The organism is Cecembia rubra, from assembly GCF_003014575.1.
In the GTDB taxonomy this organism is placed as follows: Bacteria; Bacteroidota; Bacteroidia; order Cytophagales; family Cyclobacteriaceae; genus Cecembia_A; species Cecembia_A rubra.
Genome location: NZ_PYGF01000002.1, coordinates 115,344 through 167,804 on the forward strand (window position 1 = coordinate 115,344; position 52,461 = coordinate 167,804).

Annotated in this window: 42 protein-coding genes and 1 pseudogene (1 of these 43 cut by a window edge); 37 read left to right on the forward strand and 6 right to left on the reverse strand. The window is 36.1% G+C overall.

What is annotated here, in order from left to right:
* A protein-coding gene (locus CLV48_RS05335) for an ATP-binding protein (RefSeq protein WP_106566237.1) crosses the window boundary here: on the forward strand, positions 1-771 show its 3' portion. Its footprint begins 456 nt before the window's first position; 771 of the gene's 1,227 nt are visible here — the last part of the coding sequence; its start codon lies beyond the left edge, outside the window; its stop codon occupies positions 769-771.
* 95 nt (positions 772-866) lie between these two features.
* Here CLV48_RS05335 and CLV48_RS05340 read toward each other — a convergent pair whose 3' ends face one another.
* From CLV48_RS05340 to CLV48_RS05355, 4 genes are all read right to left on the reverse strand, one after another.
* The gene (locus CLV48_RS05340; protein WP_106566238.1) at positions 867-1,778 is read right to left on the reverse strand and encodes a carbohydrate kinase family protein; all 912 of its coding nucleotides are present in this window, start codon (positions 1,776-1,778) and stop codon (positions 867-869) included.
* Positions 1,771-3,114, reverse strand: coding sequence for a sugar porter family MFS transporter (locus CLV48_RS05345; protein WP_106566239.1), 1,344 nt, complete (start codon positions 3,112-3,114; stop codon positions 1,771-1,773). Before CLV48_RS05345 ends, CLV48_RS05340 begins: the two co-directional genes overlap by 8 nt.
* A 291-nt stretch (positions 3,115-3,405) precedes the next feature.
* A complete protein-coding gene (locus CLV48_RS05350; protein WP_106566240.1) occupies positions 3,406-4,896 on the reverse strand; it encodes a glycoside hydrolase family 32 protein in 1,491 nt (496 codons plus the stop codon).
* 353 nt (positions 4,897-5,249) lie between these two features.
* A complete protein-coding gene (locus CLV48_RS05355) occupies positions 5,250-6,044 on the reverse strand; it encodes a thymidylate synthase (protein WP_106566241.1) in 795 nt (264 codons plus the stop codon).
* Positions 6,045-6,166: 122 nt separating this feature from the next.
* Here CLV48_RS05355 and CLV48_RS05360 point away from each other — a divergent pair, with 122 nt between their 5' ends.
* Positions 6,167-8,440: an efflux RND transporter permease subunit gene (locus tag CLV48_RS05360; protein ID WP_106566536.1), complete on the forward strand. Its 2,274-nt coding sequence runs from the start codon at positions 6,167-6,169 to the stop codon at positions 8,438-8,440.
* Here the strand turns inward: CLV48_RS05360 and CLV48_RS05365 are convergent.
* Positions 8,424-9,500, reverse strand: coding sequence for an endonuclease/exonuclease/phosphatase family protein (locus CLV48_RS05365; protein WP_106566242.1), 1,077 nt, complete (start codon positions 9,498-9,500; stop codon positions 8,424-8,426). The genes CLV48_RS05360 and CLV48_RS05365 overlap by 17 nt on opposite strands.
* A gap of 234 nt (positions 9,501-9,734) precedes the next feature.
* Complete coding sequence (locus CLV48_RS05370; protein ID WP_106566243.1) at positions 9,735-11,078, reverse strand: M24 family metallopeptidase; 1,344 nt, start codon at positions 11,076-11,078, stop codon at positions 9,735-9,737.
* A 128-nt stretch (positions 11,079-11,206) separates the two neighbouring features.
* Between CLV48_RS05370 and CLV48_RS05375 the strand changes: the two genes are divergently transcribed.
* The 35 genes and pseudogenes from CLV48_RS05375 (at position 11,207) to CLV48_RS05550 (ending at position 51,953) form a co-directional block, all read left to right on the forward strand.
* Positions 11,207-11,782, forward strand: a complete 576-nt coding sequence (locus tag CLV48_RS05375; protein ID WP_106566244.1) for a DUF2911 domain-containing protein — start codon at positions 11,207-11,209, stop codon at positions 11,780-11,782.
* Between the two features lie 775 nt (positions 11,783-12,557).
* Positions 12,558-12,899: a hypothetical protein gene (locus CLV48_RS20505; RefSeq protein WP_106566245.1), complete on the forward strand. Its 342-nt coding sequence runs from the start codon at positions 12,558-12,560 to the stop codon at positions 12,897-12,899.
* A gap of 162 nt (positions 12,900-13,061) precedes the next feature.
* The gene (locus tag CLV48_RS05385; RefSeq protein ID WP_106566246.1) at positions 13,062-15,488 is read left to right on the forward strand and encodes a penicillin acylase family protein; all 2,427 of its coding nucleotides are present in this window, start codon (positions 13,062-13,064) and stop codon (positions 15,486-15,488) included.
* 5 nt (positions 15,489-15,493) lie between these two features.
* Positions 15,494-15,868 (forward strand): hypothetical protein, encoded by a 375-nt coding sequence (locus CLV48_RS05390; RefSeq protein WP_106566247.1) that lies wholly within the window; start codon positions 15,494-15,496, stop codon positions 15,866-15,868.
* A 950-nt stretch (positions 15,869-16,818) separates the two neighbouring features.
* Positions 16,819-17,331, forward strand: a complete 513-nt coding sequence (locus tag CLV48_RS05395) for a transcriptional regulator (protein WP_106566248.1) — start codon at positions 16,819-16,821, stop codon at positions 17,329-17,331.
* 457 nt (positions 17,332-17,788) lie between these two features.
* Positions 17,789-18,064, forward strand: a pseudogene (locus CLV48_RS20890) (GxxExxY protein); the annotation flags it as partial.
* 261 nt (positions 18,065-18,325) lie between these two features.
* Positions 18,326-20,932, forward strand: coding sequence for an SLBB domain-containing protein (locus CLV48_RS05405; RefSeq protein ID WP_106566249.1), 2,607 nt, complete (start codon positions 18,326-18,328; stop codon positions 20,930-20,932).
* 16 nt (positions 20,933-20,948) lie between these two features.
* Positions 20,949-22,049 (forward strand): Wzz/FepE/Etk N-terminal domain-containing protein, encoded by a 1,101-nt coding sequence (locus tag CLV48_RS05410; protein ID WP_106566250.1) that lies wholly within the window; start codon positions 20,949-20,951, stop codon positions 22,047-22,049.
* A gap of 201 nt (positions 22,050-22,250) precedes the next feature.
* The gene (locus tag CLV48_RS05415) at positions 22,251-23,795 is read left to right on the forward strand and encodes a lipopolysaccharide biosynthesis protein (RefSeq protein ID WP_146140069.1); all 1,545 of its coding nucleotides are present in this window, start codon (positions 22,251-22,253) and stop codon (positions 23,793-23,795) included.
* Positions 23,785-25,086 (forward strand): O-antigen polymerase, encoded by a 1,302-nt coding sequence (locus CLV48_RS05420; RefSeq protein ID WP_106566252.1) that lies wholly within the window; start codon positions 23,785-23,787, stop codon positions 25,084-25,086. Before CLV48_RS05415 ends, CLV48_RS05420 begins: the two co-directional genes overlap by 11 nt.
* Before the next feature lie 41 nt (positions 25,087-25,127).
* Positions 25,128-26,417 carry a glycosyltransferase family 2 protein gene (locus tag CLV48_RS05425; protein WP_106566253.1) on the forward strand — a complete coding sequence of 430 codons (1,290 nt, stop codon included), beginning with the start codon at positions 25,128-25,130 and terminating at the stop codon, positions 26,415-26,417.
* Positions 26,418-26,424: 7 nt separating this feature from the next.
* Complete coding sequence (locus CLV48_RS05430; protein ID WP_106566254.1) at positions 26,425-27,456, forward strand: polysaccharide biosynthesis protein; 1,032 nt, start codon at positions 26,425-26,427, stop codon at positions 27,454-27,456.
* 11 nt (positions 27,457-27,467) lie between these two features.
* Complete coding sequence (locus CLV48_RS05435; RefSeq protein ID WP_106566255.1) at positions 27,468-28,328, forward strand: sugar nucleotide-binding protein; 861 nt, start codon at positions 27,468-27,470, stop codon at positions 28,326-28,328.
* Complete coding sequence (gene wecB, locus CLV48_RS05440) at positions 28,325-29,452, forward strand: non-hydrolyzing UDP-N-acetylglucosamine 2-epimerase (RefSeq protein WP_106566256.1); 1,128 nt, start codon at positions 28,325-28,327, stop codon at positions 29,450-29,452. Before CLV48_RS05435 ends, wecB begins: the two co-directional genes overlap by 4 nt.
* Positions 29,453-29,752: 300 nt before the next feature.
* Positions 29,753-30,970, forward strand: a complete 1,218-nt coding sequence (locus tag CLV48_RS05445) for a glycosyltransferase family 4 protein (protein ID WP_106566257.1) — start codon at positions 29,753-29,755, stop codon at positions 30,968-30,970.
* Positions 30,971-30,981: 11 nt separating this feature from the next.
* Complete coding sequence (locus tag CLV48_RS05450; protein ID WP_106566258.1) at positions 30,982-31,395, forward strand: sugar 3,4-ketoisomerase; 414 nt, start codon at positions 30,982-30,984, stop codon at positions 31,393-31,395.
* Positions 31,392-31,805, forward strand: coding sequence for a sugar 3,4-ketoisomerase (locus CLV48_RS05455; protein ID WP_106566259.1), 414 nt, complete (start codon positions 31,392-31,394; stop codon positions 31,803-31,805). The genes CLV48_RS05450 and CLV48_RS05455 overlap by 4 nt, the downstream gene beginning before the upstream one ends.
* Complete coding sequence (locus CLV48_RS05460) at positions 31,802-32,251, forward strand: acyltransferase (protein ID WP_106566260.1); 450 nt, start codon at positions 31,802-31,804, stop codon at positions 32,249-32,251. Before CLV48_RS05455 ends, CLV48_RS05460 begins: the two co-directional genes overlap by 4 nt.
* A 7-nt stretch (positions 32,252-32,258) precedes the next feature.
* Positions 32,259-33,356 carry a DegT/DnrJ/EryC1/StrS family aminotransferase gene (locus CLV48_RS05465; RefSeq protein ID WP_106566261.1) on the forward strand — a complete coding sequence of 366 codons (1,098 nt, stop codon included), beginning with the start codon at positions 32,259-32,261 and terminating at the stop codon, positions 33,354-33,356.
* A gap of 38 nt (positions 33,357-33,394) precedes the next feature.
* Positions 33,395-34,615, forward strand: coding sequence for a glycosyltransferase family 4 protein (locus CLV48_RS05470; RefSeq protein WP_211299904.1), 1,221 nt, complete (start codon positions 33,395-33,397; stop codon positions 34,613-34,615).
* Positions 34,616-34,625: 10 nt separating this feature from the next.
* A complete protein-coding gene (gene hisH / locus CLV48_RS05475; RefSeq protein ID WP_106566262.1) occupies positions 34,626-35,255 on the forward strand; it encodes an imidazole glycerol phosphate synthase subunit HisH in 630 nt (209 codons plus the stop codon).
* A complete protein-coding gene (locus CLV48_RS05480; RefSeq protein ID WP_106566263.1) occupies positions 35,255-36,010 on the forward strand; it encodes an AglZ/HisF2 family acetamidino modification protein in 756 nt (251 codons plus the stop codon). The genes hisH and CLV48_RS05480 overlap by 1 nt, the downstream gene beginning before the upstream one ends.
* Positions 36,011-36,040: 30 nt before the next feature.
* Positions 36,041-37,168, forward strand: coding sequence for an N-acetyl sugar amidotransferase (locus tag CLV48_RS05485; protein WP_106566264.1), 1,128 nt, complete (start codon positions 36,041-36,043; stop codon positions 37,166-37,168).
* Positions 37,169-37,226: 58 nt separating this feature from the next.
* A complete protein-coding gene (locus CLV48_RS05490) occupies positions 37,227-37,829 on the forward strand; it encodes a GNAT family N-acetyltransferase (protein WP_106566265.1) in 603 nt (200 codons plus the stop codon).
* 83 nt (positions 37,830-37,912) lie between these two features.
* Entirely contained in the window at positions 37,913-39,133 is a 1,221-nt protein-coding gene (locus CLV48_RS05495; RefSeq protein ID WP_106566266.1) for a DegT/DnrJ/EryC1/StrS family aminotransferase, read from the forward strand.
* Complete coding sequence (locus CLV48_RS05500; RefSeq protein WP_106566267.1) at positions 39,134-40,327, forward strand: polysaccharide biosynthesis protein; 1,194 nt, start codon at positions 39,134-39,136, stop codon at positions 40,325-40,327. It abuts the gene before it with no gap.
* Between the two features lie 4 nt (positions 40,328-40,331).
* Positions 40,332-40,979 carry a sugar transferase gene (locus CLV48_RS05505; protein WP_106566268.1) on the forward strand — a complete coding sequence of 216 codons (648 nt, stop codon included), beginning with the start codon at positions 40,332-40,334 and terminating at the stop codon, positions 40,977-40,979.
* A 47-nt stretch (positions 40,980-41,026) separates the two neighbouring features.
* Positions 41,027-42,778, forward strand: a complete 1,752-nt coding sequence (locus CLV48_RS05510) for a capsule assembly Wzi family protein (RefSeq protein ID WP_245889494.1) — start codon at positions 41,027-41,029, stop codon at positions 42,776-42,778.
* Between the two features lie 167 nt (positions 42,779-42,945).
* Positions 42,946-44,262, forward strand: coding sequence for a UDP-glucose dehydrogenase family protein (locus CLV48_RS05515; protein WP_106566269.1), 1,317 nt, complete (start codon positions 42,946-42,948; stop codon positions 44,260-44,262).
* 879 nt (positions 44,263-45,141) lie between these two features.
* Positions 45,142-46,296: a glycosyltransferase family 4 protein gene (locus tag CLV48_RS05525; RefSeq protein WP_106566271.1), complete on the forward strand. Its 1,155-nt coding sequence runs from the start codon at positions 45,142-45,144 to the stop codon at positions 46,294-46,296.
* A gap of 6 nt (positions 46,297-46,302) precedes the next feature.
* Entirely contained in the window at positions 46,303-47,187 is an 885-nt protein-coding gene (gene rfbA, locus CLV48_RS05530) for a glucose-1-phosphate thymidylyltransferase RfbA (protein ID WP_106566272.1), read from the forward strand.
* A complete protein-coding gene (rfbC, locus tag CLV48_RS05535; RefSeq protein ID WP_106566273.1) occupies positions 47,184-47,777 on the forward strand; it encodes a dTDP-4-dehydrorhamnose 3,5-epimerase in 594 nt (197 codons plus the stop codon). Before rfbA ends, rfbC begins: the two co-directional genes overlap by 4 nt.
* Complete coding sequence (rfbD, locus tag CLV48_RS05540) at positions 47,749-48,603, forward strand: dTDP-4-dehydrorhamnose reductase (RefSeq protein WP_106566274.1); 855 nt, start codon at positions 47,749-47,751, stop codon at positions 48,601-48,603. Before rfbC ends, rfbD begins: the two co-directional genes overlap by 29 nt.
* 278 nt (positions 48,604-48,881) lie before the next feature.
* Positions 48,882-50,744 (forward strand): M1 family metallopeptidase, encoded by a 1,863-nt coding sequence (locus CLV48_RS05545; RefSeq protein ID WP_106566275.1) that lies wholly within the window; start codon positions 48,882-48,884, stop codon positions 50,742-50,744.
* A gap of 840 nt (positions 50,745-51,584) precedes the next feature.
* Positions 51,585-51,953 (forward strand): GxxExxY protein, encoded by a 369-nt coding sequence (locus CLV48_RS05550; RefSeq protein WP_106566276.1) that lies wholly within the window; start codon positions 51,585-51,587, stop codon positions 51,951-51,953.
* Positions 51,954-52,461: the final 508 nt, after the last annotated feature.

Genomic DNA, 52,461 nt, shown 5'->3' on the forward strand with positions numbered 1-52,461 from the left:
ATTGCAAGAGGCATTGATGTAAACAACAAATATTTGAATTACGAGCCTTTGTTTTTCGATTATGCAAATGAGACTTCCTTACCCAAGGCGGTTTCTTTGCGGGATGAGGGCTACGATAAAATCCATGAATATTTGGAAGCCATATATAAAACTATAATCGATAAAGATATAACACAACGACACAAAATAAATGACAAACGAGCATTTGAAAATATTGTGAAATTTGTTGCTTCAAATATTGGAAATGCACTTTCGCCAAACAATATTTCAAATACTTTAAAACAAGATGGTCAAAGCATCCACCATGCGACAGTAGAAAAGTATTTGGAATATTTAGTACAGAGTTTTGTTTTCTATAAGGTGAACCGATTTGATTTAAAAGGCAGGAAACAATTGGCAACTCAAGAAAAATATTATCTGGTTGACACAGGTTTGCTCAATGTTTTAACTGGAAAAGAGCGCACCACTGACAGAGGACATATCTTGGAAAATATTGTTTACTTAGAACTGCTTCGGAGAGGGAACAAAATTTGGACTGGCACTAGCCGGAATAGCGAAGTAGACTTTGTATGCAAAACCAAAACGGGTGATGTTGAATACTACCAAGTGGCTTGGCAAATAGATAATGAAAAAACAAAAGAACGAGAGTTTGGGGCATTGGAAAAAATCAAAGATAACTATCCGAAATTTCTACTTACAACAGACGGATTTACCCAAAATCGAAGTGGTATAAAACATTTAAACGTTTTTTATTGGTTATTGGCAACATAAGAGTTCAATAAATATAGATCTGAATATTTTTGCTGCTACTATGAAAAGCTTGATTTTATTTTTCTTGTTTTTCTTGTCACTAAATTCATTGAATGTCACTTTGCCGCCTCTTTTACCTTCAATACATCCTCTATCTCATACCTCGGCGTGCCTCCCTTTTGGGTAGCAACGTAGGCACCCATCGCACAGGCAAAATCCAAAACATCTTCAGGTCTTTTTCCTTCCAAATACGTCTTGACAAAACCACTGAGAAAAGCATCTCCCGAACCCACCGTATCTTCTACTTTTACCCTGTATCCAGGATGGGATATGATTTTATTTTCCTGATAGATCAAAGCCCCTTTAGAACCCAAGGTCACGCAGATCATGGCAATGGGGAAGTGTTCTGTCAAATAAGCACAGACCGGTTTGGACTTTTCCAAGTGACCGGCCTTTTCATGTAAATCAATATCAAAGTAATCGGCAACGATAACCAGTTCATCTTCATTGATTTTTAAAATATCTGTATAACCCAGGATGATTTCAATCTGCTCAAAATCATAGAATGGTGCCCTTAGATTGATATCGAAAATCTTAAGTGTCGGTTCGTGCAGTAAGTGGTAGAGCGTCTCCCAACTCTCATGATTTCTTACAGATAAGGAACCAAAAATTAAAGCATCAGCAACTTTTACCGCTTTCAAGGCTTCATTAGTCAAGGCGATAAAATCCCAAGCCGAAGGTGATATTATATCGTATTTGATATTTTCGGGATCTTTGTTGTCCAATATGACTTTCCCAGTAGGATGTATTTCATCCTTTTGTATGCATGTTGGGTCAAGTTTATAAGAGGATGTGAAGTCCAATAATTTTTCCCCATGCGCATCAAGTCCAATTCTGGAGATCATTTGCACATTCAAACCCAATTGACATAAATGTAGGGCCACATTCATAGGAGCCCCCCCTGGGATTTCATGATCGGGGAAGCAATCCCAGAGCATTTCCCCAAAGCAAACCACTTTTTTAACCATGTCCTTGTTGTAAATCTTTTTGAATTTCCTCCAGTGATTTCCCTTTGGTTTCCGGCATTTGGAAGGCTACCCAGAGCAATTGCAGTACCATCATCAGCGCAAAGAAAGCGAAGATATTTCCGGCCCCAAAAGTATTCGCAAAGTAGGGGAATACATTGGCGATAAGGGCAGCCAAAATCCAATGGGTAAAGGAACCCAAGGATTGTCCAAATGCCCTCAATTCATTAGGGAAAATCTCCGCAATAAACACCCATATTACCGATCCCTGTCCAATGGCATGGGAAGCTATGAAAATAAATACGAAGTAGGGCAGGAGCGTATTGCTTACTGCACCACCAAAATAGCTGTAAGCCATTAGGGAAAGCGATATAATATAACCCACCGAACCAATATACATGAGTTTCCTTCTGCCCAGTTTGTCAATAAAGTATAGCCCCAACATGGTAGCTACCAAATTGATGACCCCGATACCAATGGTGGACAGTAGGGCATCTTCAGTAGCTATCCCAGCCGATTCAAATATTCTTGGGGCAAAATAAATAATGGCATTGATCCCGGACATTTGGTTGAAGAATGCCATCAAAAAGGCGAAAAAGGATATCTTACGAAATCTTGGATGGAACAGAGCTGTTGCTGCTACTTTACCCTTGATTTCCTTGCTTTCAGCAATGGCCTGTTCCATAGCAGCATCTACTCCCTCAGGATCAGTTTTGCTGAGAATTTCCCTTGCCGCATCGAAATCCCCTCTTTTGGCGATCAGCCACCTCGGGCTTCTTGGTACTTTCATGATCAGCACAGAATACAATAATGCCGGAATGGCTTCAACGCCAAGCATCCACCTCCATGCTTCATCCAGATTCGCCGTTCCGATTAGGTAATTAGAGAAGTAGGCCATCAGAATACCAAATACTATGTTGAACTGGTAAAGCGCTACCAGTTGTCCCCTTCTTGAAGCTGGTGCAATTTCTGAGATATACATGGGAGCTACAACCGATGAAGCTCCTACCCCCAAGCCTCCCAAAAACCTGAAGAACATAAAGGTGATTTCGTCATTGGCCATAGCTGAACCAATGGCAGAAACCAGATAGAAAATGCCAATCCAGAGGAGGGAGGCTTTTCTGCCAAACTTATCGGCAGGAATACCCCCAAACAAGGCCCCTATCACGGTGCCATAAAGGGCCATGGCTACTGCCAGCCCGTGACTCCAATCGCTTAAATCCCAAAGTTCCTGAATGTCTCTTTCTGCCCCGGATATTACTGCAGTATCAAATCCAAACAAAAAACCACCCAACGCAGCAGTGATGGACAAGAAAAGTACATAGCTTTTATTTTGCATAAGAGGTTAGTGTATAATTGGTCAAGGTTTTAACCCGAAACATGCATTAGAATTTCTACGCCACGGCGCGCAAGTTATTAAGAGTTCATACGCCGCGGCGGACATAATCAAACGCTTCACTTCATTTAGCTCATTTACCAAGAGATTGCTTTGCTTCATTCCCTAAATGCTTGATTCTTTTGTATTTTGAACACTCATTACGAACCCTAATGCATGATTCGGGTTTAAAATAAGGGAATTTAATGTGTTTACCATGTTTTTGACAAATTTCTTCATGGCAGAGCATATGCATCACCAGATTCTCTTGAGGGGGTAAATTTGGCTAGATGCATCAAATCCCTCCAGTATGAGTTTGTTATATGGTTCATTGGGGAATTGAATAGATGTCAGAACCAATTCACCACTGTTTACAAAGACCTCAATGGAAGACCTGTCCAGGTAAACAGTGAGGCTTTGTACATTAATGCCGTTTAATGGGGCGATTTGCAGGTTGGAAAAGCCTTTATCAAAGTCAATTTTCCCTGATTGGCTTCTGTCAAGGGTTATGCTTTGATTATTGCCGGTAAAAACCAATTTTTCACCCTTAGCATTGGCCAATTCCATGCGGAAATTTGATGAAGTAGTCCGTAAATCCAGTTCTATCAATTCACTTTCGAGCAGGATTTCCTCTCCTTTTATTTGTGAATTACTTACCCTTAATTTTCTCAGTTCTTCAATGGGTTTTGAAATCAATAGGTAATCATCATCTTTTTTGGAAAGATGTAGAGATCGCGGCACAGTCATGGCAGATCGCCATGGACTGGTAGGCACTACTTGGGCATAATTCCAGTTGCCCATCCAACCAATAAATAATCTTCTGCCATCTTGATCGGGTACATTGGACCAGGTTACGCCTGCATAATTGTCGGCACCCCAGTCCAGCCATTTTACAGATTGTGTGGTGCTTGCAAAGCTTTTTCCGTCAAAATCCCCCACAAAATACTGTGTTGCAGAGCCACCTTGAGGACCGCCGGGATTGATACTGACAAAAAGAATCCATTTGGTTTCACCGGTCTCCGTAGTAAGAGGGAATAGATCCGGACATTCCCAAACTCCTCCATAAGCTGCCCATGTTGGATTAAAATCACTCAAATAGGTCCATTCAATCAAGTTGGGTGAGGCATAAAAACTTATTTTGTCTTTTACTGCAAGGGACATGATCCAATTATTGCTGTCTTCATGCCAGAAAACTTTAGGATCCCTGAAATCTTTAATCCCAGGACTTTTTAAAACGGGATTACCTTCATACATGCTCCAAGTTCTTCCTTTGTCCGTGCTGTAAGCAATGCCTTGGGTCTGAAAATCATCTCGGCCTTCTTTTTCACCTATGGGGTCGTGAAATGTAAAAATGGCTACCATGGCAGGATTTTCTACGCTTCCCAACCCGCTGGTGTTCTCTAAATCCATAACTGCCGAACCAGAGAAGATCCATCCATTTTCATCTGGATAGAGGGCTATAGGTAAATGTTCCCAATGCACCAGGTCATTGGAGACAGCATGTCCCCAGTGCATGGGACCCCATACATTGCTGTCCGGATAATGCTGGTAGAAAAGGTGGTATTCCCCATCCCAATACACCATTCCATTAGGGTCATTCATCCATTGTGTTGGTGGTGAAAAATGAAACTGAGGCCTGAATGACTCATTAAATGGCAATTCGTCTTGGCCTTGTTCAATATTTTTTTCTTGGCAGGCTATGGTCAGGGTCAAAACTAGGATAATTAAAAGGTAGAAGTTTTTCATGGTTTTGATTTTACAGCAGCTTAAATATAGAAAGTAATTTCCAAGCAAATAAGAAATTCAATGATTGGAAAAATCAATGGTTTGCGGTGGATTTAAAAAAGTTTGGATGGGGGTATTTGCTGTAATGATCCGCTCTTTGGGATTTGTCCGCTGTTCGGGATTTATAATCCTGAACCTGGATACCATGGATTTGAAATCCATTTGATCGCTTCTCGAAATTGCAAATTTCGAGAAGCGGGAATTTTCAATTGAAGGGCAAATAAAACAGCAGCCGGTGACGTTGTCTTACAGTTACACTAAAGGACCATTGAATATGGGGCTTTCGGTTCATTATATAACAACAAAGTATGACACTACACCGCTACCGCTGCCTTTATATGCGGATGCGGATCGTAATTCAGCAGTTCGAAATCCTCGAATTTGAACTCAAAAATATTTTTGACTTCCGGATTAATTTTAATAGTTGGAAGCGGTCTAAAATCTCTACTGAGCTGTAGCCTAGCCTGTTCCAAATGATTGCTGTACAAGTGGGCATCCCCAAAAGTATGCACAAAATCGCCTAATCCCAGATCACAAACTTGGGCTATCATCATGGTGAAAAGTGCATAGGAAGCAATATTGAACGGAACCCCCAAGAACACATCAGCACTTCTTTGGTATAATTGGCAGGAAAGTTTTCCATCAGCCACATAAAATTGAAACAAGGTATGACAAGGAGGCAAGGCCATATGGTCCACATCTGCCACATTCCAGGCGCTGACGATGTGCCTTCTGCTATCCGGCTTGGTTTTGATCTGATGGATCAGGTTTTTGATCTGATCGATTTCTCCCCCCTTACCGTCAGGCCAATGTCTCCATTGGTAGCCATATACAGGACCTAGGTCCCCATTTTCGTCTGCCCATTCATCCCAAATTGACACTTTGTTATCCTTGAGGTATTTAATATTGCTTTCTCCCTTCAAAAACCAAAGCAATTCATGAATGATTGACCTCAGGTGCAGTTTTTTGGTAGTTACCAATGGGAAACCATCTTCCAGATTGAAGCGCATCTGATAACCAAATACACTTAAAGTTCCGGTGCCTGTGCGGTCTTCCTTTTTTACTCCATTATCCAAAATGTGCTGCATCAGGTCGTGATATTGCTTCATGATTCTTGGGGTTTAATTAGGTTCAGCAAGATAGGAATTCCTTTAAAATTAGAAAATTTGAAATGGATTTTGGAACATGTTTTTTAAAACAATTTCAAAATTTTCCAGTATATTTTCTCATCATGATATTTACAAAAAAGCAAAGTTACTTTGGGCTTTTGATAGCCACCATCATTCTTTTGGTGATGGCTGTGTTTCCTCCAAAGGTATTTTTTGATTATGATTTTGAGAGATTTTTCCAACAGAATGATGCGGATTTGGCCTTTTATCAGGAATTCCGACAGAAGTTTGAGAATGACAATGATTACTTGTTGATAGCCGTAGGACATAAAGATGTTTTTGATACGGTTTTTTTAAATGAATTCCAATCCTTGAAGGCCCAATTGGGGCAATTGGAGAAAATTGAGCGGGTTTATTCTCTTTTGGATGTAGAGGATGTGATTGTTAGTCCATTTGGTATCCAAAGAAAGAAGTTGTTGGATTGGTCAGATGAAGGGAGATTGGCGCATTCAAAAAAGAAAATTTTGGGATCGGAAAGATGGAAAGGAAATCTGATCAGTGCCGATGGGGATTTTCTGCTTTTGATAGTTCACAACCAACAGCAAATTTCCAAAGAATCAGGAGACGCGCTTTATGGTGAGATAATAGAATTGCTTCATGGTTATGGCTTTGAGAGGGTGTATTCTGCGGGGAAAATCAAAGCTCAAGGTGAGTTTGTAAGCTTGATGAAGGAAGAGTTTTCTCTTTTCCTTGGAATTTCTTTTATGTTGATCGTATTGATTCTTTTTCTGATTTTCAGGTCATGGTGGACAGTCTTGGCAGCCATACTCGTAATTGCCATAGCATTAATCTGGGCTTTGGCCTTGGGACTGTATTTTGGGAAAGCATTGGATGTGATGTCCGTGATGCAGCCCACCATTTTGTCCATCATTGCTTTGGCTGCCTTAGTACATTATTTCAACCACTATCTCAATTACCTTAGGCATGGATATTCTAAGGAGGAAGCCATTCAGAAGTCATTTTCGGAAATCACCCTTGCAGTTTTTTTGACTTGCCTTACGACTTCATTGGGTTTTATGTCGCTTTATTTTACCTCGGTCCCTTCCTTAAAGTTTTTCGGGCTTTTTACAGGATTGGGCGTTTTGATTGTCTTTTTAGTTATTATTTTGATCACTCCTGGTGTGCTGTATTTTATTCCTTCCATTGAAATGGTTCAGAAAGCAAATCATGCAGCCTTTTGGAGAAGAAGTATGAGGATTACGTTTTTGGGGGTCATTAAAAGTCAAAAGTTGGTCATATGGATTTTCACGGTTATGTCCTTATTGGCATTTTGGGCAATGACCGATATAAAAGTAAATGGTTTTATTTTGGACAACCTACCCAGGGATCATGAATTGATCCGGGAATTTAGTTTTTTTGACAGGGAATTTGGGGGTTCAAAGCCTTTGGAATTTTTTGTAGAAAAAGGGACTCAGGCCAAGAGTCTGTTGGAGTGGGAAGTGTTAAAAGAACTTGATAAGGTGGAGGAATTTATCCAATCCAATTTTAGCTCAGGTCCGATTTTTTCACCCTTGGCAGTGGTGAAAAATTTGAATCAGGCCATGAATTCAGGGAACGAAAAGGCCTATGTTTTTCCAAGTCCTGGCCAATGGAAAAGGATGGAACCGTATTTAGATAATGCATTTAATGATCTACCTGTATTTATATTATCCCATGACAGACAATCGGGCAGGCTTTCAACCCGAATGGAAGATATAGGAAGTCTCCAATCCAGGCAAATAAAAAACCGTATGGATCAATTCCTTTCAAGCGAAATTGACCCTGGTTTATTAAAAGTAAGTATTACAGGTACTTCCCATCTCATCGATATTTCCCATGAAAGTGTAAGTCAACAAATGTTGAAAGGCCTAATAGTAGCCTTCTTTATTGTGGCTATTATTGCTGGCGTTTTATTCCGTTCCTGGAGGATTGCTATTATAGTACTTATACCGAATGTGATCCCTTTGTTATGGATGTGCGGATTGATGTGGATTTTAGGGGTTGAACTGAAATTGACTACAGCCATTTTATTTACTGTAGCTTTCGGTATTGCCGTGGATGACAGTGTACATTTTATGTCAAAATTGAAAATTGAATTAAATAAAGGAAGGAAATGGCTTTATGCCTTAAAGCGGACTTTCATTGATACAGGCAAAGCCATTATCCTAACTACATTGATACTTTCATCAGGATTTGCTGTGTTAATTTTAAGTCAATTTGGTGTGACTTATTATTCAGGACTTTTGATCAGTACTGCTTTGATATTTGCATTATTGGCAGATTTGCTATTATTGCCGGTTTTGTTAATTCAAGTAGGAAAAATATGGGAAATAAAAAACATCAATCCTCACTGTTGATTTCCTGAGGTTTCATTAAAGGTTTTACCCAAGTAAATACAGCGGAAATGGGGTAATGATCAGAATAATCTACCTCTTTGTGGGTTTTAAATTGTTGGATAATCAGTGGTTCATCGTAAAAAATATTGTCAATTCTTAAGAAAAAAAGCACTTTGTTGTAGGTGAAGCCAAAACCACTTCCAGCTTCTTCAAAGGCATTTTTCATATTTTTCCGAAGGTTGAAATAGGTATAGCTATAAGGCATGTCATTAAAGTCTCCCACCAAGATATTCACATAAGGACTATTACGCATATGTTCTTCCAGAATCCCTAGTTGGGATGCCCTGGTCACTTGCCCTCTTTTTAATTTTCTGAGTGTTTGTCGGTAATTTTCTTTTATTCCATCCAGGTTATTGAGATTTTCAGATTCTATGCTCATTGACTCCAAATGGGCATTGTAGATTCGTATGGTATCTTTGTCGACCTTGATATCTGCGAATATGACGCCATTATTGCGCTGTGTATCAAAGACTTTTCCTTCATTGATTATGGGGTACCGGCTGAAAATGGCCATGCCGTAGGATCTTGACCGTGGTTTGCCCTCGATGATCTGATAGCTATATTCATAGCCCAATTCGTTGCCTAAAAGTTTTGTGGTGTTTCTGGAAGGGGTTGTAGGGTCCTGATAAAACTCCTGAAAACATTTGATGTCTGAGGGATTTTCCTGAAGCCATTTGATAACGTTTTTATTGTTTTCCCGCCAATCCCCGTTTTTGTCGTAGGCAAATAAGGCCACATTGTAGCTTAGAACAGATAATCCTTCCTGGTCGTCTGCTTTTTTGGGAAACTGATAGGTTATTCCAATAAATTTCCAACCTATAATAATGGCCAATAATGGGACTATCGCCAATTTGCGTCTTGCCAAAAGAAGCAGGATGAAGAAAAGCCCGTTGATCAACAATAACAACGGAATGGTAAGAGTAATCAGCCCGACATAGGGAAAAAATTCAGGGGATATATAGACACTATAAAACAGTGCCAAAGAGACCAAAAATAGGAGAACTGTAATGAACCTGATCATGAAACACCTTTGAGAATTCGAAAGTATTGTTTAAACAAGCTGAATGCAAGTTTTTGAATTAAACCGATCAAAATAAACCGAAAATTTTCTTCATTTCCCAAGAGCACTGACCTAGGTAATAGAGACAGAAAACCTGCCAGGTTTTTTAAAATACGACCCAATTTCAATTTTTTTAAATGAATTTGGTGTAGAAACCTGGCAGGTGTTTTCTTAAAGAAAATTTGCGTTTTTGAATTATTTGATCAATATCAATTCTTCCTGTGGTGCGATCAGGTATCTCGCTCCATCTGTGGTCACCACAGCAGTCTCTTCGACGGACATGGTCTTAGTGCCACCATTAGGCAATTTCCAGGCATGAAATCCGTCAAAAGCAAAGAGCATTCCTTCTTTCAAAGGTTTTACCGCTGTTGGTCTCACGCTTGGATCAGGCAGTAATCCTCCTCCAAGACTTGGCCCAATATCGTGCGCCACATAACCTACAGGATGCCCGGTACTCCACATTACAGGTTCGGAACCTCTTTCAGCCATCCAGTCTCTTTGGGCTTTATCCACTTGGTAACCCAATACTCCGGGCTTCATGGCAGCCAAAGCAATCCTATTACCACCAATAGAAGATTCAAAATAATATTGTACAGAGTCTGGTGCTTGTGTTTCCCCTTCTCTAAGAACATAAGCAAATCTTTGGATATCAGACACCCACATGTCCCAAACCCGGATTCCAAAATCAATCTGAATAACATCTCCAGGCATGATTACCTTGTCGGTTGCATGCGAATGACCTCTGTCCACTCCCGAGTTCACATTAGGGTTCTGATCAGGATGCCAGGCATCAGCCACTCCATATTCCTCCATCTTGCTCTTCAAAAATTTAGCGATGTCTGCATCAGTACTTACTCCAGGCCTGACCTGTGCATAGGCTTCATATTGCCATTGAGAGGTCAGTTCAGCGGCTTTGGTCATGATCTCTACTTCTGCCGGTAACTTGACGGACAGCCATTCATAAATCAGTTCGTCTGCAGAAACCAACCTGCTCGCTTGTGGTCCTAAAGCCCTTTCCAGTTCAAGTTTCTGGGTATAACTAAGTCCATCTGCCAGTGCGTTGTCATTTGAGAAATTGACTGCGATTTTATTAAAATTCCTTCCCAAAATAAGCATAGAAGCATCACCAATTGCCGAACGGCCCCTTTCTACTGGGACCACCTCATCATGGATTTTAAGATCCGCCAAGGCGGTGGCTTCACCAATCGGGGAAAATGCCAGGGATCTTACCTGATCATTATCCAGGTAAAAAAGAAAAAGAGCAGTTCCTCCGGCATTTTCACCACCGATATGGTGTGCGATAGGATCGTTGTTGTTCTCCCTGCAAATGATGATCCATGCATCGACTCCCGCAGCCTTCATGGCATCAGGAAGGAGTTTTTGGATCCTTTCTTTTCTAATTTCCGGCCAAGGGCTTGGTCCTGAAAAAGGGTTTTCAAAAGTTTCTTTGACTTCCTTTCCCTGTTGACAAGAAAACAGGAGCAGGATCAAGAAGCAACTTAAAATACCTGATTTTAATAAGGTGAAAATAGTTTTCATGGGTTGTTGGTATATCTGATATATGATTAACTAGGATGAAAAGTAAGCAAATAGGTTGTATTAAAAAAAGCGAAATTTTAGGAATATTGGGAAATTGTCTATCTTCGAATTTGTTAAAAGACCAAACTATGAAAAAAACAAACATTTTGATGTTGGCGGCAATCATTGCCGGTACCATGTTTTTCTTTGGCTGTGGAGGGGGTAAAAAAGCTGAAACTGCTGAACCAGCATCTGCTGAGATGGAAGAAATTCCTGCCCGAGATCAAAGAGCAAGTCCACTTCGCTCATTGGAAGGGAAGATCGGAGACACAAATGTTTTAATACAATATGGAGCTCCTTCCGTAAAAGGAAGGGTGATTTGGGGAGACCTTGTCCCTTACAATGAAGTTTGGAGGACAGGTGCCAACGAATCCACTTATGTTGATTTTGACTCTGATGTCACCGTGGAAGGTAAGCAGTTGAAAGCAGGAAGATATTCCCTTTTTACCATCCCCAGATCATCTGGAAAATGGACAGTTATTTTCAATTCCGAATGGAATTTGGAACATGGTCATTTTCAGTACAAGCAGGAGAATGATGTGCTGAGGGTGGAATCTTCTCCGCAATGGGTGGGAGAAAGCCAAGAGCAACTCAGCATTGCCCTTGAAAGTCCAGGAATTGTGGTAAGATGGGAGAAATTGGTTCTGCCAATTGTGATAGAGTAATTCACTTGGAACTTTAAAAAAAGAGGCTGTCCGTTTACACGAACAGCCTTTTTTGTTTAAAAAATTAACCTCTCCTTTTCTATTTTTTCTTTTAAATATGACAGATTGGTCACAAAGTGCAAAAAATAATTCTTTCATTGGCTAATTTAGGAAGAGTTGAATAATCAGTAAAATTCTAATCGGATAAGTGAGAATTATTACAGTAATGGTAATATTTGGGTTGGTTTGTTTTTAAAATGTCAAGAATGACTTGTTTTAATGTCAAAGTACCAATGATTGGATTCTAGAAACCGTCAGCCTGAGAATTTAACATGTAGGGACATAGAAAGAAAGTATAATGACAATATTACGTGTCATGCTGAGATTTTAAAATTTTGGCATTTTCAGAAATGCAATGACAGCCCGTACCGTCATCCTGAATCCGAGGAACAGCCTGTCCCGCAGTATTGCGGGAAGGATGAAGGATCTCCTAATATTTTGGGAGACTCTTCGCTTTGCTCAGAGTGACGGTTCCGGTATTCTGCCAATGTTAACACAGTGAAGCAGCTCCTCAATTGTCATTTGTACGTAGGAAGGGTCTGCTAAAAAAAAATGTCCATGAATTTCGCAGATTTCCACTAAAAGATGGTTTTAGTTAAAATAAAGCAAGGAAGAAATTAGAAACGGTAATTTTATCGAATTAAAGCTAGCCCTTAATGTTACGTTGCGTCTGGGAAATTTAGGTGGGGTTTTAAATTCGCTTTAATCTTTTTTCTACAACCTCAGGGATGATAATATGCCAGATGATGGGAAAAACAGGGCTCTCCTTCGTGCAATTTGTGAAAATTCGTGGACAAGAAAAATGGTCCACGCCCACCTGCTCCGGGCAAGAATTACATGGATTTCCACGAAAAGATTTCTTTTGGTAAAACAAAGTAAGAAAGAAATCAGCGGAGGTGATTTATACGAATTAAAGCTTGCGCCTGATGTTACATTCGGTGATGGTCATATTAAGACGAAGTCTTTGATTCGTGTTAATTTTTTCTACAACTTCGGGGATAATAATATGGCAGATGATGGGAAAAGCACGGCCCTCCCTCGTGTAATTGATGTAATTCGTGGACAAAAAAATAAATAGGTCACTTCCGCCTAGTTTCCAATCATCAGAATAATTAAACCTACTAATGATTAACAGTCAAATAAAACAGTTCGGTTTATTGGAATTTTTAGAACCTATAATATGTGAATTTTAACTATTTACCTCTAAATTGACGGCACCTATTTCCACTTCGAATCACCTATGAGATACATTGCTTTCTTTTTCAGTCTGATCATTACGGTCGGTTTGGCAGTTGTGCTTTCCCTTCAAATGGGGACAGTACCACCATTGGGTCTTTTGTTGGACCCCAATCATGGTTTTTGGCAGAATGCATACAGTGAAGATGTGACCGCTAAAGAAAACATCAAGCTAAAAAACCTCAAGGAACAGGTTCGGGTGGTTTACGATGAGCATCTGATCCCCCATGTTTTTGCCCAGAATGAAGAAGATCTTTACCGGGTCCAGGGTTATGTCACCGCCCAACACAGGTTGTGGCAGATGGAATTTCAGACCATGGCCGCAGCCGGAAGGGTATCGGAGATTGTAGGTCCGATAGCTATAGAGTTGGATAGGATGACCAGGAGAAAAGGTCTGGCCTATAGTGCAGAGCAGGCAGTGCAGCATATTAGAAACAATGATCCGGAAATTTACAGATTGATAGAAGCTTATGCGGATGGCGTTAATCAATACATCGATGGATTATCGAGAGCTAGGCTTCCTTTGGAGTATAAGATCCTGGCCTATCAGCCTGAGCATTGGTCTGTATACAAATCCCTGCTATTGCTCAAGTATATGGCAGATATGTTGGTTGGAGATAAGGATCTGGAATATACTAATATGAGGCAAATGATCGGAGAAAGCTTATTGGACAAGCTTTTCCCATTGTTTCCAGAGGAAAATGATCCAGTAATTGAAGCTGAAAGGGTATGGGATTTTGAGCCCATACCAGTAAAAAAGCCGGAGGGTATAGATTATCCAAATATCAAAATATTGGTTAAAACCCTTCCTCAGCCAGAACCAGGTGTAGGATCCAATAACTGGGCTGTGGCACCTGCAAAAACCAAAAATGGAGCGGCCATTTTGGCGAATGATCCCCATTTGAGTCTCAACTTACCCTCCTTATGGTATGCCATGCAGCTTTCCACCCCTCGGCATACTGTAAAGGGGGCGACCCTTCCAGGGGCTTTGGGAATCATTTCAGGTTTCAATGAAAATATCGCCTGGGGTGTCACCAATGCGACCCGTGATACCAGAGATTGGTACTCCATACAATTCAAGGATGAAAGCCGCACCGAATACCTTTACAATGACAGGTGGATTCAGAGCACATTAAGGATAGAAGAAATCAAAGTCAAGGGAAATCCTTCTTTTATAGACACGGTGGTCTATACCCATCATGGACCTGTAGTATTTGACAAGACCTTTAGAGGGGAGCGTCAGGATATCAATTTTGCCTTGAAATGGACAGCTCATTTGGAATCGAATGAACAGAAAACCTTCCTTTTGTTGAATAAAGGGGAAAACCATGAAGATTATCTTTCTGCACTCAATTATTTTACTTCACCAGCACAGAATTTCGTCTTTGCTTCCCGTACAGGAGATATTGCCATGAAGGTGCAGGGTAGATTTCCGCTGAAGTGGGAGGGACAAGGGAAGTTTTTGATGGATGGGAATAACCCGGCTTTTGAGTGGCAAGGTTATATTCCCTTTGAGCAGAATCCTTCCACATTCAATCCTGAGAGAGGCTTTGTTTCTTCTGCTAATCAGCACAGTACGGCATCCTCTTATCCCTACTACATGTTTGACGATAGTTTTGAGCATTACCGCAACCGCAGATTGAATAATGTTTTGAGGGAATCTGAAAATATTACCATAGAGGATATGAAGCGATTGCAGTTTGATCAATATCATCTGCATGCTTCAGAGGCATTGCCTATCATGATGCATTTGCTGGAGAAAAGCGGTGGAGAAGAAACTTTTGGGGAAGAAGGCAATAAATATATTGAGCAATTGATACAGTGGAATTACAACACTTTTCCCAATCAGGTAGAGCCTGCTTTGTTCCAGACATGGTGGAAGCATTTGTATAAATTGATATGGGCCAAATGGGAAAATGATTCACTTCCTGTCGTGCTTCCCAATAAGTATCAAACAGTAAAACTCTTGCTCAATGAGCCTGAAAGTGAACTGTTTGACATACCAGATTCCCAGAAAACTGAAGCGGCTATGGACTTGGTCAGACAAAGTTTCGAGGAAATGGTCAAAGAAATCAAGGAATGGGAAGAAAATAAAGGAAGCTATGACTGGGCAGCCTTTAAGGGGACGAGGATCATGCATTTAGTGCCTAATTTTGAATCTTTCAGCAGGAGAAATATTTATACAGGGGGTTATAGTGGTATTTTAAATGCAACAGGGGAGAGGCACGGAGCTAGTTGGAGGTACGTAGTGGAAATGGGAGATAAGATCACTGCATTTGGGATTTATCCAGGTGGGCAGTCCGGTAATCCGGGAAGTAAGTATTATGATAATTTCATCAAGATCTGGGCGAATGGTGATTATATCAATTTTAACCTGAGAAAAGCCACAGATAACCAGGAAGTTTTATTTGAAACCATATTCACAAACTAAGTATTATGCAAAAGTTTTTGATTTTATTCTTACTCACCGCTTTGGCAGTCTTCTTTTTGGGAGGTTTTCTGCCTTATTGGGGGCTGATGTTGGCCGTGGCCTTTATAGCCTTTTTTGTAGGGGCTGGAGCAGGTTCTTCCTTTTTAGCCAGTGGTTTTTCCTTTGGAATAGTGTGGTTTTCTATGGTGATCAGGATCTTGGCAGTGACTAGTTCGGCCTTGCCGCAACAGATGGCTGATTTGATGGGTTTGAAAAATGATAACTTGTTATGGTTTGCCACCGCTTTACTTGGATTTATGATTGGAGGCTTTTCCGGGATGACCGGCTCCCTGTTCAAAAAGCTTTTTGAAAAAAAATATGAGGGTGTGTATAGGAGGTAATAAGGAAGGGAATAGTGAGATTTCGAAAGTGGGATTTCAGGGAAGGACAATAAGGGAAAAGGTGGATTTGGCTCAGTGAGTTTGGGTTTCGGGTTTTGTTGACGAGCAGGATTTTTTGAACCACTAATTACGCGAATTTCACTAATTAACTAGCTTTTAAATTTGTCAGGGATCTTTGTTCTTATCTGTCATCAAAACAGCATGGGTAATGAAATTAGGCGCGGAGCTTGCAGGACCGAGCGTTAAGAAAAGATCTTGTAGATCTTTTTAGTGAGGGGCCAGGATGAAGGGCGGGATGGAACGCTGATGACGCAGATTTGGCTGATAGTCGCAGATAAAAAATTTCGCTTATTGAAGGAACCACAGATGAATGAGGATGAACGCCGATAAAAGCTGCGCTTTTTGGCCACACAAAGATTAAGATTTGGAAAATGAACGAAACCAGCCCAGTATGGGCTGAACCATCAATAGCCCTGGCTCTACGGAGGTGGTTTTTCGGGGGTAAAGACCTAGGGTGTTAGGTGAATATCAGGTCTACCTAGTCGGCGCATTGATCTGCTGAAAAAATGAATTGTCCCACTCCGACGATAAGGGACAAAATAAGAAAAGGGAAAAGGAGAAAGGGAAAAAGTGGGATTTCGAAAGTAGGATTTAGAAAATGGTGGAACTATGATGATCGAAGAAATCATGATAAAAAAATACCCTGTTTAGGGTATTTACAAGCATATCTCCGCATGATAAATTTGTAATGGGTGATTCAAACATTTTTTTCTTAGCTTTTATCATAAAAATGTGGGGAGATTCTTTCGCTTATTGTTTTTATCCCCACTTTTTTTTAATTATTAAGAGGCACTGTGGAACAAGTCAAATCTTGAAAAAAAATCAAAAAAATACTTGGTTAATCATATTCATGCGAGTACTTTTGTTGCTCAGTTAGCAAGGTTTTTTTCATGCTGGATTATTTAATTACATCCAAGACCAGACTCAGACTTTTGATCAAGTTTTTTAGTAACCCTAAAAATCAGGGGCACCTGCGTGGATTGGCTGAAGAATTTGGTGAGTCAACCAATTCCATCAGGAAGGAGCTGAATCACCTGTCAGAGGCAGGTTTGTTGTTGAAAATAGCCGATAACAACAAGATTGATTACAAAGCCAATACCGATCATCCATTATTCTCCAATTTGCATGACCTGATCCAAAAATATTTGGGATTCGATAAATTATTGGCAACAGTTTTGGAGAGAATGGGAGATGTGAATGAAGTGGCTTTGGTTGGTGATTATGCCAAAGGGCTCCATACAGGAAAACTCAAAGTTCAGATTTCTGGAGAAAAAGTGAATGGGGAATACCTTGAAAGGCTTTCTGAGCGCATCAAAGAATTGATTGACAAAGAGGTGGAGTTTCAGGTGACTGAGAAGATTACCCATCCTGACGCTTTGTTTTTGTATCAAAAGTCCAATTGATTCCGTCAGGAGGAAATTGAGGTTTCTTTTTTTATCCAATCCCGCTAGGCACATGAATATGTGACTGAGAGGGCGAAGCTGTAACCACGAATGTCTAAACCACGAATTTCGCGAATTACACAAATTTTTCTGAAACACAGCTGTTTAATGTCCTTGATGTCTTTATGATATTCAGTCGGCAGGGGTAAGAAAATTGGGCGCAGGGCTTACGAATTTACGCGAATTTAGATCCAGCCTCTAACTATTAATTATCAAAAGCAAATCACTTAGTAAAACTTGTCCAAAGAGGTGAATGGTACAAAAATTTATCTTGATTCTAGCTTGTTGCTTCTTGACTCTAAAAAAAAATGTTGTAATGATTATTAAAAAGGAGACTTATGAAATTGTGGGTGCAGCGATCAATGCGCATAAAGAACTTGGGGGAGGTTTCTTGAAAAGTGTATAACAGGAAGCTTTAGGAATTGAATTAGCTGATCAAAAAATTCCTTTTGAGAAGGAAGTTAAATTGGCAATAATTTTCAAAGGTAATACCTTGAAAAAATTCTTTATCGCTGATTTTGTATGTCATGGTGAAATAATAGTTGAACTTAAATGTTGTTCTATGATTCTGGATGAGCATTATGCCCAAGTAATCAATTATCTCAAGACCACCAAAAAACCATTAGGGCTACTTTTGAATTTCGGTACATTATCTTTAGAATTTAAAAGAGTAATTCTTGAAAATAAAAAGTGAAATGTTCAATTTATTGAATTGTGAGCTTTGCGAGCCAGAATTAAAAAAATATTAGTGTGATTAGCGTAATTCACGATTAAAATAGAATCTAGAGTCGAGAAACGAGAGATTAGAAAAATTTCCCCTAACTATTTAGAAGCAGGATCATTTCGCGTCAATCGCGAGCATTGCTAGCAATAATTCAAAAAAAATTAGTGTAATTCGCGTAATTCGCGGTTAAAATAACCTTTTAGAATTTCGCAGTTAAATTCCCTTTTCTTCATGAAAAAACTCCTAGTAGTATTAATTCTTTTTACCTCAAATTTGGTGGTTCAAGCTCAATCGCTGTCAGACATTCAAAACGTCAAAGTCGATAATTTGTCCGACGCGCAGATAGAGCAGCTGATCAAGAGGGCGGAGGCCTCGGGGATGACCGAGCAGCAATTGGAAGCTATGGCCATAGAAAGGGGTATGCCTATGAGTGAGGTGGCCAAACTTAGACAAAGAATCAATGCTTTGAGAAGTGGTGGAGGACAGTCCAGAGGACAGGAAAGGACTGCTTCAAGAGGAAATGCTTTAAGGACCATTGAAGGCCAAATGGAGGAAGATGATCCATTTGATTCCTTAAAGAAATCAGATCCTTATTTTGATTTGACCCCCACCCAAAAGAAAATTTTTGGTTATAAACTATTTCATAATAAAAAGGTAAATTTCAACCCAAGCCTTAACATTCCTACGCCACCCAACTACAGTCTTGGTGCAGGAGATCAGATTCTAATTGATGTTTATGGCGCTTCCCAGCAATCCTATGATCTTATGGTGAGTCCTGAAGGGAAAATTCTGATTCCAAATGTAGGTTCGGTTCAAGTAGGTGGTGCTACGGTTTCCGCGGCTACTGCCAGGATTAAAACAGCTCTTACCCAAATTTACTCAGGATTGGCAGGAAGCAATCCCAACACATTTGTAGAAATCAGATTGGGAAATATCAAAACTGTAAATGTTGCTTTGGTAGGCGAATTGAATAGGCCTGGAACCTACACTTTGCCATCTTTTGCTTCTCCGATTAACGCCTTGTTTGCTGCCGGTGGTCCAAATGAAAATGGTTCATTTAGGCATATACAGATTTATAGAGACAATAAGTTATTGGAGGAAGTTGATATTTATGGATTTATTTCCAAAGGAGAACTTAGTAGTAGCCTAACTTTGAGAGATAATGACGTGATAATCGTCCCACCAGTTAGGAATAGAGTAGAAGTCATAGGACCGGTAAGAAGAGAAGGGCTTTTTGAAATAAAGCCTGGAGAAACGATGGTAGAGCTGCTTCAATTCGCAGGAGGTTTTGGAAGTGATGCTTATAGAGAGCGCATTACTGTTTCCAGAAAGACAGGCAGGGAGATGAAAGTGGAGGATGTGGACCAGAATAATTTTAGTTCATTTTATCCTCAAGATGGCGATTTAATGCGTGTAGGAATGATCCAAAACAGATATGAGAACAGAGTTCAAATTTCTGGTGCGGTTCAAAGACCAGGTACTTTTGCTCTTACACCTGGTATGGGCATCAAGGATCTTATCCAAAGGGCAGACGGCTTAAGAGAAGATGCATTTTTAAACCGCGCTACTCTCTATAGAACAAAAGCTGATTTTTCAATGGAAATAGTCGGGGTAGATGTTCCATTGGTAGTGAATGGAACTGTACAGGATATTCAATTAAGAAGGGAAGATGTGCTTCATATTCCCAGTGTGTATGATTTGAAGGAGGAGTTTTATGTGAAAATTTCAGGAGAAGTCAATAGGCCTGGAACTTTCCCTTTTGGAGAGAAGATGACAGTTGCTGACTTGGTTTTAAAGGCGGGTGGTTTTAAAGAATCAGCAACCGCATCCAAGGTTGAAATAGCAAGAAGGGTTAAAAATGATGTTTCAGGAAAATTGGCTGAAATTATTATAGTAGATATCGATAAGGACCTAAAAATCAGTGGTCAGAATGCTAAAGAATTGCTCCAACCATTTGATCATGTGATGGTCAGGAGGAGTCCAGGTTTCCAAAGGGCACAACTAGTTAGTGTGGAAGGCGAAGCGATGTATCCTGGTGAGTTTGCAATTGCCCATGCCAATGAAAGGATTTCAGATTTGTTAAATAGGGCAGGTGGACTAACCCCTTATGCCTACCCTAAGGGGGCAACATTGATCAGGAAGAATGAGTTTTTTGAAAGCCCTAGTGATGATCTGATCAAAATAGAAAGTTTGGAGAATCTTCGGAAAATTTTCCAAAAAGACAGTTTGGATTGGACTGAGTCTGAAAAGATTCTTATGAAAGGCATTGATAGGAAATTACTGGAAAAAGAACTAGAAGAGAGAAAGGAAGAGGACAGGAAAAGAAGGCTTTCGGACGACTTGAGGAGGGAATCTTTAATGTCTTTGGCTGAATCTGAAGGGAATATTAAAGCTTTAAATATAAAGGAAGTAGAATTGATTGGAATAGATTTACAAGGAATTTTAAAAAATCCTTATGGACCATTGGATTTGATATTGAAGGAAGGTGATGTTTTAAGTATTCCAAAGGAATTGCAGACTGTAAGGATGAGGGGAGAGGTTTTGTTCCCAACGACTGCAAGATTTGACCAAAACAAAGGTTTTCGCTCTTATATTTCAAAATCCGGCGGCTTCACTGATAAGGCCAGAAAAAGTAGGGCCTATGTGGTATATGCCAACGGTGACGTAAAAAGAACCAATAAACTAATTTTCTTTAATCTTTATCCGGAAATTGAGCCTGGAGCAGAGGTTATTGTGCCGAGGAAACCTGAAAGAAGTGGTTTGACTGCTCAAGCTTGGATTGGAATTAGTACGAGTATAGCTACATTAGCAATACTTGTTAATCAGTTGATTCAGTAATTTTAAATAAGAAAATATGTCTGATCGCCAGATGAATTCTTTTGAAGATGAAATAGACCTATTAGCTTTATCTAAGACTGTTTGGAATAGGAAAAAAACAGTGTTAGGTATGGCTTTAGTATTTGTATTAATAGGTTTAGTTATTTCTTTGATTAGTCCAGTTGAATACACTGCCTCTTCTGTTTTTATTCCACAGACAAGTGACTCTGTTAAACCAGGAGGTTCATTAGGTGGGCTAGCTTCCCTGGCCGGAATAAATTTGGGAGCTTTGGGTGGTAGTGCGGAAATCCCACCTTCACTTTACCCAAAAATAGTTTCTTCAGTTCCTTTTAGGAAAGCTTTATTAAATGCAAAAATTCATGTGAATGGTTTTAAAGAACCTGTATCCTACAAAGAATTTTATGATCAAATCTACAAGCCAAGTTTACTTGAAATTCTTAAGAAGTACACTGTCGAATTACCTGCCTTAATTCTTGAATTTCTTAGAGGTACGCCAGAAGAAAAAAATATTTCTTCTGACAATTCTCTAATTTTAGTAAGTGAGGATGAAAATAAACATTTTAAAAGATTGGATTCGCAGCTCACTGTAACTCCTAATGAAAAAGAGGGCTTTGTATCATTATCATTTGTCATGCCTGATCCTATTATGTCGGCGGAAATGGCAAAATTTGCAGAGGAGTTGCTACAAAAAGAGGTTATAAATTTTAAGATCCTAAATGCAAAAGAACAATTGAATTTCACTCAAGTGCGTTTTGAAGAAAAAAAAATGGAATTTGAGAAAATTCAAAAAGAACTGGCAATATTTAGAGATAGAAATCAAAATCTTTCATCTGCTTCAGTATCAAATCGTCTCCAAAGTTTAGAAGCGGAATTTAATTTTTCATTAAGTGTTTACAATGAGCTTGCCAAACAATTAGAGCAAGCTAAGCTTCAAGTTGCGAAGGACACTCCTGTCTTATCCATAATTCAACCTGTAACTGTTCCAATCAAAAAGTCTTCGCCTAACAGGCCTTTGATAATATTTATTTTTGGTCTTTTGGGTATTATTTTTAGTGTGGGAATTATAATTGGACATGAATTAATTCAGGATTTGAAAGTGCGGTGGAATAAGGTTTAATTAGGGAAAACTTATTAAATTAAGGTTTAAATTTTTCAAATGCTTATTTTTTTACTTTAAAGTATTATTGAGGTAATTTATTTTTGCTGAAGATACTAATCCTGATATTCTATATTTTTATTTTATTCATTTCATTTCTAAGTTTTTTGATTCAGTAGTTTTACTCCTTTAATAAAAAGGACTAGTATTTTCAAAGAAATATTGAGTTCATCTCAGAGAAATAAACGTATTGCAAAAAACTCCCTCTTCCTTTACATAAGGATGGTGGTTGTTTTAATAGCTAACTTATATACGGTTCGTCTTGTTTTTAAAACCCTTGGCGTAATTGATTACGGAATTTTTGATGTAATAACAGGGATTACTACAATATTAATTACAGTTACTGGTGTTCTTTCCACTGCCACTCAAAGGTTTTATTCTATTTCTTTTGGCGAAAAAAATTTAGAAAAAATCTCCTTAGTTTTTTCAACGAGTTTGAAAATTTACTTTGGATTATCAATGATTATAATTTTGTTTGGCCAAACAATTGGAGTATGGTTTATTAATTCAAAATTAAATATGCCTATTGAAAGACTACCTGCTGTTCATATGGTCTTTCAGTTTTCATTATTTTCTTCATTTTTTATGTTAATGCAGGTGCCATATTTTTCAGCAGTAATTGCTAAGGAAGATTTAGATGTTTTTTCATTTATTAGTTTATTAGAAGTTTTGCTAAAAGTACTTTCCATAAGCATAATTTCAAAAGCTGAAGGAGATAAACTGATTTTTTATGGAATTGCGCTATTTATTATTTCAATTTTAGTGTTTTTATGCTATTTTATATTTGCCTACTTAAAATATCCTTTTCTCAGATTCAAGTCGAAAACAGATAAAGTTTTATTAAATGAGCTTGTTTCATTTTCTAGTTGGTCTTTGTTCGGTTCTCTTGCCTCTGTTAGTATTAATCAATTCATTACAATATTAATGAATATTTCTTTTGGCCCAAGTGTAAATGCTACTAGAGCCATTTCACTCCAGGTTTATGGTGTGTTGGGTTCCTTGACATCAAGTATTTTTCTAGCATTAAGACCTCAAATGATCCAATCCTATTCTGAAAAGTCCTTCAATTATTTAAACAGTTTGTTTAACTTTAGCAATAAAGCTATTTACTATGGTTTGCTCATAATATGTATTCCTTTATTTATAGAAATGGAATCCATATTAGTTTTTTGGTTAAGTAATAATGATCCTCAAACCATATTATTTTGTCGTTTGATACTTGTTTATGGTTTGATAATGGCATTAAATAATCCGATTTCAATTATTATTCAAGCTACGGGCCATGTCAAAGTTTATCATCTTATTGTAGAATTTTTTACACTATTATGTGGACCTATTTCATTGATTTTATTTAAGGCAGGATTCTCTCCTTCCTCATCGTACTATGTGATAATTTTAATGTCTATTTTTGCACATGTAGCAAGGGTTATTTTGTTAAGAAAGTTTTACAATGAATTTGATTTTCCCTATTACATAAAATCATTCTTAGTTCCAGCATTTGCAGTAACATTTATTGCATTTTTTACAGGATTTTTATTTTCAAAGATTGATACAGGTTTTTATATTAGAATACCAGTTGGTTTACTTATTTCTTTAATTATTATTAGTGTTTTAGTGTATTTCTTCGGTCTTTCAGGATCTGAAAAGCTTGAGGTTAAAAAGATTTATGAAAACATTAAACTAAGATTGATCAAAAATGGCAGATAATAATGTCATAAGTAATATTTGGCTTATTTTTTTTGTTTTAATATGGTTTCTCACATTCGCTGTATACCAAATAAGGAAAAAGTCTATAGATGCAGGAAGTATTATATTATTATCTTATTTTTTCTATGCAATCGTTTCTCTTTTACTTTTCAATAATCCATACTATCAGTTTAATCCGATAGAATTATTTCCCTTTGTCTATTTGTATTTGCTTTTAATGTTAGCTTTTTCACCGGTATTGAAGTTTGATGCAAAAAAAATTAGGTATATTCAAAAACCTCCTGATTTGTATTTAAATACGCTTATTTATATTTTGATAATTTTCTCTGTGATTCAATTGCCTTCGATTTTTTCGGATTTTTCAAAAAGCATCATTCGTCTCTTGTTTGTTTCTTCAGGTGGTCAAGATTTGTATAATGAGGCTATGGCCGAAAGTAAATCGCTTGGGGATGGTAATATTTCTAATTTACCTTCTATAATTACAAATGCTTATGGAAATGTTGGTATATTATTGTTTTTCTATTATCTGACACTTAAGGATAGAAAATTTATAGTGACATTGGGTTTATTTTTATCTTTCATGGTAAATATACTTAACAATATTTCTTTAGGGCAAAGGGGGCCATTGGTTGAAATATTAATGTCAATTTTTGTTTCATATTTTGCATTTAAAGAATTTATTCAACCAAATCTGGTTAGATTAATTAAATTTTCCGGTTTTGTATTTTTGGTTGTCTCTTTAGTTCCAATTTTAATTTTAACTACAAGTAGATTTGGCGATAGTCGAGCAGGATCTAATTCTTCTGTTTATTTTTATTTAGGACAACAAAATCTGTATTTCAATAACCATGGTTTAGATAATGGAGGGATCAGGTATGGGGATCGGACATTTCCGTTTTTTAAAAAATTGCTAGGTTTTGAAAATGTTCCTGATAATTTTTGGGAAAGGAGAGATAAGTATCCGGAACTAAAAATAAATGATGAAGTTTTTATTGGTTTTGTAGGCGATTTTACTCTTGATTTTGGGCCATTTTTAGTCCCTTTTATGTTTTTGCTATTTTTCGTTTTTATCCTTTATGCTACCAAAACAAAAAATGGTGTGCTATATTTTCATCAACTAATCTTAATCCACTTTGTTATTAGCCTTTGTATGTTAGGGGGAATAAAGTTATACCCTTTTTCAGATTTGGGTGGGAACCTTCAACTTATAGTGTATTTCTTTCTGTATGTTTTTTTTAGGTTGGATCATGAATTTAGATTCAAGCAAAAGGTTTTAAATATTCAAGATTAATAAAATTTGCTTTTAAAATAAGTAAGTAAATAAAAGTTGAAATGAAGCCGGATTCTTCCTTACCCTTGTTTACCGTAATTATTCCGCAAAAAGATAGGGCGGAATATTTGAAACACACACTTAGAACCTGTATGGTTCAAGATTACCCAAATTTTGAGATAATTGTTTCTGATGATTGCAGCAATGATGATTCAGTTGAATTAGTAGAAAAGCTTATCAAACAGGATTCCAGAATTACATTATACGCTCATAAGAACCATTTGGGGATGAGAGAGAATTTTGAATTTGCATTAAGCAAAGTCAAGCCGGGATATGTAATGGCTTTGGGAGGGGATGATGCATTAGTACCAGGTTGTATTTGGAGAATGTTTGAAATATTATCTGGAACAAACAGAAAATTATTAACTTGGATACCCGCTGGGTTTACTTACCCCGATCATGATAATGGAAAGAATATTTTTTATATCAAAAGAAGTAAAAATAAAGACATTCAATTTATTAGATCAAATGACTTTTTAAATAAACTATCAAAAACTTTTCAATATCAAATAGATGAATGTCCTATGCTGTTTATGAAGGCAGTTGTTTCAACTGACTTAATAGAAATTGTTAAATCGCGAACTCCAGATAATAGTTTTTATTACTGTGCCACTCCTGATGGGTTTTCTGGAGTGGTTTTAGCTGGTGAAGTTGAAGATTATGCTTTTACGAATGAGCCACTTTCCATTGGTGGGTCTACTGTGAAGTCTCAAGGAAGAAATTACCAAAGATCAGATGAAAGATCAAGGAAAGAATCAGAACAATTTTTCAAGGATAATAATCAAAAATTGATGCATGCTGAATTGGCTTCTCAACCATATTCACCATTAGTTACTTTAATGACTGCTGATTATTTATTGACAGCGCGGGATCTTCCTGGATGGCCAGGTAAATTCGAAGCTATTTCATTTGAAAATTTAATTCGTGCATCTTTTAATTTAATTCAAATTGGTTCTTTTGAAAATAAAGTTCTTGTAAGGGAATTGAGGATACTTAGAGAAATTGCTAAATATCATGGTCTAGAAGATTTATTCAATTCCTTATTGAAATCGACATTGAAGAAAGTTAAACCTAAAGATGAGATTTATGGATTTTTATTAACGAATTCAATCAGATTTGAAGGTTCTGAATTAGGTATTAATAATATTTATGATGCTTCTTTAGTGACCAATTTTGTGTTTAAATTTTATAGCAGTTTATCTGGAAGATTCTTGATTAACTGGATAAAAAATTCCTCTAAATTAATATTGGCTAATTTAAGCCAAAAAAAAGAAAAGTTACCTGAAATCTAATTATTTTATGAATTTATTTAGTAATAAAACATTATTAATTACCGGAGGTACTGGATCATTTGGAAACGCTGTATTAAATAGGTTTCTTGGTACTGATATTGGAGAAATACGGATATTTTCCCGTGATGAAAAAAAGCAAGATGATATGCGGCATGATCTTCAAATCAAGATGCCGAACTTTGTCGAAAAAGTAAAATTTTATATTGGGGATGTAAGGGATATTTCAAGTGTTAATAATGCAATGCATGATGTAAACTTTGTTTTTCATGCAGCAGCATTAAAACAAGTTCCTTCATGTGAATTTTTTCCAATTGAAGCGGTCAAAACAAACATTATTGGAACTGAAAATGTTTTAACAGCAGCAATAAACGCAGGTGTCCAATCAGTTATATGTTTATCTACAGATAAAGCCGCCTATCCCGTAAATGCAATGGGGACTTCAAAAGCAATGATGGAAAAAGTCATCGTTGCAAAATCAAGGACAATTAATCCTGAAAAAACAAAAATTTGCTGCACAAGGTATGGGAATGTAGTTGGCTCAAGGGGTTCAGTTGTTCCTTTATGGATTGATCAAATAAAAAAAGGTTTGCCAATTACCATAACTGAACCTTCAATGACAAGATTTATAATGTCTCTCGATGAGGCTATAGATTTGGTTCTGTTTGCTTTTGAATTTGGATCTTCTGGAGATATTTTGGTACAAAAAGCACCAGCTTGTACAATAAAAACATTAGCTGAGGCTGTTACTGAATTATTTGGAGGAGATAAAAGAAATGTGAAGACTATTGGAATTCGGCATGGAGAAAAAATGTATGAAACACTTTTGACCAATGAAGAATGTGCCAATACAATAGATCTAGGAAATTTTTATAGGGTTCCAAGCGACAAAAGAGATTTGAATTATTCTAAATACTTTTCTGATGGGGATTTAGAAAGAAATCTGCTGACAGAGTTTAACAGTAATAACACAAGACTTTTGAACCTTGAGGAAGTTAAAGATAAGTTACTAGAAATCAAGTCAATAAGGGATTTAATGTAAAATAAATTTCTATGAAATTTTTGATACTCGGTTCTAATGGTATGGCAGGCCATACCATAGGGTTATATTTAGAAGAAAACGGCCATGAAGTTTTAGGTTTTGGTAAAAAGAAATCAGTTTGTTTCAAATCTATTGAAGGCAATGCATTCGATACTAAATTGTTGAATGAGTTGATCACTTATGGTAAGTTTGATGCGATAGTCAATTGTATCGGTATCTTAAATGAAACTGCTGAAAAATTTAAGGCCGAAGCTGTTTTTCTTAATTCATACCTTCCTCATTTTTTAGCAAATTTAACTGAAGGGTTAAATACCCAAGTTATACATATGAGTACAGATTGTGTTTTTTCTGGACAAAAAGGAGAATATGAAGAACACGATTTTCCAGATGGTACGACTTTTTACGATCGTTCAAAAGCCTTAGGAGAATTGGATGATAAAAAAAATATAACATTGAGGAATTCTATAATAGGGCCGGATCTTAATCCAGGGGGCATAGGGCTCCTAAATTGGTTTATGCAGCAAACAGGTGAAATTAAAGGGTTTACTAAATCCATCTGGACAGGTCAAACGACTTTGCAATTAGCAAAAACAATTGAATATGTCTCCAAAGAAAAAGCTTTTGGATTATTTAATGCTGTACCAGAGCAATCAATAAGTAAATTCGACTTGCTAAATTTATTCAATGTATACCTTAGAAAAGATTCTTTAAAAATTGTTCCAGTTGAAGGAATTATAGCCAATAAATCTCTAAAAAGAACAAAATTTAAAGAAATTTTAATTCCCGATTATGAAACTATGATTTATGAATTGTCAATTTGGATTAAGAAATATAATTATTTGTACCCGCATTATAATTCTTTAAAATTATGAAGAAGCTAAAAGTAATGACCATTGTTGGTACAAGACCAGAAATTATAAAATTATCTGCGATAATAAAGAAATGCGATGTTTATTTTGAGCATATTTTGGTTCATACAGGTCAGAATTTTGATTATTCATTAAACCAGGTTTTTTTCCAAGAACTTAATATCAGGGAACCAGATTACTATTTAGGTGTAGTTGGAAATGATCTTGGACAGACAATGGGTAATGTAATTTCAAAGTCTTATGAATTAATGGCTAAAGTTATGCCTGATGCTGTTTTAGTGTTAGGAGACACCAATTCCTGTTTAAGTGTTATATCATCAAAAAGGCTTAAAATACCTACATTTCACATGGAGGCAGGGAATCGCTGTAAAGATGAAAATCTTCCGGAAGAGGTTATTAGAAGGATTGTTGATGTAACAAGTGATGTAAATCTTTGTTATTCAGAAAATGCTCTTAAGTACATTCTGTCTAGTGGTGTTAGACCTGAAAATACCTTCGTGGTTGGTTCACCTATGGCAGAGGTTTTAAGTGCTTTTCAAAATGAAATTGAATCAAGTAATATTTTACAAGATCTCGGTCTCCAAAAGAATAAATATATTTTACTTTCCGCTCATCGTGAAGAAAATATTGATATTGAAGATAATTTTTTTTCATTGATGAATGCTATTAATGAAGTGGCAGACTTTTATGGACTTCCAATAATTTATAGTTGTCATCCAAGATCCAGAAAAAATATAGAATTAAGAAATTTTAAATTTCATTCCAATGTATTCATTTCCAATCCTTTTGGTTTTTTTGATTATATAAAGCTTCAAAAAAATGCTTTTTGTATTATTTCAGATAGTGGTACTTTACCAGAAGAAAGTGCTTATTATAACCTTCCGGCTGTTTCACTTAGGACTTCCACTGAAAGGCCAGAGGCTCTAGAAAAAGGAGTTTTTACAATTGGCTCAATTTCTTCAGAAAATATCATCCAGGCGATTGATTTGGCTGTAAAAATGCATGAAAACGAATATTATGCAATAGATGTACCAGCTTATTTAGATAAAAATGTTTCTATTAAAGTAGTAAAGATAATCCAAAGTTACACTCAAATTATTAATAGGATGGTGTGGAGGAAGGGTTGATGTTTTTTAATAAAAAACATTGTAGATACATTTTTAATGTAATGCTTAAAAGTTTAATTTTAAAACATTATCAAGTTTTTTTCTTTTGATTCTCGGTAATCCTATAAATACAATTTAAAAGGGGGGTATTAATTTGTAATTATGGGCTTTCTTTTTGTAGTTACATCATTATCTATGATTATAAAAAATAGTTTCAAGAATTGGTAATTATAATAAGGAATATGTATCTGCTGTTTAAAGTTTTAAAGCAATTGATAATGCTATGAGAACAAAGTTTCTTGGATTTCTTTATTGAAAATTATGAAAAACCAAAAAATACTGATCCTAACCTCAGAATATCCTAATCCTAATAGTTCATATGATACCCCTGTTGTACACTACTTTGCAAAAGAATGGGTAAATATGGGTTTTGATGTAAGGGTTATACATTTTCGATCTGTTTTTCCCCCAATATTTTATTTTTTTGCTAGAGTCTTAAAAGGGATAATAAAAAAGATTTTTAAAACAGATTTTATCCCATTTTCAAGGCTAAACTCTAGGGTTGAATATGAGCTTGAGGGGATAAAAATCGTTAGTCAGCCCATCTTCAAAATTTTTCCGCATTTTAAATTTTTTAGAAGTACGATCCAGAAACAAGCTAGAATTATACAAAATGATAATTTAGCTAAAAATTTTGCTCCTGACATTATTATAGGTCACTTTATAAATCCTCAACTCCCTTTAATTGTTGAATTAAAAAATTTTTATCCTAATGTAAAATCTTCATTAGTCCTACATGAGAACCCTAAAATTATATATGATTTGTTTGGGGAGAAATCATCGCACTATTTAAACAAATTGGATTATATAGGCTTTCGTTTTTTAGAAATGAAAAATACTTTTGTCAGTTTATTTGGCGATAAAGAAAACTTATTTATTTGTCCCTCAGGGATACCGGAAAACTATATTTTAAATGCTGTACCAAACGAGAAGTTTAAGAATAAATCGCTTTCTATTTGTTTTACAGGCATGCTCATTCCTTTGAAAAACATTGATGTAATTTTAGAAGCCGTGAATCTTGCCTTTCCTGAAAAAGATTTCATTTTGAATATTTATGGAGAGGGCATGTTAAAAGAGCAAATCAACTTAAAAATTAATGAGTTGGGATTAAATGATTGCGTCTATTTAAAAGGAAAAGTATCAAGAGATGAAGTTCAAGAAGCTCTAAAAAATACTGATGTTTTTGTTATGGTCAGTAAACCCGAAGCCTTTGGTTTAGTGTACCTAGAAGCTATGGGTAAAGGGTGTGTTACAATTGGCACAAAAGGCCAAGGAATTGATGGGGTTATTGAGAACAGTAAAAATGGATTTCTGTGTGAGGCGAGAAATGTTGAAGATCTTAAAAAGATTTTTCTAAAAATTAAGTCAATGTCATATGAAGAAAAACTTCTTATCTCGAAAAATGCCTTAAAAACTGCTTCTAATCTTACCGATAGGAAAGTAGCTTTTTCATATTTGAAGAAACTTAATATTGTATAATTTTACCGCATATGGATGTAAGTATTTCAGATGTTAAGAAGATAAATTTGCCGAAAATTTTAGATCATAGAGGAAATCTTTCCTTTTTTGAAAGTGCTGGTCATATTCCTTTTGAAATAAAAAGGACTTATTGGATTTACGATGTACCAGGAGGATGTGAAAGAGGGGGGCACGCTTTCAAAACACAGGATGAATTTATCATTGCATTATCAGGTAGCTTTGATGTTATAGTTAATGATGGTGTGAAGAAAAAAGTAAATTCTTTGAATAGATCTTACTATGGTTTGTATATTCCATCTGGGCTCTGGCGACATATGGAGAATTTTTCAACAAATTCTTTAGCTTTAGTTGTAAGTTCTACCATCTATGATGAATCCGATTATATTAGAGATTTTAATGAATTTCATAAATTTAAAAATTTATGAAAAACTCAAATATTAACCAATGCCAATTAATTGAGCTTAATAAAGTTCATAATAGAGCTGGAAATCTAACAATAGTTGAAAACCACATTTCAATTCCTTTTTCAGTTAAAAGAATTTATTATTTGTATGATGTTCCTAGTAATGCAGAAAGGGGTGGGCATGCGCACAAAGAATTGCACCAATTAATTGTTGCAGCAAGTGGTAGTTTTAGGATTACTTTAAATGATGGAAAACAAGTAAAATCTTTTTTTTTAAATAATCCCAATATAGGTCTCCTTATTGTTCCAGGAATCTGGAGAGATTTAAGTGAATTCTCATCTGGATCCGTTTGTTTAGTTTTAGCTTCTATGAAATATGAAGCTGAGGACTACATTAGAGATTTTCAGGAATTTCAAAAATATAAAAAATGATTCATCCACTAGCTGATTGCTTAAACAAGGATATTCCCGATAGTACAAATATTTGGCAATTTGTTGTTGTTCTTCCTCAGGCTTCTATAGGAGAAAATTGCAATATTTGTGCACATTGTTTTATAGAAAATGATGTAGTTATCGGGAACAATGTTACCATCAAATCGGGTGTTTATTTATGGGATGGTCTAGTTATAGAGGATAATGTACAAGTAGGCCCCAATGTAACCTTCACCAATGATAAATACCCAAGGGCAAAAACGCCTTTCAAACTGCAGAGAACTTTAATAAAGAAGAATGCATCTATAGGAGCCGGATCGATTGTGCTGGGAGGGGTGGTAATTGGAGAAAATGCAATGGTAGGTGCAGGTAGCGTAGTAACAAAGGACATTCCGGACAACGAGCTTTGGCTCGGTAATCCTGCAAGGTTTATTAGGAAAATTTAATCTAAATATGATACCTTTTTTAGATCTTAAGAAAGTTAACCAAAAGTATGAAGAAGAAATTCTTCTCGCTATTAATAAGGTAATTCAATCTGGCTGGTATTTGCAAGGTGCTGCAAATAAGGAGTTTGAGGAAAATTATTCCAAATATATTGGTTCTAAATTCGCTATTGGAGTCGCAAATGGACTTGATGCTCTCAGACTGATTTTAAGAGCATATATGGAAATGGGTTTTCTTCAAGAAGGCGATGAAGTTATAGTTCCAGCAAACACATATATTGCCTCTGTTTTAGCCATTACAGATAACAAACTAAAGCCTGTTTTTGTGGAACCTAACTTTGATACCCTACAGATAGATCCGAGCAGAATAGAAGAGGTTATCACCAAAAGAACAAAGGCCATTATGATAGTCCATCTTTATGGAAGATGCGCCTATATGGATTCAATTGGCCAAATATGTGCAAATCATAACCTGAAGTTGATCGAAGATAATGCACAGGCCCATGGTTGTTATTTCAATGACAACAGGACAGGTAATCTTGGAGACGCTGCTGGCCATAGTTTTTACCCAGGTAAAAATTTGGGGGCATTTGGTGATGCTGGTGCAGTCACCACAAATGATGAACAATTGGCATCTACTATCAGGGCATTGTCAAATTACGGTTCAAAGCAAAAGTATGTTTGTGAATATCAGGGATTGAATAGTAGATTGGACGAAATCCAGGCGGCAATTTTGAATGTGAAATTACAATACCTGGATAATGATAACGATGCCAGGCGTAAGGCAGCTAAAAGGTACATAAATGAAATTACAAACAACAAGGTTCTAATTCCGAATATAGAAACCTGGAGCAGTCATGTTTTTCATTTGTTTCCAGTTTTTGTTGAAAATAGAAATGCTTTTCAGAAATATCTATTAGATGGTGGAGTACAAACTGTTATTCACTATCCTATACCCCCACATAAACAAAAATGCTATTCAGATTTCAACAACCTTCATTTTCCGTTAACAGAAAGGATACATGATCAAGAATTATCTCTTCCGATTAGCCCAGTAATAACTGATGAAGAAATTACCAAAATAGTAGATTTGGTAAATAAATGGTGAAAAACGCTAAAAAAATTTGGTTAATAAATCCTGCTGCGATGCCGCCGGATTATGAGGTTAGAATACAAACTTTAAAGAGGGCCCAATATCTAAGGTATCACGGATATGATGTCACAATAATTGGAGGGAGCTTTCTTCATAATTTAAATAAAAATCTGATTGAAAGTAAATCGCCTTTTCTGATAAAAGAATATGAAGATAATTGTAATTTTATTCATATCAGAAATTCAAATTATTCAGGAAATGGATTAAAAAGGATTTTAAGTATAATTGAGTTTTATTTAAGACTTTGGTGGTATGCGGGTGTAAAGAAAAAGTTTGGAAAGCCGGACTATATTTCTCATTTAGCTGCCGTTCCATTTGGAAACTTAACTTATTTTATTGCGAAGAAGTTGAAATCAAAGTTCATAGTTGATGTAGTTGATTTGTGGCCGGAATCATTTTTAGCTTATGGTTTAGTCCGGGAAAAAAACCTTTTTTTAAAACTTGCTTATTCAGCTGAAAAGTGGCTGTATGATAGGGCAGACCTTCTTATTTTCTCTATGGAAGGAGGTAAAGATTATATCAAGGAAAAAGGATGGTCCTTAGAGCAAGGAGGAACTATCGATTTGAAAAAGGTTTTTTACATCAATAATGGAGTTGACTTAATTGATTTTGATAAAAACAAGTCAACTTTTGTCCTTAAAGACCCACACCTTGACGATGAAAATATTTTCAAAGTGACCTATTTGGGATCAATCAGATTGGCAAACAATTTAATGCGGTTAATTGAGGCAGCTGAACATTTGAAAGACCACAAAGACATTAAATTTTTAATTTTTGGTGATGGGGAAGACAGGTCTAAATTAGAAAACTATTGTTATTCCAATAATCTTAACAATGTAATATTCAAACAAAAATGGGTTGAACTTAAATATGTTCCATCTATTCTCAGTAGAAGTTCGCTGAATATTCTTAACTACAAGCCAAGCAAACTTTTTCGTTTTGGGGCAAGCCAAAGTAAGTCTTTTCAGTATATGGCAAGTGGAAAACCTATCTGTGCGAATGTTGAAATGAATTATTGTCCAATTAAAAAATATGGTCTAGGTATTTCCAAAGATTTCAAAGATTCCAAATCGTATGCTGATGCTATTTTATCTTTTTACGAAATGGATCAAAATGAATATAAGACAATTTGTGAAAATTCGCGCAAAGCAGCCCTTCATTACGACTATAAAAGTTTGACTGAGAAATTCATTGATTTGTTAAATAAATTATAACTATTCACAGATGAAACAGAATCAACAGGTCGTCATTATAGATTATGGTATGGGGAATATAGGATCTATAATCAATATGCTTAAATTTTTAGGATATAAATCCGTTGTGAGCAATGATGAAACAATAATTAAAAATGCAGATAAAATAATTTTACCTGGTGTAGGACATTTTGATCATGCCATAGAAAATATACAAAAGTTACACTTACTTGAAGTTATCAATGAAACAGCCATCATAAAAAAGAAACCTTTTTTGGGGATTTGTTTGGGTATGCAAATAATGTGTCAATCCAGTGAAGAAGGAGAGTTATCTGGCTTATCTTTGATTGATGCTCATGTGAAAAAATTTTCTTTTAATTTGCAATCAAATCTAAAAGTACCTCACATGGGTTGGAATTTAATTTCAATTTCGAAAGATTCAAATTTATTGGATTCATTGGATAATAATTCAAGGTTTTACTTTGTTCATTCCTATTATGTTCAATGTAAAAATGAGGGAGATATTCTAACTAAAACAAATTTTGGATTGGATTACGTTTCTTCTTTTGAAAAGGATAATTTAATTGGAGTCCAATTTCATCCTGAGAAAAGCCACAGATTTGGGATTACCTTATTTAAAAACTTTTTAGAAAAATATTAATGTTAAGGACTCGTGTTATTCCTGTTTTATTGCTTCGTGATGGGGGGCTTGTAAAAACAATAAAATTTAAAAAAGAACGCTACCTAGGTGATCCGATAAATGCAGTTAAGATTTTCAATCAAAAGGAAGCAGATGAATTAGTGCTTCTAGATATAGGAGCAAGGAAGTCTGGAAATGGTCCAAATATTGAAGAAATTAGAGAGATTGTTTCTGAAGCGTTTATGCCGATTGGTTATGGAGGAGGTATTTCTACTATTAGCCACATTGAGTCCTTGTTCAAGGTTGGTGTTGAAAAAGTCATCTTAAATACTGCTGCGTTTGAAAATGGAAAATTGATTGAACAGGCAAGTAAAATTTTTGGAAGCCAGAGCATTGTTGTTTCCATTGATGTCAAAAGGGACCTTTGGGGCAAGCAGAAAATTTATACAAACTCTGGATCTAAAAAACAAACAGTCGATTTTGTATCGGCAATTAAATCATTACAAGATTTAGGTTGTGGAGAAATTATAATAAATAGCATTGATAGGGATGGTACAATGGAAGGTTATGATCTTGAATTGATAAAAAAAGCCACTTCAGTGCTTGATATTCCAGTTGTGGCTTTGGGTGGGGCCGGTTCGATTAAAGACCTTTCTGAAGCGGTAAATATAGGAGCCTCTGGTGTCGCGGCTGGATCACTGTTTGTATTTCAAGGAGTCCATCGAGCTGTCCTAATTAGTTATATTACTTCAGAACAACTTCATAACCAATTATAACTTAATAATTTTCGTATAAAAATCAATTTTATGGGTGATATAAAAATATGTAGCAGATGCATAATGGATGAAACTGCTAAGGAAATTACTTTTGATGAGAAGGGCATTTGTAATTTTTGTCATCATTATGACAATGTTCTTGTAAATGAAATATTCTCAAACAAAGGAGGTGAAGAAAAAATTGAGAAGTTAATAGAGGAGATTAAGGAAAAGGGGAAAAATTCAAAGTATGATTGTTTAATAGGACTTAGCGGTGGAGTTGATAGTTCTTATGTTGCATACTTGGTAAGAAAAAAATATGGTCTTAGGGTTTATGCTGTTCATTTAGACAATGGTTGGAATACAGAACTGGCAGTAGCGAACGTAGAACAAATCGTAAAAAGACTTGGGATAGATTTAAATACCTATGTTTTAGACTGGAAGGAATTTAGAGATATTCAGCTTTCCTTTTTGAAATCATCAATTTCTAATATTGAAATTCCAACAGATCATGCTATTTGGGCATTACTGATTAAAACTGCTGCAAAAATGAAGATTCCCTACATAATTGCAGGTAATAATGTTGTCACTGAGTCTATCATGCCTGAATCTTGGCTTTATGGGTCTAAAGATTCAAGGCTTATCAAATCAATTCATAAAAGATTTGGTAAAGTAAAAATGAAAACTTTTCCAAGTCTGTCGACCCTTGATTATATTGATTATTTATTGTTGAGAGGAATTCGCTGGGTACCTATTTTAAATTATGTGAATTATAATAAAGCCGAAGCAAAAGAATTATTAATAAAGGAGCTAGGTTGGAGAGACTATGGAGGGAAACATTATGAATCCATATTCACCAGGTTTTTTCATGCTTACTATCTACCAGAAAAGTTTGGGTATGATTTAAGAAAATCCTATTTGTCAGCATTGGTTTGTTCAGGCCAGATAACCAGACAAGAGGCATTGGAAGAAATAAGCAAACCGCCTGCTCCAAAAGAAATCTTGGAGAGTGATAGGGATTATGTGATTAAAAAATTTGGTTTAACAATTGAACAGTTTGAAACTATATTAAGGTCTCCCAACAAAACCTATCAGGATTATCCCAATAATGATAAATTATGGAAGAGATTTAATAAATTCATAAAAATTGCAAGGAAAAGAATTACCAGAGTTCAGTAAAGACGAAAATTAGAATCTTAAAAGTTTATTATATACAATAAATCGGTTAAACTGAAAAGTGCATTTAAGAAAAGTAAAATTATCAGACGTCGATCAGTTAGTCATTATCCACAAAGAGGCATTTCCTGATTTTTTTCTTACTTCTTTAGGAGAAAAGTTTCTGAAAAACTATTATTATTATAGTTTAAAAACAAACGGAAGTATTGCTGTGTGTATTGAGAATGATCATCAAGAAATTCAAGGGTTTGCGGTTGGTTGTTTGGAATCAGCTGGATTTCATAAAAGAGTTTTTTTAAAATCCCCGATCATTTTTATTTTAAGTATCATGACTTCTTTCATTAAAAGTCCTAAAGTACTTTTGAGGCTCTTAAAGAATTTCGAGAAAAAAGCTTCTGATAAGGATGATAAAAATTACTCTGAACTACTTTCAATAGGGGTTAAACCGGATTGTAAGGGTAAAGGTTTAGGTAAAGTGTTATTAAACGAGTTTGAAAAGGAAATTTTAAAATTCAATGGAAAAATAATTGCCTTGACCACAGATGTTTCAAATAATGAAGGAGTTATTGCCTTCTATGAAAGCAATGGGTACATGAAAGCATTTGAATTCATGACATATCCTGAAAGAAGAATGTATAAAATGATAAAAAACTTAAAAAAGTGAATGAGTTACCTGTTCGGTTTTGTTCTCGCAAAATCTTATTTACCCAAAATAATTAGATGACAGTTAAAATTTAAGCCCAATCCATGAAAATACCTTTTAGTTTACCATTGATTGATAGCCTTGTAGAAAAGGAAATACATTCCACTCTTCATGAAACAGGTTGGCTAACAAGCGGGCCTAAAACCAAGGAATTAGAAGAAAAAATCTCAGAGTTATCAGATACCAATTTTACAGTATGTGTTAATTCTTGGACTTCAGGAGCACTATTATTGTTTAAATGGCTTAAGTTGGAACCTGGAGATGAAATAATTGTACCCTCCTACACTTATGCCGCTACAGCTCTTGCTGTAATTAACTCCGGTTTAAAATGTGTTTATGTTGATGTGAAAGATGATTTCACCATGGATATGGACCAGGTTGCTCAAAAAATCACTAATAAAACAAAAGCAATAATGCCGGTTGATTTGGGAGGACTTCCTGCGGATTATTCAAAACTTTTAAGTCTTTTGGATAGTGAAAGTGTACGGTCATTATTCCATCCAAAAACGGATTTTCAAAAGGTTATAGGACGACCATTAATAATAGCCGATGCAGCGCATTCCATTGGAGCTAAAATTAATGGTCGTCCTGCTTCAAGGTTTGCTGATTTTTCCATTTTCTCATTTCATTCAGTAAAAAATATTACAACAGGGGAAGGAGGAGCTATTACTTTTAAGCTATTCGATGAAGGAAAGGATTTTCAAATTTATAGAGAATTAAAAGTTCTTTCACTTAATGGCCAAACAAAAACGGCATTTGAAAAAAATCAACCTGGAGCCTGGAGATATGATATTGTTGATAATGGGCTAAAAGTAAATATGCCAGATATTAACGCAGCCATTGGACTTTCTCAAATTAAAAGATATGAAAAGGATTTGCTTCCAGAAAGAGAAAGGATTTTTGAGTTTTACAATTCGGTCTTCCAAGGAAAGGAATGGGCAATCCTACCTCCCATGGAAGTTTTTGGAAGAAAATCTTCCTTTCATATTTATTTGTTAAGGATTAAAGGTTTTAATGAAGAAAAAAGAGATAGGGTAATTACAGCTTTGGGAGAAAAAGGCATTGGAGTAAATGTACATTACATTCCTTTGCCATTGTTAACTTACTTCAAAAATTCAGGATTGAATATTTCGGAATTCCCTGTAAGTTATAAACTTTTTGAGAACGAAATCAGCTTACCGGTTTATAATGGTTTAAGCCAAGAAAGTTTGAAGGTAATCTGTGAAAATTTATCAGATGAAGTAGAAAAATTGATTAGAAAGTAGATGAGAACACTTGAAATATTATTCGATAGGGTAAAAAATATAAAAAATGATATTTTTTTATCTGATTTGGAATCAAATAAAAAGTTACTTGAAACTTCGATTGGAGGGAAAAGTGTTTTGGTAATAGGTGGAGCAGGCACAATTGGTAGCAATTACATCAAAGAGATGCTTAAGTTTTTTCCTTCATCAATTGTTGTTGTGGACAATAATGAGAATGGTTTGACGGAATTAGTAAGAGACCTAAGAAGTTCTAATTTATTAGATTATAATCCCGCTTTTATCACCTATCCTGTGAATGTTTTATCTGAGACCTTCGATAAGATTTTCTCTAGATATTCTTTTGATATTGTAGCTAATTTTGCTGCTCATAAACATGTTAGGTCAGACAAAGATATTATTTCAATAGAAGCTTTGATTAAAAATAATGTTTATGGAGCAATTAAACTGTTGGATTTGTGCGAGACCCATAATGTCAATACATTTTTTAGTGTTTCAACTGATAAGGCCGCAAATCCTGTAAACATCATGGGGGCATCTAAAGCCTTAATGGAAAAGATTATCTTATCTAGGAAGTCAGCTCTAAACGTAAAAACAGCAAGGTTCGCAAATGTTGCCTTCTCTAATGGGAGTTTATTGGAAGGATTTATCAATAGACTTCAAAAAAGACAACCCTTGTCTTGCCCGAAAGATATTAGAAGATTTTTTGTTTCTCCTGCCCAATCAGGTCAAATATGTCTTTTATCAACTTTCCTTGGCAAAAGTGGTGATGTTTTTTTTCCAAAACTTGATTTCAATACTGATCAATACTATTTTAGAGATATAGCTTTTGATTTTTTAATCGCAAATGGATTTGAACCTTCAATTATGGAATCAGAAGGTGAAGCCAAGAGTTTTGATTTAATTAATAACCCAAATAAATATCCAATTTTTTTGTTTTCTTCAGATACCTCTGGAGAAAAAGAATATGAGGAATTTTATGACGAAGACGATCAATATGTATTGGATAGATATAAATCTCTCGGATATTTGATAAAGGAAAATGAGGAAATAAATTTTGAAATTCTAATTTCAGAGTTTGAAGCATTGTTTAATAATAAAACTGCTGGTAAAAAAGAGGTGATAGACTTGATTGGTAAATATATAGGGTCTTTTTCTTATCTCGAAACCGGGAAAAATCTAGATCAAAAAATGTAATCTTATGTATAGAGTTTTCGATATAATATTAGCTACCATTGCTGTTATAATTCTTTCTCCAATATTTTTAATTGTTATACCAATTCTATTGCTGACTGGAGAGCATAAGGTTTTTTATTTGCAGGATAGAATTGGTTATAAAAATCAAACTTTTAAAATTATCAAATTTGCCACTATGTTAAAAAATAGTCCCAACCTAGGGACAGGAAGTCTAACTCTAAGAAATGATCCCCGTGTACTTCCATTTGGTAAGTTTTTGAGAAAAACAAAAATCAATGAATTGCCACAGCTCTTCAATGTTTTTTTAGGGGATCTTTCAATTGTAGGCCCTAGACCTCAGATGAAGGTAGATTTTGATAAATACCCTGAAGATATTAAAGAGAGAATATATGATGTCCGACCTGGTATTACAGGAATAGGTTCTATTGTATTTAGGGACGAAGAAGCTTTTTTAACTGCTTCTAAGGAAGATCCACATCAGTATTACGCAAATGTTATAGCTCCGTATAAGGGAGAATTGGAAATGTGGTATCAGAAAAACAAATCCTTTTTTCTGGATATCAAAATTATATTTCTAACAATATGGGTGATTATTTTCCCTGAAAGTGATTTTTTTAAATTTTTACCAGGTTTACCTAAAAAGGATTTATAGTGCTTGTTTTTGATAATTAAATTTATTAAAGGGGATACATGGTAGGAATGGGGAAAAAAAAGATTTTTAATTTAAGGATATCAAGCTATATGCTATCATCGAATGGTATTTCTTTGAAAAATTTAAAAACATCTCCTACTTTTTGTTTTAAGTTTTTATTCTCTTTTTTTTCATTTTTGTTTGTATCTGGTTTATCATTTGCCCAAAAGTTGCAAGTAGGGGCTCCACTATTAGAGGAGTATTTAAGAAGGCAACAGATTTTAAACAGCGATAGCTTTCCAAATTATTCTTTTAGCAACAGGCAATTTTATCTGGAATCCATACCTATAAATGAAGATACCAATTACTTTAAAAGTGAAAAGAAATTAAACTTCAAGGTTCTTCCATTTTTTTCTACTGTAAGATTTAACGATAAAAGGCCTTTTGGATGGGGAGATTATGGAATGATAAATGCAAATGGACTTCAAAATTATTTATCGACAGGTTTTTTTTCAAAATTAGGTTCATTTAGTATACAATTTCAACCCGAACTTTTTTATTCCCAGAATAAAGATTTTCAAGGATTTTCAAGGGATTTTTCGGATGATATCCTTTGGTGGATTTATCGTTTTTCTAATCTCATTGATAATCCTGAACGGATACCAGGTTCTCATTTAACAAAACTTACCTTAGGGCAATCATTTGTCTCATATAAGTTTAAAAAGATAGAAATTGCTGTTTCAAATAGAAGTATTTGGTGGGGCCCTGGACAGTGGAATTCGTTAACTTTCTCTAATAACGCAAGGAGTTTTCCTCATATTTCATTTAATACTGTAGAACCCCTTAAATCATTTTTAGGAGATTTTGAATTTCAAATAATACTTGGAAAACTAAGGTCATCCTTCGTTGAGCCTTTTCCATATGATGATTTAAATGCCTTACTTTTTATACCTTTTGAAAATGATTGGAGGTATTTGAATGGAATGACATTTTCATATCAACCAAAATGGATACCTGGTCTTTATTTAGGATTAAGTAGGACTTTTCAACAATATAGTATCGATAATTCTGGTTCTTTTTCTGATATTTTCCCAATTTTTGAGGCTTTTCAGAAAGAAAGGTTTTTTGTCGATGATAATACTGTTATTTATGATGGAAAAAGACAAGATCAGCAAGCTGTATTGTTTACTAGGTATTTAATACCAAAGGCTTATTTAGAGTTGTATTTTGAATTTGGCAGGAGGGATCACGCACTGAATTGGAGAGAAATGATACTCAATCCAGATCATGCAAGGGCTTATCAATTAGGGTTCAAAAAGCTTATTAAGCTTGGTAATGATGAAAAGGCAATTCAGTTAAGGGGTGAAATTACTCATCAACAAGAATCTGTAAGTAGATACATCAGATATGACCTTCCTGGAGGTTCATGGCACACACATGGTTCAGTTTTAACAGGGAATACAAATTTTGGAAAGTCATTAGGTGTTGGTACTGGTTTAGGTGCTAACTCTCAATCTTTTGAAATTTCCTTAGTAAATAATTTTAATAAACTTGGAATTTTGTTACAAAGGATAGAAAATAATCAGGATTTTTATTATGCCTCTGGTTTGAAAAATTATGGGAATAATCCATGGATTGATTTGAGTGGTGGGGTTTTAGCCGATTTTAAACAGGGGAATTTCTTAATTTCATCAAAAATTCAAATAATAAATGGCATTAATTATCAATGGCAGTTTTCGAATTTAAATATGAGCGAGTTTCCAAAAAATTCTAATTTAATTTCTATGCATGTTCAGTCAAGTTTTTATTACTTTTTCTAGAATAAGTAAATCTTTTTTTTCCAATCTGAAACCATTTATATCTTTTAGAACTTCAATTAAATAAGGTTATTATTGAATCACATGACGACAATACACTAAATAATTAGTTTAATTAAATTAGAACTATTTATTCTTTTATTCGCTCCTAATTAACCTTTAAAAATTGTATGAAGATCACAGTTGTTGGTACAGGCTATGTTGGCCTGGTTTCCGGTGCATGTTTTGCTGATGTAGGTATCCACGTGGTCTGCGTGGATGTGGACCATAAGAAAATTGAAGGTCTTAAGGACGGCATCATGCCAATCTATGAACCAGGTTTGGAAGAAATTGTCAAAAGGAATTATGCATCAGGAAGGTTAGAGTTTAGCACCGATCTTTCTGAAGCCATAAAGGGTTCCGAAGTTGTCTTTATAGCCGTGGGAACTCCTCCTGGCGAAGATGGTTCCGCTGACCTGAAGTACGTCTTGGCCGTGGCCGATGAAATAGGACGCAATATGACCGGCTACCTGGTTGTAGCCACCAAGAGTACTGTTCCAGTCACTACTGGAGACAAAGTTAGGGGCTGTATCCAAGCCGCTCAGAATAATAGGGGTGTGAACATCCCATTTGCAGTGGCTTCCAACCCTGAATTCCTGAAGGAAGGGGCGGCTGTAGAGGACTTTATGAAGCCTGACCGAATTGTGATCGGTGTAGAAGATGAAAGGGCAGAAGCCATCATGAAGCGATTGTATAAGCCCTTTCAGTTGAATTCTGACCGTATCATCTTCATGGACATCCGTTCCGCCGAGATGACCAAGTATGCAGCCAATGCCATGTTGGCCACGAAGATTTCCTTTATGAACGATATTGCAAACCTCTGCGAGAGGGTAGGGGCCAATGTAAGCATGGTCAGAAGGGGTATAGGAACAGACCCGAGGATTGGGAACAAGTTTATCTATCCTGGGGTAGGATATGGAGGTTCCTGTTTCCCTAAAGACGTAAAAGCCATAATAAAGACGGGCAAGCAGTACGGTTACGATCTGAAGGTCCTTCAGGCAGTTGAAGAAGTGAATGAGGCCCAGAAACATATATTGGTGGAAAAGGTAAAACAGCATTTCGGAAGTGACCTGAAAGACAAAACCTTTGCGCTTTGGGGAATGAGTTTCAAACCTAACACAGACGATATGAGAGAGGCGCCGGCCATCGTGATCATAAACGAACTCCTAGCTATGGGTGCAAAGGTGAAGGGTTATGACCCTGTGGCCATGAAAGAAGCCCAGCATATCTATGTGGGGGATAAGATCGCTTATGCCAAGGACGCTTATGATGCCTGTTTGGATGCTGATGCCCTATTGTTGGTAACAGAATGGTCTGAGTTCCGTATCCCAAGTTGGGAGGTACTGGGGAAACTTCTGAAAAGCAAAGTAATCTTCGATGGTAGAAATATCTATGACCGTGCCTACTTGGAGGACATGGGGTTTACGTATTATGGAATAGGAGTCTGAGGAGAGATTAGAAGCGAGAGGCGAGAGATTAGATTCGATTCACAAAATAGAGACAAGAAGCAAGAACCAAGAGATAAGACTCGATTCCTGTAGTGGTGTCGCCCATTCTTCATTTGGAGCCTAGAAGAGAGACTTGCCTGCTGCAAGCAGGAGACGAGAGATAAGAGTCGGTCATCCTTGCTATGGTGATTGCCTTATTGGAGCCAAGAAACAAGAGACAAGACCCAAAAAGCAAGACTAGATTTGGTTGTGGGACTTGATTGGGAGGTCAGTAGGCAATAGCGAAGGCAATTCCGGTCTTAAGTCTTATGTCTAGCATCTTGTGTCTTGAAACTAGAAGCGAGAAGCGAGAGATTAGACCCGATACAGGTCGTAGAGACAAGAAGCAAGAGACAAGAAACAAGACTAGATTGATTGTGTTGGATTAGAGGCTATTAAGTAGTCGATAGCGAAGTCTAAACTGGTCTTGTGTCTTATGTCTAGGGTCTTATGTCTTGAAATAAGAAGCAAGAACCAAGAGATAAGACTCGGTTAGTTGTAAATGGTCCAAGACTAATCCTGTAAGTAGCAGGTAGTGTTGGACCATTTTTTTGAGGATGTTTAACTGAATAAGTAATATGTCAACTACAGGTCACGCGATTATATGAATTAAGAATTCCCTTAATCTTTTTGATCAGTGGAAAACAGGATAATATCAAAGGAATCTAAATATTTCTTTAATTCATTTGATTGCCAAGATCCAAAGTTTCTTTGCAGCACCCTTTCTTTTACAATTTTTATCAATAACCAATCTTCCGATATGTATAGTTGGAATTGATTTTTGAAGATTTTTTTTTTGTAAGAAAACAATCTATTTACTTTGTATATATTTTAATTGTTATGAGCGCTATCACATTATTTTTAATAGCCTTGATCATAGGACTATTAACAATGCCCATTTTGATTAGGATTTTTCTAAAAATGAAAGTTACTGATGCGCCGGGGGGAAGAAAAATTCACAAAGCACAAACCCCTTCTATGGGAGGAATTGTTATATACCTTGCCTCTATGGTTTCTTTTTTGTTTGGAGCTTATTTTTTTGAAATAGAAGAATTACGTTATGTGTTAGCGGCATTTACACTTTTGTTTTTCACAGGCCTAAGTGATGACTTGACCACTTTGAGCCCACTTCAAAAATTAGCTGCACAGTGTATTGGTGGTCTTTTGATTATATTCTTTGCAGATATAAGAATTTCAGGTTTTTTTGGCTTTTTAGGAATTGAAGAGCTCCCCTTATGGTTATCTTATTTAATTACTTTTATTGTCATTATTGCTTTGACCAACGCCTTCAACTTGGTTGACGGTTTGGATGGTTTGGCGGGAACTTTGAGTTTGTTGAACTTTTCTTTTTTTGCTTGGTGGTTCATGGTAACAGGAAATGATCCTTACAGTAAATTATGCATGGTATTTATTGGAGCAGTAGTTGCTTTCTTGGTTTTTAATTGGCAGCCTGCTAAAATTTTTATGGGAGATACAGGTTCTTTGAGTATTGGTTTTATCCTTGCCGTTTTAACCGTTTTATTCATTGATAGCAATGGCAAGCTTACTGAAACTAATCCATGGAAGTTCAATGCTCCTATTGCATCTGGAATTGCCTTAATGATTATTCCGATTTATGATACCTCAAGGGTTTTTATTAAAAGGATAAGGAGAAAAAAATCACCTTTTAGTCCTGATAAAAGCCATGTTCACCACTTTTTGTTGAGATCAGGCTTAAGTCATGGGCAAGTTGTACTTTTATTAGGATTTATTAAATTAATATTTTTTGGTTTGATCATTTCTACGACTTCAATCTCTGATGAATGGATGATTCCAATTATAGTTGGATCCTGTATTTTATTGGGCCTTAGATTGGATGCTTTTACCTTGAGCAGAGTTAGGTATTTAGCTAAAAAATCACCTCCTGTATTGGCACTGAGATCTGTCAGTTCCGATCCTTCAATAAATGGCTTGTTGAATAAATTCCCTGAAGAAATAAAACTATCTGAAAATTAAGTGTTTATGAAAGGCATCATCCTTGCCGGAGGTTCCGGAACCCGTTTATATCCTATTACAAAAGGAACGTCTAAACAATTACTATCTGTTTACGACAAACCCATGATCTATTATCCCCTTTCCGTACTGATGTTGGCGGGGATAAGGGAGATCTTGGTCATTTCTACACCGGAAGACTTACCTAATTTTCAGAAATTGCTGGGTGATGGCTCAGAAATTGGCTTGGAGTTATCCTATGCGGTTCAACCCAGTCCTGACGGGCTGGCACAGGCTTTTATCATAGGTGAGGAGTTTATTGGGAATGATCCGGTATGCCTAGTCCTAGGGGATAATATCTTTTATGGGCATGGATTGACGGAAATGCTTAGAAAGTCTAGAAGAAACGTTGAAGTTCAAGGACAGGCTACGATATTCGGTTATTATGTCAATGATCCGGAACGTTATGGAGTAGTGGAATTCAATGTCGATAACCAAGTCTTAAGCATAGAAGAAAAACCACTAGACCCCAAAAGCAATTTTGCAGTAGTAGGTTTATATTTTTATCCCAATTCAGTGGTGGAAATAGCTAAGAATGTCAAGCCAAGTGTAAGGGGAGAATTGGAAATCACCTCAGTAAACCAGGAATACTTAAAAAGGAAGGAGTTGAAAGTTGAACTGATGGGTAGAGGCTATGCTTGGTTGGATACCGGAACCCACGAGTCTATGTTGGAAGCAGCTAACTTCATTCATACAATAGAAAAGCGTCAGGGTTTGAAAGTAGCATGTCTTGAAGAAATTGCTTTTGATCTTGGTTATATTGATGATAAGCAACTCTTGTCACTAGGAGAGAGATTAAATAAAAATGAGTATGGTCAATATTTGATCAAAAAAGCTAATTCTAAGAAAAAATGAAATTTTCCCATGCGGTGATTCCTGATATAGTAATTTGTGAACCATCGGTCTTTGGAGACGAAAGAGGTTATTTTTCAGAGATTTTCAGAAAGGATAAATTTGAGGGATTTATTGAAAGGGAAATTGACTTTTGCCAGGACAATGAATCTAAATCAGAATTGGGGGTTTTAAGAGGATTGCATTATCAATTGCCCCCATTTGCGCAAAGCAAGCTGGTTAGGGTAATAGAGGGAAAAGTATTGGATGTGGCAGTAGATATAAGAAAAGGTTCTCCAACTTTTGGTAAACATGTAGCCATCGAATTGTCAGAAGAAAATAAAAAATCACTTTTTATTCCTAGAGGCTTTGCCCATGGATTTGTTGTTCTTAGTGAATATGCTATTTTTTCTTATAAAGTAGATAACTATTACAGTCCTGAACATGATAGAGGACTTTTTTTTGATGATCCCAATTTGGATATAGATTGGAAATTGCCTGCTAATAAGCTTAGGCTATCCCAAAAAGACTTACAGCAACCCCTATTGTTTGATATTGTGTGCTTTAACTTCAAAGATGATTTGTATGAAAAAAATATTAATTACAGGCGCTAATGGTCAATTGGGCTCAGAAATTTCATTTCTGTCCAAAGAATATGACCATCAATTTCATTTTACTGATTATGAAGAGTTGGATATAACCAATTGTGAAGAGATTGAAATTTTTGTTGAAAAGCACAATATAGATTTTATTGTAAACTGTGCTGCATATACTGCTGTCGACCGTGCCGAATCAGATTATATAACTTCGGATAACGTAAACTTTCTTGCGGTTAAGAATTTACTTTCTACTTCTTCAAAATATAAGCTTCCATTAATTCATATTTCAACAGATTATGTATTTGATGGTAAAGGTTACAAACCTTATGCAACAGATGACTCAAGGAATCCAATAAATGTTTACGGTCTAACTAAAAAGAAGGGAGAAGATCTAATCCTAAAATCAGATTTGGATAACCTCATGTTGATCAGGACATCCTGGGTGTACAGCGATATTGGGAATAATTTTGTTAAAACCATGTTAAGGTTAGGGGCAGAGAAGGAATCAATCAAAGTAATCGAGGATCAAGTAGGGACCCCAACTTATGCCAGGGACCTTGCAAAATTCATCTTGGATAGTATTCCAAAAATTAATTGGAATGGAGTCAAGATTTTTCATTTTACTAATGAAGGGGTTTGTTCTTGGTTTGACTTTGCAAAAGCCATTATGGAAATAAAAGGATATAACTGTAAGGTACTTCCAATTTCCACTGAAGATTATCCAACACCTGCTAAAAGACCCAATTACTCTGTTCTTGACAAAAGGGAGACAAGGAGTTTTTATGAAAAAGAAATTCCGTATTGGCGGGATTCCTTGGAAAAATGTCTCAAACTTCTATAAGTGGCCACCATTGATATAGTCTTTTAATTTCTTACTAAATTTTTCAAGCTTAGGATCTTCTTTGTTTCGTTTAGCTTCTGCTAAAAGGATATTTTTTATTTTTTCATTGACCGTACCTACCGCGGTTTTCCATAGTTTTCAAAATTCCCCTTCCGATTTTCGAAATTAATTCCTTCCATATTAAGTTAATCCCCTACAGCTCTAACCTTTTTTCCACTATTGGTTTGGGCAAAAAGGGTTTTTAGCCTATTTTCAAAGCGAAAAACCAAATATATCTTATGTTGAAGAGATTAAACTTGACCGCTTGTATTTCCTTATTGGTCATGGTATGGCATACCGCTGAGGCCCAAGTAGAACGCTGGCAGCAAAAGGTAAAATATGAGATGGATGTGACCATGGATGTGAAAACCAACCAATACCGTGGTACCCAAAAACTACATTATACCAACAACTCCCCCGATACCCTGACAAGGGCATTTTACCACCTTTATTACAATGCCTTCCAGCCCAATAGTATGATGGATGTGCGCTCCAGGACTATTTCAGATCCGGATAGGAGGGTAGGAAACAGGATTTTCAACCTTGGACCAAATGAAATCGGCTTTGTGAAAGTGAATGTGCTGACCATGAATGGTCAACCTACTTCTTTTGTTCATGAAGAAACCATCTTGGAAGTTGACTTGCCTGAACCTATTACGCCAGGGCAGACGGTTGTATTCGATATGGAATTTGAAGCGCAAGTTCCGTTACAAGTTAGAAGGGCTGGTCGGGATAATGCGGAAGGAATCCGCTATTCTATGGCACAGTGGTATCCAAAAATGGCAGCCTATGATGTAAGAGGTTGGCATGCCAACCCATACATAGGAAGAGAGTTTTATGGCAATTTCGGGGATTTTGATGTGAAGATCACAATAGATAAAAATTATATCCTTGGAGGTACAGGCTATTTACAGAATGCCAATGAAATAGGTCATGGCTACCAAGATGCAGGGGTTAGGGTCACCGAACCAAAGGGGAATACGCTTACTTGGCATTTCTTTGCTCCAAATGTACATGATTTTATGTGGGCAGCGGATCCTAACTTTACCCATGAAAAGGTACAGATGGAAAATGGTCCTATGGTTCATTTCCTATATGTCAAAAATGAAAAAACTGCCGAAAATTGGAACAGGTTAAAGGAATATACGGTGAATGCCATTCAGTATATGAGCGATAATTTTGGGAAATATCCTTATAATCAGTTTTCTGTAATCCAAGGGGGTGATGGGGGTATGGAATATCCAATGGCTACACTGATAACCGGTCACAGGAATATGAGAAGCTTGGCTGGTGTTACTATTCACGAACTTATTCACATGTGGTACTATGGTGTTTTGGGCTTTAATGAATCCTCCGAACCTTGGTTGGATGAGGGGTTCACTACTTGGGGTACCAATGTCGTGATGGATGCTGTATTTGAGAAGGAGCCAGGATTTATTCAGGATGGTAATTACCGTTCTTATTTCAGGTTGGTTGAATCTGGATTTGAGGAACCATTGACTACCCACGCGGATCATTATGACCGAAATTCCGCATATGGAGCAGGTACTTATACAAAAGGAGCTGTATTTGTGGAACAGTTGTCATATGTAATAGGCAAGGAAAACTTCAATAAGGCCATGTTAAGGTTGTGGAAGGACTGGCAGTTTAAGCATCCCAATGGCAATGATGTCATACGTGTTATGGAAAAGGTTTCTGGGCTGGAATTGGATTGGTATTTGGATTACTTTGTAGCTTCTACTAAAACCATTGATTATGGAGTGAAAAATGTAGAAGCATTAGAGGGTAATACCAAAATTACATTGGAAAGGGTAGGGCAGATGCCTATGCCTATTGATCTGGTGGTCACCTATCAAGATGGATCCAAAGAGTCAATTTACCTTCCATTGGTAATCATGAGAGGAGAAAAGCCTGAAGAGGTAGGAATGCCAAGAAGGGTGATGACCCAAAAATGGCCTTGGACCAATTATACCAAAGATGTAGTCCTATCAAGACCAATATCAGATATTAGGTCTGTGGAAGTTGATCCTAGTTTAAGGTTAGCTGATGTTAACAGAAGTAACAATAAATTTGAGGTAAGTATTGTTTTACCTTCGAAATAAGTGAGTTAAACAATGCAGATCACCAAGGCCCCCTAAATCCAATTAGGGGGCTTTTCTTTTTTTAAACTTCCTGTTTTTACCTAATGAATCTTTTGTGAATTCTAAAAGTTTTATTTTTTGAATCACAAATATGCTATTGGTCCAGTATTTCAAATTCGTGCTATTGGTGTAATTCGTGGACAGAAAAATATTGTCCACGAATTACACCTATTTCCACGAAAAGATGCTTTTCGGGTAAAAGATGACAAAAACTAAATTTAGGCGATGATTTTAGCGAATTAAAGCTGGCGCTTGGAGTTATGGTAGGTGATGTTCATATTAAGACTAAGTCTTTGATTCGTTTTAATTTTTATTAGAAATGATGCCAGATGATGAAAAAAGCATAACTCACGTTCGTGCAATTGGTGTAATTCGTGGACAGAAAAATATTGTCCACGAATTACACCTATTTCCACGAAAAGATGCTTTTCGGGTAAAAGATGACAAAAACTTAATTTAGGCGATGATTTTAGCGAATTAAAGCTGGTGCTTGGAGTTAAGGTCGTTGATGGTCATATTAAGACTAAGTCTTTGATTCGCTTTAATTCTACAAGCTCCGAGCTCCTGATATGACAGATCTTGAGAAAAGCATAACTCACGTTCGTGCAATTGTTGTAATTCGTGGACAGAAAAATATTGTCCACGAATTACACGGATTGTACCAAGTAATATATTAACTATAAATAAATAGAGATGAATCAAAAGTGGTTATGAAATTTAGGAATGAAATTTTTCACCTATTTAAATTAGATTTATAATTTTTTCCTTATATTTTTTAGTTAAATTATTTCAAAGACCGAAATGATCTATTATAAAAATGAATCTTTTCAAATAGTCGGAGCTGCAATGGAAGTTCATAAAGAGCTTGGACATGGCTTTCTAGAAAAGGTGTATCATGAAGCCCTAGAAATCGAACTTTTAAATAGAAATATCGAATTTGTAAAAGAGCATAAATTACCAATTTACTATAAGGGAAATAAGTTGCCTATAGTTTATTCAGCTGATTTCGTTTGTTTTGATAAAATCATTTTGGAAATAAAAGCTATATCTGAGTTAAGTCCAGAACACACTGCTCAAGTGATTAATTATTTAAAAGCCACCAAAATGAAGTTGGGTATTCTTATTAATTTTGGTTCCAATTCTTTGGAATTCAAAAGGATAGTTCTTTGATTGTTGAAGAGAAGCTTATTCTTGTCAACGAATTACACATATTTCCACGAAAAGATGCTTTTCGGGTAAAAGATGACAAAAACTAAATTTAGGCGATGATTTTAGCGAATTAAAGCTGGTGCTTGGAGTTACGGTCGTTGATGGTCATATTAAGACTAAGTCTTTGATTCGCTTTAATTCTACAAGCTCCGAGCTCCTGATATGGCAGATCTTGAGAAAAGCACAACTAAAATTCGTGCAATTGGTGTAATTCGTGGACAGAAAAATATTGTCCACGAATTACATGGATTTCCACGAAGAGATGCTTTTCGGGTAAAAGATGACAAAAACTAAATTTAGGCGATGATTTTAGCGAATTAAAGCTGGCGCTTGATTTTACAGTAGGTGGTGGTCATATTAAGACGAAGTCTTTGATTCGCTTTAATTCTACAAGCTCCGAGCTCCTGATATGGCAGATCTTGAGAAAAGCACAACTAAAATTCGTGCAATTGGTGTAATTCGTGGACAG

Bases quoted from the DNA above. Each gene is read 5' to 3' on its own strand.
- CLV48_RS05370 (WP_106566243.1), bottom strand. From the start codon at position 11,078: ATGAAAACTATTTTCACCTTATTAAAATCAGGTATTTTAAGTTGCTTC.
- CLV48_RS05420 (WP_106566252.1), top strand. From the start codon at position 23,785: ATGGCAGATAATAATGTCATAAGTAATATTTGGCTTATTTTTTTTGTT.
- CLV48_RS05365 (WP_106566242.1), bottom strand. From the start codon at position 9,500: ATGATCAGGTTCATTACAGTTCTCCTATTTTTGGTCTCTTTGGCACTG.
- CLV48_RS05480 (WP_106566263.1), top strand. From the start codon at position 35,255: ATGTTAAGGACTCGTGTTATTCCTGTTTTATTGCTTCGTGATGGGGGG.
- CLV48_RS05410 (WP_106566250.1), top strand. From the start codon at position 20,949: ATGTCTGATCGCCAGATGAATTCTTTTGAAGATGAAATAGACCTATTA.
- CLV48_RS05390 (WP_106566247.1), top strand. From the start codon at position 15,494: ATGCAAAAGTTTTTGATTTTATTCTTACTCACCGCTTTGGCAGTCTTC.
- CLV48_RS05500 (WP_106566267.1), top strand. From the start codon at position 39,134: ATGAGAACACTTGAAATATTATTCGATAGGGTAAAAAATATAAAAAAT.
- CLV48_RS05460 (WP_106566260.1), top strand. From the start codon at position 31,802: ATGATTCATCCACTAGCTGATTGCTTAAACAAGGATATTCCCGATAGT.
- CLV48_RS05375 (WP_106566244.1), top strand. From the start codon at position 11,207: ATGAAAAAAACAAACATTTTGATGTTGGCGGCAATCATTGCCGGTACC.
- CLV48_RS05465 (WP_106566261.1), top strand. From the start codon at position 32,259: ATGATACCTTTTTTAGATCTTAAGAAAGTTAACCAAAAGTATGAAGAA.
- CLV48_RS05355 (WP_106566241.1), bottom strand. From the start codon at position 6,044: ATGAAGCAATATCACGACCTGATGCAGCACATTTTGGATAATGGAGTA.
- CLV48_RS05450 (WP_106566258.1), top strand. From the start codon at position 30,982: ATGGATGTAAGTATTTCAGATGTTAAGAAGATAAATTTGCCGAAAATT.
- CLV48_RS05525 (WP_106566271.1), top strand. From the start codon at position 45,142: ATGAGCGCTATCACATTATTTTTAATAGCCTTGATCATAGGACTATTA.
- rfbC (WP_106566273.1), top strand. From the start codon at position 47,184: ATGAAATTTTCCCATGCGGTGATTCCTGATATAGTAATTTGTGAACCA.
- CLV48_RS05545 (WP_106566275.1), top strand. From the start codon at position 48,882: ATGTTGAAGAGATTAAACTTGACCGCTTGTATTTCCTTATTGGTCATG.
- CLV48_RS05435 (WP_106566255.1), top strand. From the start codon at position 27,468: ATGAAATTTTTGATACTCGGTTCTAATGGTATGGCAGGCCATACCATA.
- CLV48_RS05395 (WP_106566248.1), top strand. From the start codon at position 16,819: ATGCTGGATTATTTAATTACATCCAAGACCAGACTCAGACTTTTGATC.
- CLV48_RS05470 (WP_211299904.1), top strand. From the start codon at position 33,395: ATGCCGCCGGATTATGAGGTTAGAATACAAACTTTAAAGAGGGCCCAA.
- CLV48_RS05340 (WP_106566238.1), bottom strand. From the start codon at position 1,778: ATGGTTAAAAAAGTGGTTTGCTTTGGGGAAATGCTCTGGGATTGCTTC.
- CLV48_RS20505 (WP_106566245.1), top strand. From the start codon at position 12,558: ATGCCAGATGATGGGAAAAACAGGGCTCTCCTTCGTGCAATTTGTGAA.
- hisH (WP_106566262.1), top strand. From the start codon at position 34,626: ATGAAACAGAATCAACAGGTCGTCATTATAGATTATGGTATGGGGAAT.
- rfbA (WP_106566272.1), top strand. From the start codon at position 46,303: ATGAAAGGCATCATCCTTGCCGGAGGTTCCGGAACCCGTTTATATCCT.
- CLV48_RS05430 (WP_106566254.1), top strand. From the start codon at position 26,425: ATGAATTTATTTAGTAATAAAACATTATTAATTACCGGAGGTACTGGA.
- CLV48_RS05495 (WP_106566266.1), top strand. From the start codon at position 37,913: ATGAAAATACCTTTTAGTTTACCATTGATTGATAGCCTTGTAGAAAAG.
- CLV48_RS05510 (WP_245889494.1), top strand. From the start codon at position 41,027: ATGGGGAAAAAAAAGATTTTTAATTTAAGGATATCAAGCTATATGCTA.
- CLV48_RS05485 (WP_106566264.1), top strand. From the start codon at position 36,041: ATGGGTGATATAAAAATATGTAGCAGATGCATAATGGATGAAACTGCT.
- CLV48_RS05445 (WP_106566257.1), top strand. From the start codon at position 29,753: ATGAAAAACCAAAAAATACTGATCCTAACCTCAGAATATCCTAATCCT.
- CLV48_RS05345 (WP_106566239.1), bottom strand. From the start codon at position 3,114: ATGCAAAATAAAAGCTATGTACTTTTCTTGTCCATCACTGCTGCGTTG.
- rfbD (WP_106566274.1), top strand. From the start codon at position 47,749: ATGAAAAAAATATTAATTACAGGCGCTAATGGTCAATTGGGCTCAGAA.
- CLV48_RS05425 (WP_106566253.1), top strand. From the start codon at position 25,128: ATGAAGCCGGATTCTTCCTTACCCTTGTTTACCGTAATTATTCCGCAA.
- wecB (WP_106566256.1), top strand. From the start codon at position 28,325: ATGAAGAAGCTAAAAGTAATGACCATTGTTGGTACAAGACCAGAAATT.
- CLV48_RS05505 (WP_106566268.1), top strand. From the start codon at position 40,332: ATGTATAGAGTTTTCGATATAATATTAGCTACCATTGCTGTTATAATT.
- CLV48_RS05515 (WP_106566269.1), top strand. From the start codon at position 42,946: ATGAAGATCACAGTTGTTGGTACAGGCTATGTTGGCCTGGTTTCCGGT.
- CLV48_RS05405 (WP_106566249.1), top strand. From the start codon at position 18,326: ATGAAAAAACTCCTAGTAGTATTAATTCTTTTTACCTCAAATTTGGTG.
- CLV48_RS05350 (WP_106566240.1), bottom strand. From the start codon at position 4,896: ATGAAAAACTTCTACCTTTTAATTATCCTAGTTTTGACCCTGACCATA.
- CLV48_RS05385 (WP_106566246.1), top strand. From the start codon at position 13,062: ATGAGATACATTGCTTTCTTTTTCAGTCTGATCATTACGGTCGGTTTG.
- CLV48_RS05455 (WP_106566259.1), top strand. From the start codon at position 31,392: ATGAAAAACTCAAATATTAACCAATGCCAATTAATTGAGCTTAATAAA.
- CLV48_RS05360 (WP_106566536.1), top strand. From the start codon at position 6,167: ATGATATTTACAAAAAAGCAAAGTTACTTTGGGCTTTTGATAGCCACC.
- CLV48_RS05550 (WP_106566276.1), top strand. From the start codon at position 51,585: ATGATCTATTATAAAAATGAATCTTTTCAAATAGTCGGAGCTGCAATG.